Here is a 57,671-nt window from a genome sequence, read left to right on the forward strand (position 1 = left end):
GGAGAGGGGGGGGGGGGAAGCGCCGCGGAAAAGAAAGGGGAGGGGGATCCCCGGGGGTCAAGGGGTGGGACCGGGGGGGGGGGGGGAGAAAGCGAAGGTCTTCCCCCCCCCACCCGTTTCCGGAGCGCCGTACCCGGATCAGTCGTTTCCCGGGCGTGAGCGGGCGGCGCGTCAGCGGGTGACGGCCGGTCGCGGGGTGTCCGTACGGCCACGGCGTGTGCCCCAGCGGGCCGTGAACGCCCTCCAGCGAGCCGAAGCGGCCCAGACCACTCGTACGGACGAGCGCGGCACCAGCAGTGCCCGCAGCCGGGTCCAGCGGCTCACCGGGGCGCGCAGCCCCGCGCGAATCAGCCGGGCGTCCTCGGCCAGCCCCGTACCCGGCCGGGGCTCCCGCGCGTACAGCACCTGCTCCACGGAGCCCGCAACCCGGTGCACCGCCTCCGCCGCGGGGCCCTCCAGCCTGCCCAGCCGCACCAGCCGGGCCGCCGTCCTGCGCGGTGTCTGCGCGTTGTCGGGAGGGATGCCGAGGTCCCAGGCCGTATCGGTTATCTCCTGCCAGACGGCGAGCGTCCGCGTCCGGGCGTCGGCCTCCGCACGGCCACGGGAGCCCAGCCGTCTCGCCCGCGCGTCGGCCCGCAACAGCAGCGGCAACAGGATGAGCGCGATCAGCCCCGCCAGCAGCACCAGGGCCCGGCCGATCACCAGCAGACCGCGCCACGGGCTGCCCGAGTCCGCGTCCGGCGCCGCCGCGCCCGGCACGATCGCCGCGCACTCGGCCGAGGGCGTCGCCTGCGCCTGGCAGCTCTCCGCGGCGGACGGTGCCGCCGACGGCGCGGCCGAGGCGGAGGCCTCGGGGCGGCTCGGGTCGCTCTCGGTACTGGCGGGGACGTCCGGGCGGGTGTAGTCGGGGGTGGTACCACGGCTCGGGGTCGGCTCGAAGCGGGTCCAGCCGACCCCCTCGAAATACAGCTCCGGCCAGGCGTGCGCGTCACGCAGCCCGACGGACATGCTGCCGTCCGACTGCGGAGAGCCCGGGGTGAAGCCCACCGCCACCCGCGCCGGTATGCCCAGGGTGCGGGCCATGGCGGCCATCGTGAACGAGAAGTGGACGCAGAAGCCTTCCCTGTTCTTCAGGAAGCGCGTGATCGCGGTGACGCCGGTGCCCGAATCGACCTGGGTGTCATAGGTGAAGCCGCCGTCCAGCGCGAACCAGTCCTGGAGCCTGACGGCCCTCTCGTAATCGTTGGCCGCCCCCGCGGTGACCTCCAGGGCGGTCGACTTGACCACGGGCGGCAGGAAGGACGGGACCTCGGTGTACTCGCGGCGCAGGGATGTCGGGGCCTTGGGCGCGTTGGCGAGCTGCTCCGCTGTTGGGTTCACCAGGAGGCTGCTGACCTCGTACTGGGCGCCGCGTGTCGACTGCCCCCGGTCGCCCACCAGCGTCCGGCCCTCCGGCTCGAAGCGCCAGTTGCCGTCGATCTTCACCCTGCTCGCCGGATAGGGCATCGGCAGATAGTTCTGCTGGTACCAGCCGGCGGCCGAGATCACAGTGGTGATCTCGCGGGTGCTCACTCCCTTGCTCAGGCCCGGCGGGTCGGGCAGCCCGTCCGGTACGTCCTCGACCTTGCGCTGCGAGAACTTCCAGGCCGTCCCGTCGAACCGGTCCAGCGCCATGATCCGCAGATACATGTTCTGGGTGTTCGGCGCGTTGGTCCGATACGTCAGGGCCTCGCGGTCCTCGGGCTGGTTGAGATTGTCCTGGAGCGAGACCAGCGGGTTCACCGCGGAGATGGTCCCGCCCCCCAGCCCTGAGCCGTTCCCGCTGCCCGCGCCCGCCAGCAGTCCGCCGTCCAGGGTGGGCAGGGCCGCCGGGACCGCCAGGGCGATGCCCAGCGCGACCACCCCGATCCTGCGGCCGGTACGGACCGGGGCGGGCGCGCGGCCCGCCGCCTCCAGGCCGGCCGCGAACCGGCCCTGCGAGCGCGAGGCACCGCCGAACACCCGGCCCCACTGCGACAGCCGGTCCCGGCCCTCGGCCAGGAGCAGCAGCAGATAGCCGGAGGCCGCGAGCAGGAACCACAGCCAGCCGCCTTCGCCGCCGGAGAGCCCCGCCGCGACCGAGTACAGCGCGAGCAGCGGCAGCCCCGCCGGGGCCGCGCTGCGGAAGGTCACCGCGAGGGCGTCCACCGCGAGCCCGATCACCACGACACCGCCGACCAGCATCAGCCTGATGCCGTCGGTCGCCGGCGCCGGTATCGCGTACCGCCCGACGTCCTCGCCGCCCGCCGTCAGAAGCCGCCCGAACTCCTGGAAGACCCCCGGTGAGGGCAGGAAGCCGAGCAGCGCCCGGTCCGAGGCGAAGACCACGGTGAGCATCAGCAGCGCGGCGGCGGCCTGGAGCGCCACGGTCAGCGCCCGCGCCAGCGGCACCCGCCTGGCCAGGGCGCCCACCCCGCTCACCAGCCCCACCATGATCGCGGCGTGCAGCAGCCAGGTGGCCGGCCGGACCAGCGGCACCAGCGCGCCCGCCGCCATCAGCGTGGCGGCGAAGGCGCACAGCGCCAGCCTTCCACGACCGCTCATGCCCATCCTCCGGAGAAGCTTGTCGTACCGCCCGGGACGGCCGATTCCGAGCGCTGTCGCGCGGCCTGCCGCCACAGCTCGGGCAGCGCCGCGCCCGAGGGCACGGCCAGCGCCGTCCAGCCCGCCTCGCGAAGCTGCCGCAGCCGCTCCTCGACCTGGCTGTCGGCCCCCGGGCCGGGCGTCCAGCCCGTACTGTCGAGCACAAAGGCGACGGCTATGCCGCTGCGCTGCCGCATCCGGGCCGCCACCGCGGTCTGTTCCTCGTCCAGATCGCCGAAGAACGCCACCAGCAGCCCCTCGCCGCCGCGCAGGATCTCGTACGCACCCGAGAGGCCCGTCCCCTCGGAGTGGTCGACGACCGCGAGGGTGTCCATCAGCAGCCCGGCCGAGTCGGCCGCGCCCTGGGTCGCCCCGGCATAGCCGTCCGCGCCGTCGCCCGGCACCGAGTCGCCGGTGTCCGTCAACAGCCGTACCGCGAAGCCGTGTTCCAGCAGATGCACCAGAGCCGAGGCCGCGCCGGACACCGCCCACTCGAAGGCGGAGTCGGGCCCCGACCCTTGGTAGGCGCTCCGTCTGGTGTCCAGCAGTACGGTGCACCGCGCCCGCTGCGGCTGCTCCTCGCGGCGCACCATCAACTCGCCGTACCGCGCGGTGGATCGCCAGTGCACCCGGCGCAGATCGTCACCGTGCCGGTAGCCGCGGGGGATCACATCGTCGTCGCCGGCCAGCGCCTGCGAGCGCTGCCGTCCGTCGCCGTGCCCGGTGGACTCGCCCATGAGCCTTACCGGCGGCAGCGGTTCGGTGCGCGGAACGACCGTCAGGGTGTCGAACGCGCTGAACGAGCGCGTCAGTTCGCACATGCCGAAGGGGTCGCTCAGCCGGAGCTGGAGCGGCCCCAGCGGATACCGGCCGCGCAGATCGGAACGCACCCGGTAGGACACCTCACGCCGGCCGCCCGGCTCCACCCGGTCCAGCACGAACCGGGGCCGCGGGCCCAGTACATACGGCACATGGTCCTGGAGCATCAGCAGCCCAGTCGGCATCCGCGTGACATTGTCCATCCGGAGCTGCACCCGCGCCTCGGAGCCCGCGGGGACCCGGGAGGGCGACAGCCGGCGGCTGCCCGCCACCCGGTACCGGGTGTGGTAGAGGACGGCCACACAGATCAGCGGCAGCGCGGCGAGCAGAAACCCCACCCGCAGCAGATCCGACTGGCCCAGGACGAAGGCGCAGACCGCCGCGGCGATACCGGCGGCCAGGAACGACCGGCCGCGCGTGGTCAGTCCGGCCAGCGCGGGCCGCAGCCCGCCCCTGTCCTCGCTGTCCGCCGCGGCCGGCCCCCCGGATGCCATCACAGCCGCCGTACGCCGGCCTGCCGGCCGTAGAGCGGCCCGCCGACCCCGCCGGGCCCGCTCACCCCGCCGCCGGCCCCGCCAGGACCACCGGGCATACCGGGCACGCCCGGTCCGGCCGGTGCCTGACGGCCCTGGCCGTGCCCGCCGTCCCCGGTGGGCACCGGGGTGCGCTGCAGGATCTCCAGCACGACCTGCTCGGCCGTACGGCGGTTCAACTGCGCCTGGGCCGTGGGCAGCAGCCGGTGCGCCAGCACCGCGACCGCCAGCGCCTGGACATCGTCCGGCAGCGCGTAGTCCCGGCCGCTCAGCGCGGCCGCGGCCTTCGCCGCGCGCAGCAGATGGAGCGTGGCGCGCGGTGAGGCGCCCAGTCTGATCTCCGCGTGGTTGCGCGTCGCGCCCACCAGCTCCACCGCGTACCGCCGTACGGAATCGGCGACATGGACCGTACGCACCGCGTCTATCAGCTTCACGATGTCATGCGCGTGCGCCACCGGCTGGAGGTCGTCCAGCGGGGAGATCCCGCCGTGCACGTCCAGCATCTGCAACTCGGCCTCGGGGCTGGGATAACCGATCGACACCCGGGCCATGAAACGGTCGCGCTGCGCCTCGGGGAGCGGATACGTGCCCTCCATCTCCACCGGGTTCTGGGTGGCCACCACCATGAAGGGGCTGGGCAGTTCATAAGTCTGCCCGTCGATGGTGACCTGGCGCTCCTCCATGGACTCCAGCAGCGCCGACTGGGTCTTGGGCGAAGCGCGGTTGATCTCGTCGCCGATCACAATCTGGGCGAAGATCGCGCCCGGTTTGAACTCGAAGTCCCGCCGCTGCTGGTCGTAGATGGACACCCCGGTGATGTCCGACGGCAGCAGGTCGGGAGTGAACTGAATACGCCGCACCGAACAGTCGATGGACCGCGCCAGCGCTTTGGCCAGCATCGTCTTGCCCACGCCGGGGACATCTTCGATCAGAAGATGCCCCTCGGCGAGGAGCACGGTCAGCGAAAGCCGTACGACCTCAGGCTTGCCCTCGATCACACCCTCCACCGATGTGCGGACACGCTCCGCTGTGGTGGTCAGATCAGTGAGGCTCGCTCGATCGTCATAGGTCGTCACCCGGCCCTCCTCGGCCCTTTCAACGGGCCGATGCTCATCGGACGGCCCGGCCCACCCCGAAACACGGACACCGTCCCCGGAAAGTTCCGGAACGCTGTCACAGACGCATTCTTGTTGCCGTTACCGCTTCGTGTCACTCGCCTGTGGATAAGTGGGAGGGTTTTGTCGGCTTTGCCGTCCAACTCGTCCCGGTGACTGTCAGGCGGCCGGGTCGATCTCTCTCAACAGGCCCGTCTTCACGTCGAAGACAAACCCGCGGATGTCGTCCGTGTACAGCAGGAAGGGCGACGTCCTGATGCGCCGCATCGACTGCCGTACGTCCTGGTCGACATCGCGGAACGACTCCACGGCCCAGGAAGGACGCTGTCCGACCTCCATTTCCAGCTCGTGCCGGAAGTCCTCGGTGAGGCTCTCCAGGCCGCAGCCGGTGTGGTGGATCAGCACCACGCTGCGGGTGCCGAGTGCGCGCTGGCTGATGGTGAGGGAGCGTACGACGTCGTCGGTGACCACGCCGCCGGCGTTGCGGATGGTGTGACAGTCGCCCAGGGAGAGGCCCAGGGCGTCGTGCAGGTCGAGCCTGGCGTCCATGCACGCGACCACGGCCACGCGCAGGACGGGCCGCGCGTCCATCCCGGGGTCCGTGAACCCGGCGGCGTAAAGCTGGTTCGCGTCTACGAGGCGGTCCGTGACCGTCCCGCCGGTGCGTGCCGCACCGGCGGGAGCCACGAAGTGCTCTGCGGGCAGGTGTGCGGAAGTCGACATACCTATGACGGTAATGGTCCGGAGGCGGTTGGGCCCGGTGTGAGAATGGACAAAGAACGTCAACTTGGCTTGGTGTGAGCTACCCCACAAGAGTGCGTGTGACGGGACTGAACGGGTGAATTGTTCCGTTTATGGTCTTGTGGCAAGTGATCCTGACGACGCGCTGGCCGGTTGATTGACCGGGAACCGCACCTGGCGGTGGACTAAAGTGGCGCGAAGATCCCGGGCACGCCCCGGACACATTCCGAATTCCCCGCGAGTGCGGCGTACGTGCGGCTCGGCCTCCTCCCGCTCGACGGTCGGCCGACGCCCTTCCCGGCGCCGGCGGACCTCCCCTTCTGAGCGGGCGGGGACCCGGCGGTACGTATGGCCGCGCCGGACCTGAGAGGGCGCATGAGCGAGCGCAGCCAGCGAGTCACGGAAGGCCGCGCGCCCGCGGAGCGCACAGCTCAGGCACTGTGGTCCCCGCACACGCGGGGCGGGTCCCCGCACACGCGGGGCGGAAGGCCGCCCGCGGAACGTACCGGCGGCGGCCCCAGGGAGGGGCGGGCATGAACCAGGTCCGGCACGTCCCCGTGATGCTCCAGCGGTGCCTCGACCTGCTGGCCCCCGCCCTCGCCGAGCCCGGCGCGGTCGTCGTGGACTGCACCCTCGGCCTCGGCGGCCACAGCGAGGCCCTGCTCACGGCCTTCCCCGCCGCCCGGCTGATCGCCCTCGACCGCGACCAGGAGGCGCTGCGGCTCTCCGCCGAGCGGCTCGCCCCGTACGCCGACCGCGCCACCCTCGTGCACGCCGTCTACGACGAGCTGCCCGAGGTCCTCGACCGGCTGGGAACCCCCCGCGTCCAGGGCGTCCTCTTCGACCTCGGCGTCTCCTCGATGCAGCTCGACGAGGCGGAGCGCGGCTTCGCGTACGCCCAGGACTCCCCGCTCGACATGCGCATGGACCAGACGGCCGGAGTCAGCGCCGCCGAGGTCCTCAACACCTATCCGCCCGGCGAACTGGTACGGATCCTGCGCGCGTACGGCGAGGAGAAGCAGGCCAGGAGGATCGTCTCCGCGATCGTCAGGGAGCGCGAGAAGGAGCCCTTCACCCGCAGCGCCCGGCTCGTCGAGCTGATCCGGGACGCCCTGCCGCAGGCCGCCAAGCGCACCGGCGGCAACCCCGCGAAACGCACCTTCCAGGCCCTGCGCATCGAGGTCAACGGCGAACTGGCCGTACTGGAGCGGGCGATCCCGGCGGCCGTGGCGAGCCTCGCCGTCGGCGGCCGCATCGCGGTCCTCTCGTACCACTCGCTGGAGGACCGTCTCGTCAAACAGGTCTTCGCGGCCGGCGCCGCGGGCACCGCGCCGCCCGGCCTGCCCGTCGTACCGGAGCAGTACCAGCCCCGGCTCGAACTGCTCACCCGCGGCGCCGAACTGCCCACGGAGGAAGAGGTCGCGGAGAACCGGCGCGCGGCTCCGGCCCGGCTGCGGGGAGCGCGGCGGATCCGGGAGGACGCCCGGTGAGCGGACCGGCCAAGCACCTCCGGGGACGGGCGGCACGGCTCGCCGAACTCATGCCGGCCGGGTCCAGCTCGGCGGCCCGCACCCCCTTCGTCCTGCTGGTCGTCCTGCTCCTCGGCGGCGGACTGATCACGCTGCTGCTGCTGAACTCCTCGCTCAACGAAGGCTCGTTCCGGCTCAGCGAACTCAAGAAGCGCACCACCGATCTCACCGACGAACAGCAGGCGCTGCAACGGGACGTGGACGCCTATCTGGCGCCGAACGCCCTGGAGCGGCGGGCCCGCGAGCTGGGCATGGTGCCCGGCGGCAGCCCCGCCTTCCTCAACCCCGACGGGACGGTACGGGGCGTGCCCGCCGCGGCCGGCACGCCGGAGTCCGCGGAGCCGTCCGGCCGGCCCTCCGTACCGCCGTCCGCGATGGACACGATGGAGGAGACACCGCCGGAGGTTCCGGAGCCGGCGCCCGTCCCCTCCTCGCCGGCCCCGGCCGTGGGCCCGGTCCCCTCCCCGGCCGCCCCCGCTCTTCCCGCGCCCTCGGCACCGGCCCCGTCCGGCGGGTCCATGGCGGTGCCGTCCCCGTACGCCTCCGCGGCCCTGCGCGAGGTCCCCGTACAGCTCCCCGGAACACCGGCTCCGACGATCTCCGGCAGGTGACGCAGTGCCCCCCAAGGACCCACCGCCACCGCGCCGCCGGGTGCCGAAGCCCGCGCGCTCCGGAAGCGGCGGCCCCCAGCGGGCCTCCTCGCGCCCGGCATCACGCCCGACGTCGCACCCGGCCTCGCGACCCGCCGCCCGCCGCCCGCGCTCCGGGGCCGCAGCGGCGCAGCGGATCCGGCTCGGCAGCCCCCGCCCCCGGCTGCGCCTGGTCAGCCTGGCCCTGACCCTGATCATGCTGGTGTTCGTCGTCCGGCTGCTCCAGGTGCAGGCCGTCGACGCCAGCGCGTACGCGGCCAAGGCCGAGAAGAGCCGCTACCTCAGCCACCGCATCGACGCCGAGCGCGGCGAGATCACCGACCGCTCCGGGATCGCCCTCGCCACCAGCGTGGACGCGTACGACATCACCGCCGACCCGCTGATGTTCACCCCCGACTTCAGCAAGATCCAGGACGCCCCCGAGAAGGCGGCCGCGCTGCTCGCCCCCATCCTCGGGGCCGAGACCGGCACGCTCGTCAAGAAGCTCAGGACCCCCAAGTCCCGCTACACGGTCCTCGCCCACCGCCAGACCCCCCAGGTCTGGAACCAGATCAGGGACCTCAAGAGCGTCCTCGCGGAAAAGGCGAGCAAGGAGAAGACCCCGGGCGGCGGCCCCGGCGTCAGCGTCCTGGCCGGGGTCTTCCAGGAGGCCAGCAGCAAGCGCGTGTATCCGAACGGCGATCTCGCCGCCGGGATACTGGGATACGTCAACGCCGCCGGCCATGGCGCCGGCGGCGTCGAGTCCATGCTCGACAAGGAGCTGGCGGGCGAGGACGGCGAGGTCACCTACGCCCAGTCCGGCGGTCGCCGCGTCCCCACGGCCAGCTCCCGGGAGAAGCCCGCGGTGCCCGGCTCCGACATCGAGCTGACCATCGACCGGGACATCCAGTGGGCCGCCCAGCAGGCCATCACCGAGCAGGTGCGCGCCTCCAAGGCGGACCGCGGCTATGTGATGGTCCAGGACACCAGGACCGGCGAGGTGCTCGCCATGGCCAACGCCCCCGGCTTTGACCCCAACGACCTCTCCGAGGCCGATGCCGCCGCCATGGGCAACGCCGCCCTCCAGGACGTGTACGAGCCCGGCTCCACCAGCAAGGTCATGTCCATGGCCGCCGTACTGGAGGAGAAGGTCGCCACCCCCGGCACCCATGTCGTCGTCCCCAACCGGCTGCACCGCGGCGACCGGCTCTTCAAGGACGACATCGACCACCCGACCTGGTATCTGACGCTCAACGGCGTCCTCGCCAAGTCGTCGAACATCGGCTCCATCCTGGCCACCGGCCAGCTCGGCAAGACCCAGGCCGAGGCCAACAAGGTCCTCTACTCGTATCTGACCAAGTTCGGCATCGGCCGCCCCACCGGCCTGGACTACCCCGGCGAGACCCGGGGCATCCTCGCCAAGCCCGAGGACTGGTCCACCTCGCAGCAGTACACGATCCCCTTCGGCCAGGGACTCTCCCTCAACGCCATGCAGGCCGCCTCGGTCTACTCGACCATCGCCAACGGCGGCGTACGGATCGAGCCCACCCTCGTACGCGGTACGACAGGGCCCGACGGCCGCTTCAGCCCGGCCCCCGCGCCCAAGAAGACCCGGGTGGTCAGCGAGAAGACCGCGAAGACCGTCGCCACCATGCTGGAGTCGGTGGTGGGGGACGAGGAGGGTACGGGTACGAAGGCCCGTATCCCCGGTTACCGGGTCGCGGGCAAGACAGGTACGGCCAACCGGGTCGACCCGGAGCTGGGCCGCTACAAGGGCTACACCGCCTCCTTCGCGGGCTTCGCGCCCGCCGACGAACCGCGGATCACGGTCTACTGCGCCATCCAGAACCCGACGAAGGGCAGCTACTTCGGCGGCCAGATCTGCGGCCCCATCTACAAAAAGGTCATGGAGTTCGCTCTCAAGACCCTGCAGGTCGAACCGACCGGCAGTAAACCCGCCAGGCTGCCGGTGACCTTCAAACCCGGCGAGTGACCCCAGGGAAAGCGCCAGTGACAACGATCACCCCCGATTCGGGGAACCACCCGGAACGCGCCGCGCAGGAGCCGTCCTCACTTGGCCCGCGGCCCGCGGAGCCCGGTACGCTCCCAGCCGTGCCACAAGCTGATCAGTACCGAACCACCCCCGAGGACGCCCAGGCCGGGCGGCCGGGGACGCCCCGTCCGGAACGGGTCCGCCCGACCTCCCTCGCGGAGCTGGCAGCCCGGCTGGGCACCGAGGCACCGGGGGGCTCCGGGGAAGCGACCGGCATCACCCATGACTCACGGGCGGTACGCCCCGGAGATGTGTACGCGGCCCTGCCCGGCGCCCGCTTCCACGGCGCCGACTTCGCCGCCCAGGCCGCCGACCTCGGCGCCTCCGTGATCCTCACCGACCCGGCGGGCGCCGAGCGGGCCGGAGCGACCGGACTGCCCGTCCTGGTCGTCCCCGACCCCCGCGGCAGCATGGGGGAGCTGGCCGCCGAGATCTACGGCCACCCCGGCCCCGACCTGCTCCAGATCGGGATCACCGGCACCTCCGGCAAGACCACCACCGCGTATCTCGTCGAGGGCGGACTGCGCGGCGCGGGCCACCGTACGGGCCTGATCGGCACGGTGGAGACCAGGATCGGCGACGAGCGCGTCAAGTCGGAGCGTACGACCCCCGAAGCCACCGATCTCCAGGCCCTCTTCGCGGTCATGCGCGAACGCGGGGTCGACTCGGTCGCCATGGAGGTCTCCAGCCACGCCCTGGTGCTCGGCCGAGTCGACGGCTGTGTCTTCGACGTCGCCGTCTTCAACAACCTCAGCCCGGAGCACATGGAGTTCCACTCCGGCATGGAGGACTACTTCCAGGCGAAGGCGCGCCTGTTCACCCCCGAGCGCAGCCGGGTCGGTGTCGTCAACTTCGACGATCCGTACGGCCGCAGGCTCGCGGCCGAGGCGGGCGTGCCCGTCACCACCTTCTCCGCCGAGGGCCACCCCGACGCCGACTGGCGCGCCGAGGACGTCGAGGTCGGCTCGCACGGCTCCACCTTCACCGCGGTCGGCCCCCACGGCGAGCGCGTCAGGGCCGAGGCGCCGCTGCCCGGGCCGTTCAATGTCGCCAACACCCTCGCCGCGGTCGTCACCCTGGCCGTCGCCGGGATCGACCCGCACACCGCCGCCGACGGCATCGCCGCCGTCCCCGGGGTGCCGGGCCGGCTGGAGCGGGTGGACGCGGGCCAGCCGTATCTCGCCGTCGTCGACTACGCGCACAAGACGGACGCCGTCGAATCGGTCCTGCGCTCCCTGCGCAAGGTCACCAAGGGCAAGGTGCACATCGTCCTCGGCTGCGGCGGGGACCGTGACGAGACCAAACGCGGGCCCATGGGCGCCGCCGCCGCCCGGCTCGCCGACACCGCCGTACTGACCTCCGACAACCCCCGCTCCGAGGATCCGCTCGCGATCCTCGCCGCGATGCTCGCGGGCGCCGCCGAGGTGCCCGTCCACGAACGCGGCGATGTGCTCGTCGACGCCGACCGCGCCTCCGCGATCGCCGCCGCCGTCTCCCGCGCCCGCCCAGACGACACCGTCCTGGTCGCCGGCAAGGGCCATGAGCAGGGCCAGGACATCGCCGGGGTGGTACGGGCCTTCGACGACCGCCAGGTCCTGCGCGAGGCCATCGAGCGCTCCCTGCGCCACGAGCCGGGGTACGAGCCCTGCCCCGGCCCCCACGGCGAGCCGCGCCCCGAGCACCGCCACGAGAACAACAGTCAGGGATGACCCAGTGATCGCCCTCTCCCTCGCCGAGATCGCCGCCATCGTCGGCGGGCAGCCGCACGACATACCGGATCAGTCCGCCCGGGTCACCGGGCCCGTCGTCATCGACTCCCGCTCGGTCGTACCGGGCGGGCTCTTCGCCGCCTTCGCGGGCGAGCGCGTCGACGGCCACGACTACGCGGAGCGCGCCGTCGCCGCGGGCGCGGTGGCCGTTCTGGCCACCCGCCCCGTCGGGGTGCCCGCCCTCGTCGTCGACGATGTCGTCCAGGCCCTGGGCGCCCTCGCCCGTAATGTCGTCGAACGCCTCGGCGCCACCGCCGTCGCCCTCACCGGCTCCGCGGGCAAGACCAGCACCAAGGACCTGATCGCCCAGCTCCTCCAGCGCCTCGGACCCACCGTCTGGCCCGCCGGGAACCTCAACAACGAGATCGGCCTGCCGCTGACCGCCCTGCGGGCCCTTGAGGACACCCGCTACCTCGTTCTCGAAATGGGCGCGCGCTACGTCGGCGACATCCGCTACCTCACCGGACTCGTCCCGCCCAGGATCGGCCTCGTACTGAACGTGGGCACCGCCCACATCGGCGAGTTCGGCGGCCGCGAGCGGATCGCCGAGGCCAAGGGCGAGATGGTCGAGGCCCTGCCGTCCGCCGCCGAGGGCGGAGTGGCCGTACTGAACGCCGACGATCCGCTCGTCCGCGCCATGAGCACCCGCACCAAGGCCCGCGTCGTGCTGTTCGGAGAGGCGGGCGAAGCAGACGTACGGGCAGAGAACGTCCGCCTCACCCCCACCGGACAGCCCGCTTTCCTGCTTCGGACACCCTCCGGGTGCAGCGACGTGACACTGCGGCTGTACGGTGAGCACCACGTGTCGAACGCGCTCGCCGCGGCCGCCGTCGCCCATGAGTTGGGCATGTCCGTCGATGAGATCGCCGTGGCGCTCTCCGAGGCGGAAACCCTCTCCCGCTGGCGTATGGAGGTCACCGAGCGCGCGGACGGCGTGACGATCGTCAACGACGCCTACAACGCGAATCCCGAATCCATGAGAGCGGCGCTCCGCGCGCTGGTCGCCATGGGCGGTGCCTCACGGGCCGCGGGGGGCCGTACGTGGGCGGTGCTCGGCCCGATGGCCGAGCTGGGGGACGACTCGCTCGCCGAGCACGACGCGGTCGGACGGCTCGCCGTCCGGCTCAACGTCAGCAAGCTCGTGGCAGTCGGGGGCAGGGAAGCGTCCTGGCTGCAATTGGGCGCTTACAACGAGGGTTCGTGGGGTGAGGAGTCGGTGCACGTGTCCGACGCGCGGGCGGCGGTCGACCTGTTGCGCAGTGAGCTGCGTCCGGGAGACGTCGTGCTGGTGAAGGCTTCCAGGTCGGCCGGTCTTGAACAGGTCGCCCTGGCACTGCTCGAAAGCGCCAGCGAGGGCGAGGTCGCCGGCCGATGAGGCAGATCCTCTTCGCGGGAGTCATCGGGCTCTTCCTGACCCTGATCGGCACACCGCTGCTGATCAAGCTCCTGGCCCGCAAGGGATACGGGCAGTTCATCCGGGACGACGGCCCGCGTACGCATGGCAGCAAGAAGGGCACGCCCACCATGGGCGGGATCTCCTTCATCATCGCCACCCTGATCGCCTACGCCCTGGCGAAGGTGATCACCGGCGAGGACCCGACCTTCTCGGGTGTGCTGGTCCTCTTCCTGATGGCGGGCATGGGTCTCGTCGGGTTCCTCGACGACTACATCAAGATCGTGAAGCAGCGTTCGCTGGGTCTGCGGGCCAAGGCGAAGATGGCGGGCCAGCTCATCGTCGGTATCGCCTTCGCGGTGCTGTCGCTGCAGTTCGCCGACTACCGCGGCAACACCCCGGCCTCCACCCGGCTGTCGTTCATCATGGACTTCGGCTGGTCGATCGGCCCGGTGCTGTTCGTGGTCTGGGCGCTGTTCATGATTCTCGCGATGTCCAACGGTGTGAACCTGACCGACGGTCTGGACGGTCTCGCCACCGGCGCCTCGGTGATGGTCTTCGGCGCGTACACCTTCATCGGGCTCTGGCAGTTCCAGGAGTCCTGTGCCAACGCGCAGACCCTGACCAATCCCAACGCCTGTTTCGAGGTACGGGATCCGCTCGATCTCGCGGTCGTCGCCTCGGCCCTGATGGGCTCCTGCTTCGGCTTCCTGTGGTGGAACACCTCACCGGCCAAGATCTTCATGGGGGACACCGGCTCGCTCGCGCTGGGCGGCGCGCTCGCGGGTCTCGCGATCTGCTCCCGTACGGAGTTCCTGATCGCCCTGCTCGGCGGCCTGTTCGTGATGATCACCATGTCGGTGGTCATCCAGGTCGGCTCGTTCAAGATGACCGGCAAGCGGGTCTTCCGGATGGCACCCCTCCAGCACCACTTCGAACTCAAGGGGTGGTCCGAAGTTCTTGTCGTGGTGCGTTTCTGGATCATCCAGGGCATGTGTGTGATCGTGGGTCTGGGGCTCTTCTACGCGGGCTGGGCGGCCGAGAAGTGAACTGGCAGGGCAAGCGGGTCACCGTCGCGGGTCTCGGGGTCTCCGGGATCCCGGCGGCCCGGGTGCTGCACGGCCTCGGCGCCGAGGTCACCGTCGTCAACGACGGGGACGACGAGCGCAGCCGCGCCCAGGCCGCCGAGCTGGACGGGCTCGGGATCACGGTGCGCCTCGGCGACGGGGCGACCCTCCCCGAGGCCACCGAGCTGATCGTCACCACCCCCGGCTGGCGGCCGGACAAGCCCCTCTTCGCCGCGGCGGCCAGGGCCGGGGTGGACATCTGGGGCGATGTGGAGCTGGCCTGGCGGCTGCGCGGCCCGGACGCCGCGCCCTGGCTCGCCGTCACCGGCACCAACGGCAAGACCACCACCGTCAGGATGCTCGCCTCGATCCTGGCGGCGGCGGGGCTCCGCACGGCCGCCGTCGGCAATATCGGGGTCTCGCTGCTGGACGCCGTCACCGGCCCGGAGGAGTACGACGTACTCGCCGTCGAACTGTCCAGCTACCAGCTCCACTGGGCACCCAGCCTGCGCGCCCACTCCGCGGCCGTTCTCAACATCGCCCCCGACCATCTCGACTGGCACGGCTCGATGGAGGCGTACGCCACCGACAAGGGCCGTATCTACGAGGGCAACACCGTGGCCTGTGTCTACAACGCGGCCGACCCGGCCACCGAGGAACTGGTACGGGCGGCGGATGTCGAGGAGGGCTGCCGCGCGATCGGCTTCACCCTCTCCACCCCGGGACCGTCCCAACTCGGCGTCGTGGACGGCATTCTGGTCGACCGGGCCTTCGTCGAGAACCGCCGCGAGCGGGCCCAGGAACTCGCCCAGGTCTCCGATGTGAACCCGCCCGCCCCGCACAACATCGCCAACGCCCTCGCCGCGGCGGCCCTGGCCCGCGCCTACGGTGTCGCACCCGCCGCCGTACGCGACGGACTGCGCTCCTTCCGCCCCGATCCGCACCGGATCGAGCTGGTCGCGGAGGTCGCGGGCATCACGTACGTCGACGACTCCAAGGCCACCAACACCCATGCCGCGGAAGCCTCCCTGGCGGCCTACGACCCGATCGTCTGGATCGCCGGCGGCCTCGCCAAGGGCGCGGTCTTCGACGAACTGGTCATGGCGTCGGCGAAGCGGCTGCGCGGGGTCGTGCTGATCGGCGCCGACCGCGCGCTGATCGGGGAAGCCCTCGCGCGACACGCCCCCGAAGTCCCGGTCGTGGACCTCGACCGGACCGACACTGGGGCGATGTCGGCGGCGGTCCGCGAAGCGGCACGGCTCGCACAGCCGGGGGACACGGTACTGATGGCCCCGGCCTGCGCCTCGATGGACATGTTCGTCAACTACAACAAGCGAGGCGAGGCGTTCGCGGACGCGGTGCACGCACTCGCCGCCGAGCACGCCTGACCGGCCCGGCCCCCGTGCCGGGCCGTCCCTGGGGACCGCGCGACACCGGCGGTGACGCCGCGGGCCCCGAACCCCGGCAGCCGCGCCAGGCACGACTGGAGGGGACAGCGACGATGCCGGCCGACGACACCGCGGACCGGAGGCCCGTCCGCCGGAGCTTCACGGGCCTGCGCCGCAGCGGCGGACCCGGCCTGGGCGGACCGTACCCCGCCATGGGTCCTGAGCCGTCCGGCGGCCCGTACGAACACGGCACCCGGCACCATCCGGCCCGGCCCGCAGGACAGCCCCCCGGACCCCGGCCCGTACTGCACCGCTGGGGCTTCCCGGGCGCTCCCGCGCTCCTGGGCCCCACCGCCGGCAGCGGAGCCGTCAGGCGCCCGGGAGCGGCCCGCCCGGGGCCCCTGGCCGGCCTCGGGCGCGGTCTGGCGCTGCGCGGCAGGGCGGCGGGAGCGGCCGTACGTCCCCCCGCGCCACGTGGGGGAGGCGGCGGGACCGGTACGCCGCGCCCGCCCGGGGGCGGCGGTCCGAGGCGCCTCTACGAGCGGGCGCGCCGCGCCTGGGACCGGCCGCTGACCGCGTACTACCTGATCCTCGGCAGCGGTCTGCTGATCACCCTGCTCGGCCTGGTGATGGTCTACTCCGCGTCGATGATCTACGCGCTCCAGCTCTCGCTGCCCTCGACCTACTTCTTCCGCAAGCAGTTCCTCGCGGTCGTCCTCGGCACCGGACTGCTGCTGCTCGCCTCCCGGATGCCGGGCAAGCTCCACCGGGCGCTGTCCTATCCGCTGCTGGTCGGCACCGTCTTCCTGATGGTGCTCGTGCAGGTCCCCGGGATAGGGCGGGCCGTCAAGGGCAACCAGAACTGGATCTATCTGGGCGGCCCGTTCCAGCTCCAGCCCAGCGAGTTCGCCAAGCTCGCGCTGATCCTGTGGGGCGCCGATCTGCTCGCCCGCAAACAGGACAAGAGACTGCTGTCCCAGTGGAAGCATCTGCTGGTGCCGCTCGTGCCCGTCGCGTTCATGCTGCTGGGGCTGATCATGCTCGGCGGCGACATGGGTACGGCGATCATCCTGACCGCCATCCTCTTCGGTCTGCTCTGGCTCGCGGGTGCTCCCACCAGGCTTTTCGCCGGGGTCTTCGCCATCACGGGCCTGGTCGCCTTCGTACTGATCAAGACCAGCGAGAACCGGCTCTCCCGGTTCGCGTGCATCGGTGCGACCGATCTCGGCCCGGAGGGCGAGTGCTGGCAGGCGGTCCACGGAATCTACGCCCTCGCCTCCGGCGGATGGTTCGGATCCGGCCTCGGCGCGAGTGTGGAAAAGTGGGGCCAACTGCCCGAACCGCACACCGACTTCATTTTCGCCATCACTGGGGAGGAACTGGGGCTGGCGGGGACGCTGTCGGTACTCGCCCTCTTCGCGGCTCTAGGCTATGCGGGTATCCGCGTGGCCGGACGCACGGAGGATCCCTTCGTGAGGTACGCGGCGGGAGGTGTGACCACCTGGATCGCGGCGCAGGCCGTGGTCAACATCGGTGCGGTGCTCGGTCTGCTGCCGATCGCCGGAGTCCCGCTCCCGCTGTTCTCCTACGGAGGGTCGGCCCTGCTGCCGACCATGTTCGCTATCGGGCTGTTGATCGCGTTCGCGCGAGAGGATCCCGCCGCGAAAGCGGCCCTGGCCATGCGACGGCCCGGGGTGAGATGGAAGACGATGAGACGGCGCGTCAAGAAGCGTCCGTCCGGAGAGCGGTGAATTTCGGTGCATGTCGTACTCGCCGGTGGGGGGACCGCCGGCCACATCGAGCCCGCGCTCGCCCTCGCGGACGCCCTGCGCAGGCAGGACCCCACCGTGGGGATCACGGCCCTCGGCACGGAGCGCGGCCTGGAGACCAGGCTCGTCCCCGAGCGGGGGTACGAGCTGGGGCTCATCCCCGCCGTACCGCTGCCGCGCAGGCCCACCCCGGAGCTGATCACCGTCCCCGGGCGGCTGCGCGGCACCATCAAGGCGGCCGAGCAGATCCTGGAGCGCACCAAGGCCGACTGTGTCGTGGGCTTCGGCGGCTATGTGGCCCTGCCCGGCTATCTCGCGGCCAAACGGCTCGGGGTGCCGATCATCGTCCACGAGGCCAACGCGAGGCCCGGGCTGGCCAACAAGATCGGCTCGCGGTACGCGGCCGGGGTGGCCGTCTCCACGCCGGACAGCAAGCTCCGGGGCGCCCGGTACATCGGCATCCCGCTGCGCCGTACGATCGCGACCCTGGACCGGGCGCGGGTGCGCCCCGAGGCGCGCGCGGCCTTCGGGCTCGACCCCAATCTGCCGACGCTGCTGGTCTCCGGCGGCTCGCAGGGCGCACGCCGGCTCAACGAGGTGATCCAGCAGATCGCCCCCGTGCTCCAGCGCTCCGGTATCCAGATCCTGCACGCGGTCGGTCCCAAGAATGAACTGCCCCGGGTGGACAACATGCCCGGAATGCCGCCCTATATCCCGGTACCGTATGTGGACCGGATGGATCTCGCGTACGCCGCGGCCGACATGATGCTCTGCCGCGCGGGCGCGATGACCGTCGCCGAACTCTCCGCCGTCGGGCTGCCCGCCGCCTATGTCCCGCTGCCGATCGGCAACGGCGAACAGCGGCTCAACGCCCAGCCGGTGGTGAAGGCCGGCGGCGGACTGCTGGTCGACGACGCCGAACTCACGCCCGAGTGGGTGCAGAGCCAGGTCCTTCCGGTGCTCGCCGACCCGCACCGGCTGTACGAGATGTCCCGCGCGGCAGCCGAGTTCGGCCGCAGGGACGCCGATGATCTGCTGGTCGGCATGGTGTACGAGGCGATCGCCAAACACCGTCAGGCATAGGGAGGCAGGGGAGCGTGGCCGGACCGACGACCGCCGAGCGCGGCGCACGACCGAGGTCGGAGTCCGGCCGCCCTCCCCAGGGTCCCCGGGCCCGTGGGCTCCGGCTGCCGGGCCGGCGGCTGATGATCGTACTGATCCTGGCGAGTCTGCTGATCGCGGGCTCCACCTGGGCGCTGTACGGCTCGGACTGGCTGCGGGTCGAGCGCGTGAGCGCCTCAGGTACCGAGGCGCTCACCCGTAAGGAAGTGGTCGCCGCCGCGGCCGTACCGGTCGGATCGCCGCTCATTTCCGTCGACACGGACGCGATCGGGGCCCGGCTCCGGCAGCGGCTGCCCCGTATCGACTCGGTCGAGGTGACCCGTTCATGGCCGCACGGAATCAGTCTGAAAGTGATCGAGCGAAAGCCCGTGCTGCTTATCGAAAAGGGCGCAAAGTTCATCGAAGTGGACGAGGACGGTGTACGTTTCGCCGAGGTGCAGAACGCGCCCCGCGGTGTGCCCCGACTCGAACTCGAATTGACGGTGGATCAGACCGCGGATCGGACTGCGGCGCCGCAGCGCTTCAGCACCGGCCGGCTGGTGCTCGAAGCGGTACGGGTCAGAAGTGAACTCCCCAGGAAAGTGGCCGTGGACGCCCGAGTGATCAGGGTCCGTTCGTACGACTCGATCTCCTTGGAGCTGACCGGCGGCCGTACGGTGATGTGGGGAAGCGGCGAGGACGGAGCGGCCAAGGCGCGTGCGCTCACCGCTCTGATGAAAGCGGCTCCCCGGTCCGGGTACTTCGATGTGAGTGCTCCCACCGCACCCGCGGTGGCAGGGAGTTGACGGACATATGCGCTGGCCAGCACCCTGGTTGGTCAGCGCTATGGGTGATCACATAGGGTGAAAAGAAAAACGGGAGGTTCGGCGTGTTCGTTGAACGTGCGCCACTTGTCGACTTAGTGTCCTGTTCGGAAGAGTCCAAGAAGCGGACACACTGGTAACCCTGAACTTCAACATCAGGGTTTGGGTCGGCGTTTCGGACCGTCCCATCGGCATCAGTCGTCGCGGCGCCACATCGGCGGAGCGGCGACACGTAACTCGAGGCGAGAGGCCTTCGACGTGGCAGCACCGCAGAACTACCTCGCAGTCATCAAGGTCATCGGTGTCGGCGGCGGTGGTGTCAATGCCATCAACCGAATGATCGAGGTCGGTCTCAAGGGTGTCGAGTTCATCGCGATCAACACGGACGCACAAGCCCTGTTGATGAGCGACGCCGACGTCAAGCTCGACGTCGGCCGGGAACTCACCCGCGGCCTCGGGGCCGGAGCCAACCCGGCAGTCGGCCGCAAGGCGGCAGAGGACCACCGTGAGGAGATCGAGGAGGTCCTCAAGGGGGCCGACATGGTCTTCGTCACCGCCGGGGAGGGCGGCGGCACCGGTACGGGCGGCGCGCCCGTCGTGGCCAATATCGCCCGCTCCCTGGGCGCCCTCACGATCGGTGTGGTCACCCGCCCGTTCACCTTCGAGGGCCGCCGCCGCGCCAACCAGGCCGAGGACGGCATCGCCGAACTCCGCGAAGAGGTCGACACCCTCATCGTCATCCCGAACGACCGGCTGCTGTCGATCTCGGACCGCCAGGTCAGTGTCCTGGACGCGTTCAAGTCCGCCGACCAGGTCCTGCTCTCGGGTGTCCAGGGCATCACCGACCTCATCACCACCCCCGGTCTGATCAACCTCGACTTCGCCGATGTCAAGTCCGTGATGTCCGAGGCCGGCTCGGCGCTCATGGGTATCGGCTCGGCCCGCGGCGACGACCGCGCGGTGGCCGCCGCCGAGATGGCGATCTCCTCGCCGCTGCTGGAAGCCTCCATCGACGGCGCCCGCGGCGTCCTGCTGTCCATCTCCGGCGGCTCGGACCTCGGTCTCTTCGAGATCAACGAGGCGGCGCAGCTCGTGAGCGAGGCCGCCCACCCCGAGGCCAACATCATCTTCGGCGCGGTCATCGACGACGCCCTGGGCGACGAGGTACGGGTCACCGTCATCGCGGCCGGCTTCGACGGCGGACAGCCCCCGGCCCGGCGCGAGACCGTGCTCGGCGCGGCGGGCAAGCGCGACGAGCAGCCGGCCCCGTCCCGGCAGGACACCGGCAGGTCCGGCGGACTCGGCACCGTACCGCCGCGCGAGGACCGTACCCCCAAGTCGGATCCCTCCCCGGCGGTCAGCGAGAAGCTCTCGCCGATGCACCCGCCGCACGTACCCCCGGCCCGTCCTTACCAGCAGGACAGCCAGGCCGAAGAGCTGGACGTCCCGGACTTCTTGAAGTGATACGGCAGCACGAAACCCTGAGCGGCGCGCACTTCGCCTTCACCGACCGGTGGGGCGGGGTGAGCGCCGCTCCGTATGAACGGCTCAATCTCGGCGGCGCGGTCGGTGACGACCCCGGTGCGGTACGGACCAATCGCGAACTCGCCGCGAAGTCCCTGGCGCTCGACCCCGCGCGGGTCGTCTGGATGAACCAGGTGCACGGCCGCGATGTGGCGGTCGTCGAAGGACCGTGGACGGACGGGGAGATCCCCGCCGTCGACGCGATCGTCACCGTACGGCGCGGGCTCGCTCTCGCCGTACTCACCGCGGACTGCGTCCCCGTACTGCTGGCCGATCCGGCCGCCGGGATCGTGGCCGCCGCCCACGCGGGCCGGCCCGGCATGATCGCCGGAATCGTACCGGCCGCCGTCGAGGCCATGATCGCGCTGGGCGCGGAACCGGCCAGAATCACCGCACGTACCGGACCGGCTGTCTGCGGACGCTGTTACGAGGTCCCGGCGGCCATGCGGGACGAGGTCGCCGCCGCCGTACCGGAAGCATGGTCCGAGACGAGCTGGTCCACCCCGGCCGTCGATGTCACCGCCGGAGTGCACGCGCAGCTCGCGGCCCTGGGGGTGGTGGACCGGCAGCACTGCGGGGTCTGCACACTGGAGTCGGACGACCACTACTCGTACCGCCGCGACCGCACGACCGGGCGGCTCGCCGGCTATGTCTGGCTGGACCGATAGCGCATGAACGACCGCAGGAGCGAACTCGCGGCGAATCTCGCCCTGGTGGAGGAGCGCATCGTCTCCGCCTGCGCGGCGGCGGGCCGCAAGCGCGAGGAGGTGACCCTGATCGTGGTCACCAAGACCTACCCGGCGAGCGATGTACGGCTGCTCCATGAACTCGGCGTACGGCATGTGGCCGAGAACCGTGATCAGGACGCCGCCCCCAAGGCGGCGGCTTGCTCGGATTTGTCGCTTACGTGGCATTTCGTGGGTCAGTTGCAGACGAACAAGGTCCGTTCCGTCGCCAGTTATGCCGATGTCGTACAGTCCGTCGACCGGATCAGACTGGTTTCTGCGCTCTCCGCCGCGGCGGTGCGCGCGGGGCGCGAGCCGGTCTGTCTGATCCAGGTCGCGCTCGACGCGGAGTCGGGCGAGCGGGGTGCGAGAGGGGGCGTGGCGCCCGGCGGAATCGAGGAGTTGGCGGCGGCGGTGGACCGGGCGCCGGGGCTGCGGCTCGGCGGTCTGATGACCGTGGCGCCGCTCGCCGGTCCGTACGCGGGCCGTCAACGGGCGGCGTTCGAGCGGCTGCTGGAATTGTCATCCCGCCTGCGCGCGGACCATCCTGCTGCGAACATGGTCTCCGCAGGGATGAGCGCGGACCTTGAGGACGCCGTGATGGCCGGAGCGACACTTGTTCGCGTCGGTACGGCGGTACTCGGAGTCCGACCCCGGCTCGGGTAACGTCGCGAAGCAAGTCGGACCACAGCAGAAAATATGGTCATTTCCGCCGAAAGGCGGGCAGGCCTAGTGGATCGCGGGCACTTGGTGACGAGGCCGATCCACCACAGAGCGGAGGACTCAGAGCATGGCCGGCGCGATGCGCAAGATGGCGGTCTACCTCGGCCTCGTGGAGGACGATGGGTACGACGGCCGGGGTTTTGACCCCGACGACGATTTCGAACCCGAGCCGGAGCCCGAGCGGGACCACCGGCGCCACCAGCCCGTGCACCAGCAGGAGCGCGAGCGGGAACGGGAGCGTGAGGAGCCGGTACGGGTGATCCCGCCGCCGCCCGCGCAGCGCGACCGGGAGCGCGAACCGGTGTCGCTGGGGGCGGAAAACGGACGTCCGGCACGAATCGCCCCCGTGGCATCCATCACACCTGAACGTCCCAGTCTGGAGAAGAACGCACCGGTGATCATGCCCAAGGTCGTGTCCGAGCGGGAGCCGTACCGCATCACCACATTGCACCCGCGGACCTACAACGAGGCCCGTACCATCGGGGAACACTTCCGCGAGGGCACTCCGGTGATCATGAATCTCACGGAGATGGACGACACCGATGCGAAGCGACTTGTCGACTTTGCCGCGGGACTGGTCTTCGGTCTCCATGGCAGCATTGAGCGGGTGACGCAGAAGGTGTTCCTGCTGTCTCCTGCTAACGTCGATGTCACGGCGGAGGACAAGGCCCGCATCGCAGAGGGCGGGTTCTTCAACCAGAGCTAGGAACAGAGCACCGGGAACGACCCGGTCGAGCGGCGGGAACGGCCCGGCGCGCGACCGGACCAGAGTGAGCCAGGGGAGAGGGAAGCAGCGGGATGGGCGTCGCACTACAGGTGGTCTACATCGCGCTGATGTGCTTCCTCATCGTGCTTATTTTCCGGTTGGTCATGGACTACGTCTTCCAGTTCGCCCGCTCATGGCAGCCCGGCAAGGCGATGGTGGTCGTTCTGGAGGCCACCTACACTGTCACCGATCCACCGCTCAAGCTTCTTCGGCGGTTCATCCCGCCGTTGCGTCTCGGGGGCGTGGCACTCGACCTGTCCTTCTTCGTTCTGATGATCATCGTCTACATCCTGATCTCGCTTGTGAGCACTCTTGCGAGGGGGATGTGAACGATACGGTCTTGCCGACTGCCGACGACTACGTAGAGGTGAAGAAGAGATGCCATTGACCCCTGAGGACGTGCGGAACAAGCAGTTCACGACCGTCCGCCTCCGAGAGGGCTACGACGAGGACGAGGTCGATGCCTTTCTCGACGAGGTCGAGGCCGAACTGACCCGCCTGCTCCGCGAGAACGAGGATCTGCGCGCGAAGCTGGCAGCGGCGACGCGTGCCGCCGCGCAGAACCAACAGCAGCAGGGCATGCGCAAGCCTCCGGAACAGCAGGACCGGCCCGGTGCTCCTGTCCCCGCCGCCATATCCGGACCGCCGGTTCAGCAGCAGCCGCCGCAGATGGGGCCGCCCCAGTTGCCCGGTGGCGCACCGCAGCTTCCCGCGGGACCGAGTGGCCACGGCCACGGTCCGCAGGGTCATGACCCGCGCGCCCAGCAGCACGGCCCCGGCCCGATGCAGGGCGGCCCCATGCAGCAGGGCGGCCCGATGGGTCAGGGCGGTCCGATGCAGGGCGGTCCCATGGGTGGACCGATGGGTCAGGGCGGACCCATGCAGGGTGGCCCCATGGGCGGACCGATGGGCGGTCCCATGGGCGGCCACGGCCCGCAGATGCAGCAGCCCGGTCAGGGCCCCGGCGGCGACAGCGCCGCGCGGGTGCTCTCGCTGGCGCAGCAGACCGCGGACCAGGCGATCGCGGAGGCGCGCTCCGAGGCGAACAAGATCGTCGGCGAGGCGCGCAGCCGGGCCGAGGGCCTGGAGCGCGACGCGCGCGCCAAGGCGGACGCGCTGGAGCGGGACGCGCAGGAGAAGCACCGTGTCGCGATGGGGTCGCTGGAGTCGGCGCGCGCGACGCTGGAGCGCAAGGTCGAGGACCTGCGGGGCTTTGAGCGCGAGTACCGGACGCGGCTGAAGTCGTACCTGGAGAGCCAGCTCCGTCAGCTTGAGACCCAGGCGGACGACTCGCTGGCACCGCCGCGGACGCCGGCGACGGCTTCGCTGCCGCCGTCCCCGTCGATGGCTCCGGCGGGCGCCGGGGCGATGGGGCACGGTATGGGCGGCGGTCCGTCCATGGGCCACGGCGGTCCGTCGGGCCCGTCGTACGGCGGGCAGCAGCAGATGTCCCCGGCGATGACGCAGCCGATGGCGCCGGTGCGGCCGCAGGCGCCGCAGCCGATGCAGCAGGCGCCGTCGCCGATGCGGGGGTTTCTGATCGATGAGGATGACAACTGACGGGGGTGCGCGCGGGTAGCGCGCGGCGGTCGGCAGTCTGAAGGGCCGGGCCCGGGGCCACTCCCCGGGCCCGGCCCTTTGTCGTACCCCTGACCAGGCTCCGGGTCCGGCTCCGCTGCGCGGGGCTGTCCCCTCCCCGCCCCTTCCCGAAACCGGGGGCAGGCCCCCGGACCCCCGGCGCCCGATGCGCCGGCTTCGCGGCGCCGGACGGATTTACGGGGGGGCGGGCCCCCGGCGGGCTGCCGCCCGGTGCGCCGGCTTCGCGGCGCTGGGCGGGTATGCGGGGCGAGCCCCCGGCGCCAGCTTCGCGGCGCGGGTGGATATGCGGGGGTAGGCCCCCGAACCCCCAGGCACGCTGGCTCCGCGGCGGTGGGTGGGTATTTGGGGGTGGGCCCCCCGGCGGGCCGCTGCCCGGTGGGCCGGCTTCGCGGCGCCCAGTTGATATGCGGGGCGCGTCCCGAACCTCTGGCGGGCTGCCGCCCGGTGCGCTGGCCCGGGTGTGCCGGGTTTGGGGTGCGGCCCCGGTTGGGGTTCAGGGGCGGAGCCCCTGGGAGTGGGGAGGGGCGGGGTAGGGGAAAGGATCCCCGCCCGCCCCCCGGCGTCAGGACTTGCGGAGGTGGAATGTCAGGGACAGGGCTTCGTCTGTGAAGGGGGGGCCGTAGGAGTCGGGCTCGGGGGACTGGGTGAAGGTGGTGGCCAGGACCTCGTCCGCGATCAGCGTCGCGTGTTCCGTCAGGGCTTCCGCCGTCTCCGGGGACGTGCTCGTCCAGCGGACGTCGATCCGGTCCGCCACATCCAGGCCGCTGTTCTTGCGCGCCTCCTGGATCAGGCGGATCGCGTCCCGCGCCAGCCCCGCGAGCCGCAGCTCCGGCGTGATCTCCAGGTCGAGCGCGACCGTCGCGCCCGCGTCGGACGCCACCGACCAGCCCTCCCGCGGTGTCTCCGTGATGATGACCTCCTCCGGGGAGAGGGAGACCAGCTCCCCGTCCACCGTCACCGCCGCCTCACCCTCGCGCAGCGCCAGCGACAGCTCCGCCGCGTCCGCCTCCGCGACCGCCTTCGCCACCGCCTGGACGCCCTTGCCGAAGCGCTTGCCCAGCGCCCGGAAGTTCGCCTTCGCCGTGGTGTCGACCAGCGAGCCGCCCACCTCGGCGAGCGTCGCCAGCGAGGAGACATTCAGCTCGTCGGTGATCTGCCCCCGCAGCTCGGGCGAGAGCGTCTCGAACCCGGTCGCCGCGATCAGCGCGCGCGACAGCGGCTGCCGGGTCTTCACCCCCGACTCCGCCCGCGTCGCCCGGCCCAGCTCCACCAGCCTCCGTACCAGCGCCATCTGCTGCGAGAGCGCCGGGTCGACCGCCGTGAGGTCGGGCTCCGGCCAGGTCGCGAGATGCACCGACTCGACCGCGTCCGGCGTCACCGGCACCACCATGTCCTGCCAGACCCGCTCCGTGATGAACGGCGTCAGCGGTGCCATCAGCCGCGTGACCGTCTCCACCACATCGTGCAGCGTGCGCAGCGCCGCCTTGTCGCCCTGCCAGAAGCGGCGGCGCGAGCGGCGGACGTACCAGTTGGACAGGTCGTCCACGAACGCCGACAGCAGCTTGCCGGTGCGCTGCGTGTCGTACGTCTCCATCGCCCGCGTCGTCCGGTCGACCAGCGTGTGCAGCTCACCGAGCAGCCAGCGGTCCAGCAGCGGCCGGTCGGCCGGCGCCGGGTCGGCCGCGCTGGGTGCCCAGCCGGACGTACGGGCGTACAGGGCCTGGAAGGCCACCGTGTTCCAGTACGTCAGCAGTGTCTTGCGGACGACCTCCTGGATCGTGCCGTGCCCGACGCGCCGCGCCGCCCAGGGGGAGCCGCCGGCCGCCATGAACCAGCGGACCGCGTCCGCGCCGTGCTGGTCCATCAGCGGGATCGGCTGGAGGATATTGCCCAGGTGCTTGGACATCTTCCGGCCGTCCTCGGCGAGGATGTGGCCGAGGCAGACCACGTTCTCGTACGACGACTTGTCGAACACCAGGGTGCCGACGGCCATCAGCGTGTAGAACCAGCCGCGGGTCTGGTCGATCGCCTCCGAGATGAACTGCGCCGGGTAGCGCTTCTCGAAGAGGTCCTTGTTCTTGTACGGGTAGCCCCACTGCGCGAACGGCATCGAACCCGAGTCGTACCAGGCGTCGATGACCTCCGGGACCCGGACCGCCTCCAGCGAGCAGCCCTCGGCGGGGCAGGTGAAGGTGACGGCGTCGATGAAGGGGCGGTGCGGGTCCAGGGCGGACTGGTCGGTGCCCGTCAGCTCCGTCAGCTCGGCGCGCGAGCCCACACAGGTCAGATGGTTCTCCTCGCAGCGCCAGATGGGCAGCGGGGTGCCCCAGTAGCGGTTGCGGGAGAGCGCCCAGTCGACGTTGTTGTCGAGCCAGTCGCCGTACCGGCCGTGCTTGACCGAGTCCGGGAACCAGTTGGTCTTCTCGTTCTCGTCGAGCAGCCGGTCCTTGATCACGGTCGTACGGATGTACCAGGACGGCTGCGCGTAGTAGAGCAGCGCGGTGTGGCAGCGCCAGCAGTGCGGGTAGCTGTGCTCGTACGGGACGTGCCGGAACAGCAGGCCGCGCTCGCGCAGGTCCTCGGTCAGCGCTTCGTCGGCCTTCTTGAAGAAGACACCACCGACCAGCGGGACGTCCTCCTCGAAGGTGCCGTCCGGGCGGACCGGGTTGACGACAGGCAGTCCGTACGCGCGGCCGACCTTGAGGTCGTCCTCGCCGAAGGCCGGGGACTGGTGGACCAGGCCCGTACCGTCCTCCGTGGTGACGTACTCGGCGTTGACGACATAGTGCGCCTCGGTGCCGTCGGGGAAGCCGATCAGCGTGAAGGGACGGTCGTACGTCCAGCGCTCCATCTCACGGCCGGTGAAGGTCTCGCCGGTCGCCTCCCAGCCCTCGCCCAGCGCCTTCTCCAGCAGCGGCCGGGCCACGACGAGCTTCTCCTGGCCATCGGTGGCGACGACGTACTCGACCTCGGGGTGCGCGGCCACGGCGGTGTTCGAGACGAGGGTCCACGGTGTGGTCGTCCACACCAGCAGCGACGCCTGGCCGGCGAGCGGTCCCGAGGTGAGCGGGAAGCGGACATAGACCGAGGGGTCGACGATCGTCTCGTACCCCTGAGCCAGCTCGTGGTCGGAGAGACCGGTCTGGTCGCGCGGGCACCAGGGAGCGACGCGGTAGTCCTGGACCAGCAGGCCCTTGCCGAAGATCTCCTTCAGCGACCACCAGACGGAGTCGATGTACTCCGGGTCCATGGTGCGGTACGCGTCGTCCAGATCGACCCAGTACCCCATGCGGGTCGTCAGCTCGGCGAATGCGTCGGTGTGCCGGGTCACGGACGCGCGGCACCGGTCGTTGAACTCGGCGATGCCGTACGCCTCGATGTCCTTCTTGCCGTCGAAGCCCAGCTCCTTCTCGACCGCCAGCTCCACGGGCAGGCCGTGGCAGTCCCAGCCGGCCTTGCGGGCGACGTGGTAGCCGCGCATGGTGCGGAAGCGCGGGAAGACGTCCTTGAAGACGCGGGCCTCGATGTGGTGGGCGCCCGGCATGCCGTTGGCGGTGGGCGGGCCCTCGTAGAACACCCACTCGGGGCGGCCCTCGGACCGTTCCAGGCTCTTGTCGAAGATCTTGCTCTCACGCCAGAAATCGAGCACGGCGTGCTCCAGCGCGGGCAGGTCGACCTGGGCGGGCACCTGGCGGTACTGGGGCGGGGTCACTGGTGTCATGGGGCGCTTCCTCCGGCGGAACTGCGACTTCTCCGTCGGAGGGACGAGAGCATCGCTCCCGCGGTACCACCCTCCTTGGCCCCGGGCGTGCACCGCCCGTGGCCCCCTCATTGGGGTCGCGCTGCCGGTTCTACTCACCCCGGTCCGGACTCGGACCTGGGCTTTCTTCCGGCGGCTCCGGGGTGATCCTTCACTTCGCGCTCTGCCCCCGGGCTCGCACCGTCCCCGGGTCGCTCATGGCCGCGTACGACGCTACTCGTCCCCATCCACGCCTTTCGCTGGGCCCAAGTGTACGGGGCGGTGGCAGGCGGGGCCGACCGGTTTTCCGCAGGGGTGCGACGGGGCTTTTCGGCAGGGGTGCCGTACGGCCGAACGTATGACCCGAATGGTGATACCGGCCTTTTTACGGTTCGTGGCCGGCCGGCGGCGGATTACCGGGCGGGGAGCTGGGCACAACGGATGCAGGCTCGTCTTGTCACGCCAGGGGAGGGGCCGAACCGGCGGCGTGCCCCGTTGCCGCGGGGCTGGTGTCGATTTATCGTCCCAGCACGATTCGCGAGCAAGATCACAATGTGCGAAGGGGCCGCGGCCATGGTGGCGAAGAAGACCGCCGCGAAGCAGTCGTCCGCGGCGCGGCCTAAGGCCAGGAGCGCCGCCAGGACCACGGCGAAGACCATGGCGCGGTCCTCAGCGGCGAAGAAGGCGCCGGCGAACCAGACCACCGCGAAGAAGACCTCGATGAACCAGGCCACCACGAACAAGGCCACCACCAAGAGGGCCGCCGCCACCACCAAGAAGGCACCGGCCAAGAAGACGGCCGCGAAGAAAGCGCCGGCCAAGAAGGCACCCGCCAAGAAGGCCGCCGCGAAGAAGACACCGGCCGAGCGGGCACCGGCGAAGCGGACGCCGGCCAGGAAAGCAACGGCAAGGAAGGCAGCGGCCAAGAAGGCACCGGCCAAGAAGGCGTCGGGAAAGCAGGCGTCGGGAAAGCAGGCGGCGGCCAGGAAAACGCCGGCCGAGAAGGCACCGGCCGGGAAGGCCGACGCGGAGAAGACAGCCGCGAAGAAGGCAGCGAAAAAGGCGCCCGCGAGCAGGGCACCTGCGAAGAAGGCCGCGTCCGCGGCCAAGGGGGCGGCCAAGGCCGCGGAACAGACGGGAGCCAAAACGGTGGGAGCGAAGAAGACTGCGGGCGGCAGGAGCACGGCGTCCGGCGAGCCCGCCACGGTGGCCGCGACAGCGGTCCCCACGGCGCGCGCCGCCGCGACACCCCCCGAGGAGCTGGCCGTACGGCCCGGCGAGGACCCGTGGACCGCGGAGGAGGTCGACGCGGCACGGGACGAGCTGGAGGGCGAGATCGCCCGGCTGACCGCCGAGATCACCTCGTCCGAGACCGCGCTGGTCGGGCTGATGCGGGACTCCGGGGACGGGGCCGGCGACGACGACGCGGACACCGGCACCAAGAACATCACGCGCGAGCACGAGATGGCGCTCGCCGCCAACGCCCGCGAGATGCTGGAACAGACCGAGCGCGCGCTGCAGCGGCTCGACTCCGGTACGTACGGACTCTGCGAGATCTGCGGCAACCCCATCGGCAAGGCCAGGATGCAGGCGTTCCCGCGGGCCACGCTGTGCGTGGAGGACAAACAAAGGCAGGAACGTCGAGGCTGAAGGCGTACGGGTGTGCCGTACGCTCGTCCTCAGTCAGGCGTCTAGGTTGAGGGACTCAGGTGGCAGAGGCGGAGCGCGTTATCGGTACACCGGATGGTCCGGATGTTGACGACGAGACCGCGGCTCCCGCGGAGGGGACCGCGGCCGGGCCGTCCGGGTCCGCCGCGGGGCAGGGCGAGTCCGGGACCGGGCAGCCTGCGCAGGCCGAGCCGGCCCAGCAGCCCGGGTCGTCGAGGGGCAGGCGGAGGATCGCCGCGCTCTTCACCGTCGCCGTCCTGGCCTATCTGCTGGACCTCGGCACCAAGATGCTCGTGGTGGCCAAGCTGGAGCACCACGAGCCGATCGAGGTCATCGGCGATCTGCTGAAGTTCGAGGCCATCAGGAACCCCGGCGCCGCCTTCGGCGTCGGCGAGGCCTTCACGGTGATCTTCACGATCATCGCGGCCACCGTGATCGTGGTGATCGCCCGGCTGGCGCGCAAGCTCTACAGCCTGCCCTGGGCGATCGCGCTCGGGCTGCTGCTCGGCGGGGCGCTGGGCAATCTCACCGACCGGATCTTCCGCTCGCCCGGGGTCTTCCAGGGCGCGGTCGTGGACTTCATCGCCCCGGCGCACTTCGCGGTCTTCAATCTCGCCGACTCGGCGATCGTCTGCGGCGGCATTCTCATCGTGCTGCTGTCGTTCCGGGGCCTCGACCCCGACGGGACCGTTCACAAGGACTGACCGGGTCACAAGGACTGACCGGTACCGACCACCGGCACCGACCGTCCACAGGCACCGCACGGGACAACCCGGGCCGGACCGGGTTGTCCACAGGCGGGACCGGCCACCAGGCCCGACAGGGCATACTCGACGAGTGAGCTTTCCCGAGATCAGAACGCTGCCCGTACCCGACGGCCTGGAGGGCGAGCGGGTCGACGCCGCCATTGCCCGCATGTTCGGGTTCTCCCGTACGAAGGCGGCGGAGCTGGCCGCCACCGGCAAGGTCCAGGTCGACGGCTCCGTCGTCGGCAAGTCCGAGCGGGTCAACGGCGGCGCCTGGCTCGAAGTGGAGATGCCTCCGGCGGCGGCGCCCGTGGAGATCGTGGCCGAGCCCGTCGAGGGCATGGAGATCGTCCATGACGACGACGACATCGTCGTGATCGTCAAGCCGGTCGGGGTGGCCGCGCACCCGAGCCCGGGCTGGACGGGTACGACGGTCATCGGGGGCCTCGCCGCGGCCGGGTACCGGATCTCGACCTCCGGGGCGGCCGAGCGGCAGGGCATTGTGCACCGGCTGGACGTCGGGACCTCGGGGCTGATGGTCGTGGCCAAGTCGGAGCGCGCGTACACCCTGCTCAAGGGGCAGTTCCGGGACCGGGTCGTCGACAAGCGGTACCACGCGCTGGTGCAGGGGCATCCGGACCCGATGAGCGGGACCATCGACGCTCCGATCGGGCGGCATCCGCAGCACGACTACAAGTGGGCGGTGACCGCGGAGGGCAAGCCGTCGGTCACGCACTACGACCTGATCGAGGCGTTCCGGTCGGCCTCGCTGCTGGACATCAAGCTGGAGACGGGCCGTACGCACCAGATCCGGGTGCACATGGCCGCGCACCGGCATCCCTGTGTGGGGGATCTGACCTATGGGGCCGATCCGACGCTGGCGAAGCGGCTGGGGCTGACCCGGCAGTGGCTGCACGCGGTGCGGCTGGGCTTCGAGCACCCGGCGGACGGGCAGTGGGTGGAGTTCTCCAGTACGTACCCCGAGGATCTTCAGCAGGCGCTGGACCGGGTCAGGGCGGAGAGCAACGGATGACCGGGGGCTTCACGATCCGGGTGGCGACAGATCCGGCGGACATCGAGGCGTGCTTCTCGGTCCGCAAGGAGGTCTTCGTCGTCGAGCAGCGGGTCGCCGAGGACATCGAGTACGACGGGCGGGACGAGCAGGCGCTCCAGGTGCTGGCCGTCCGCGACGACGGGACACCGCTGGGCACCGGACGGCTGCTGTACGGCCCCGAGGCCGCGGACCGGACCGGCGGGGACCCGGCTGTGGGCTCGCTGGGGCGGCTCGCGGTCACCGCGGCGGCCCGGGGCCGGGGTGTCGGCGCCGCGCTGGTGCGGGCCATCGAGGACGCGGCCCGGGAGCTGGGCCTCGCGGTGGTGGATCTGCACGCGCAGTCGCATGCGCTGGGGTTCTACGAGCGGCTGGGGTACGAGGCGTACGGACCCGAGTTCATGGACGCGGGCATACCGCACCGCTCGATGCGCCGCGCCGTCCAGGACCCGCCGCCGGCCCGGGGCTGATCGCCGTACGGGGCTGCCACGGTCCGGCTCCGGCCTGCCGCGGTCCGGCCTCGGCCCCGCTTCCGGCTCGGCAGCGGTCCGGACGGGCGTACGGGAGTGCCTGGCATGGCGGCGGTCCCGGTCGCCGACGGCCGTCATCGAGACCGCTGTTGAGGTTCCTGACCATCGAGGCTTGTGAGCACAGGAGGGCGCATCGTGGACCAACTGGCCCTGCTGCTCGTGCTGTTGCTCGGCGCGGTGGTCACGGTGCCGCTGGGGGAGCGGCTCCGGCTGCCCGCGCCGGTGCTGATGACCCTCCTGGGGATCGTGCTGGCGCTGCTGCCCTTCGTACCGAATGTCCAGGTGCCCCCGGACTTCATCCTGCCGCTGCTGCTGCCGCCCCTGCTCTACGCCGCCGTACAGCGCACCTCCTGGCGGCAGTTCGCCGCCAACAAGCGCCCCATCTTCCTGCTCGCGGTCGCGCTGGTCTTCGTCACGACGGCGGCGGTCGCGGCGGTCGCCCACTCCGTCGTGCCCGGCCTCCCCATCGCCGCCGCCGTCGCGCTCGGCGCGCTGGTGGCGCCGCCCGATCCGGTCGCCGCGACCGCCGTCGCCGGTTCGCTCGGGCTGCCCCGGCGGCTGGTCTCGATCCTGGAGGGCGAAGGCCTCTTCAACGATGTCACCGCGATCGTGCTCTACCACGTGGCGATCGCGGCGGCCGTCAGCGGCACCTTCTCCTGGCCCGGCGCGGCCGGGTCGTTCGTGCTCTCCGCGGTGGTGGCCGTGGCGGTGGGACTCGCGCTGGGCTGGATCTCCAACAAGCTGATGTCGCTGCTCGGGGACGCGACCCTCCAGGTCGGGCTCACGCTCCTGGTGCCGTTCGTCAGTTACGTGCTGGCGGAGGAGCTGCTCGGCTCGGGCGTCCTCGCCGTCCTCACCACCGCGCTCTTCCTCGCCGAGCACACCGCGGACGCGGACGATGTGATGGGGCGGCTGGCCGGCAACTCGTTCTGGCAGATCGTCGATGTCCTGGTGACCGGTGTCGCCTTCGGCCTCATCGGGCTGGAGCTTCACAACGCCTTCGGCGCCGCCGGGCTCGGGGTGGGCCGGATGCTCGGCTGGGGCGCGATGGTCGTCGGGGTCGTCGTGGGCGTACGGCTGCTCTGGCTGCTGCCGGCCACCTGGGCGGCCAAGCGGATGCACAAGCTCCGCGACTACGACGAGGACATCCCCGTCGGCTGGCGCGAGACCGTGGTGATGTGGTGGGCCGGGATGCGCGGGGTGGCCTCGGTCGCGCTGGCGCTGGCGATCCCGCTGGAGACCGACACGGGGCATCCGTTCCCGGGCCGGGACGAGATCATCTTCATCGCCTTCGCGGTCATCGTGACCACCCTGGTGTTCCAGGGGCTGACCCTGCCCTGGCTGGTGCGGAGACTCGGCGTACGGGCCGACACGGGCGCCGAGCGCGAGCTGGAGCACTCGCTCGCCGTGCGCGCGGCGAAGGCGGCCAGACGCAGGCTCAAGGAGATCGAGGGTGTCGAGGAGCTGCCGGAGGACATCAGCGAGCGGCTGTTGCGGGCGGCGTTCGACATCGGCGTACGGATCAGCCCCGACATCGTCGACGACGAGCGGCGGGAATGGGTCGTGGGCCGGGTGGCCCGGCTCAGGACCATGCAGCGCATCCAGCGCGAGATGATGTCGGCGGCCCGGCACGAGGTCCTCGCGGCCCGCAGCGAACCGGGCACGGATCCCGAGGTCGTCGACCGCGTCCTGCGCCACTTGGATGTCCGCAGCATGCGGTGAGGCGCGGGCGCCCGTCAGCCCCGGGCGGGGCGCGGACGGTCGGGGTCCTCGGCGCGGGCAACTCCGGCCGCGTCGCCGTCCTCCCGTTCCGTACGGCTCTGCGACGGCAGGACCGCCGCGGGTGCCATACCGATCCTCGGCAGGGCGTACGGATGCTGGTCGGCCAGCCAGGCCAGCATCCGCTCCCGTACATCGCACCGCGCCGTCCACAGGTCGTCTGCGTCCTTGGCCGTGACCACCGCGCGTACCTCCATGGTGCTCGGCGTGGTGTCCGTGACTGCGAGATTCCAGGCGCGGCCGTCCCAGGCAGGGCACTCCAGCAGGATCGCGTGCAGCTTCTCGCGCATCAGCGGCACCGGCGCCGAGTGGTCGAGGTGGAAGAAGACCGTGCCGGTCATCTGGATCCCGCCGCGCGACCAGTTCTCGAACGGCTTGCTGGTGAAGTACGACACGGGCATCGTGATGCGCCGCTCGTCCCAGGTCCGTACCGCGAGGAAGGTGAGCGTGACCTCTTCGACCACGCCCCACTCGCCGTCCACCACCACGGTGTCGCCGATCCGCACCATGTCGCCGAACGCGATCTGGAAGCCCGCGAAGAGATTGCCGAGCGTGGACTGCGCGGCGATGCCCGCGACGATCCCGATGATGCCCGCGGAGGCCAGCATCGAGGTACCGAGGGCCCGCATGTCGGGGAAGGTGAGCAGGATCGCCGCCACGGCCACGACCACGACGACCGCGGTCACGATCCGCATGATCAGGGTGACCTGCGTACGGACCCGGCGGACCCGGGCCGGGTCGCGGGTGGCGGAGGCGTAACGGTCGTACGCCGACTCGACCACCGCCGAGGCGATCCGTACGGCCAGCCACGCGCCCGCGCCGATGAGCACCAGCGACAGCGCACGGCCGATCCCCGCGTCATGGTCTTCGAGGATCCCCCACCCGGTCTCCCGGAACGAACCGCGCAGCAGCGCCGTGAGCAGGACCAGCCGCAGCGGCGTCCGGCACTCGCGCAGCAGCCCCCACAGCGGGACCCCGGGGCGGCGCCGGTCGGCGCGCCGCAGCAGCAGGTCGGCCGCCCAGCCGATGGCGAGGGCGAGCAGGACCGCGCCCCCGAGCACGGTCAGCGGACGCAGTACGTTCTCCATGGTTCCCTCGCTGGGACGACGGCACGGGCGGCTGGCAGGATGGCCGGATGGACATCATGCTCTTCCATTCCGTCTACGGTCTGCGTCCCGGGGTGCGCGCGGCGGCCGACCGGCTGCGCGCCGCGGGGCATCAGGTGCATCTGCCCGACCTCTTCGAGGGGCAGGTCTTCGGGACCGCGGAGGGGGGCAGGAAGCTGCGGGAGGAGATCGGCCACGAGGAACTGCTGCGGCGGGCGGTCCTGGCCGCGGCCCCGTACTCCGAGCGCGGTCTGGTGTACGCGGGGTTCTCGCTCGGGGGCTCCATCGCACAGAATCTGGCGCTGGGCGACACCAAGGCGCGCGGGCTGCTGCTGATGCACGGCACGTCCGACATCGCGGACAACGCCTCCGTCGACGAACTGCCCGTACAGCTCCATGTCGCGGACCCGGACGTGTCCGAGCCGCACGACTGGCTGACCGCGTGGTATCTGCGGATGCGGCGGGCCGGGGCCGATGTGGAGATCTACCGCTACCCGGGGGTGGGGCACCTCTACACGGACCCGGACCTGCCGGACTACGACAAGGCGGCGGCCGAGGAGACCTGGCGGACCGGACTGGCGTTCATCGCGTCACTCTGAGGCCCGGTCGCGCAGGGGCTCGTGCCGCGCTGAGGCCGGTGTCCTGCCGGGGTTTGTGCCACTTCAGCCGCCGCCTCGTTCCGTCGTGAGGGCGCGTCAGCGTACGGGCTGGTCCGCCCGTTCCACCCGCTGGGAGCCGGACAGGGTCCGGTACGAGCGGGCCCAGGAGGTGGTCGCCCCGGGGTCCGTCCGGTCGGAGACGGTGTAGTAGTCCATCTGCGCCCGCTCGGCGGTGACATCGAGGACGCCGTAGCCGTGGTGGTCCATGTCCACCCACTTCACATGGCGGTTGGCGAGCTTCACTGCCGCCGACGCGACCACGGAGACCGTTCCCGCCGGGACACGCAGGATGTCGTCGAGGTTGTCGGAGGTGACCGAGGTGACCACGAACTCCGTGGCGGCGGAGGCGGAGAGCGGATAGGTGGCCGCGGTCACCGGCACCTCGTTGGCCCAGGCCATGTGGATGTCACCGGTCAGGAAGACGGTGTTCCTGATCCCGCGCTGGGTGAGATGCGTGAGGAGTTCCTTGCGGTCGTGCGTATAGCCGTCCCACTGGTCGACATTGACCGCGAGGCCCTCCTTGGGCAGGCCCAGCAACTCGGCTATCGGGCCCAGCAGATGGGCGGGTACGGAGCCGAAGGCGACCGGCGAGATCATCACCGAGGTGCCGACCAGCTTCCAGGCGGTGTCCGAGCCCGCCAGGCCCGCCTTCAGCCAGTCGAGCTGGGCGCGGCCGGTGATCGTACGCTCCGGGTCGTCCACCGCGCCGCTGCCGACGCCCGTCTGCTGCGAGCGGAAGGAGCGCAGGTCCAGCAGGTGCAGATCGGCGAGCGAGCCGAAGCGGAGCCGGCGGTAGACCGTGCCCTCGGTGGAGGCGCGGACGGGCATCCACTCGAAGTACGCCTGCCGGGCCGCCGCCGCTCGGTCGGCCCAGGAGCCCTCCGTACCCGGTGTGTGGTTCTGCGCGCCGCCCGACCAGGCGTCGTTGGCGAACTCGTGGTCGTCCCAGATGGCGATCACGGGATGGGTGGCGTGCAGGGCCGCCAGATCGGGGTCCGACTTGTAACGGCCGTGGCGGGTGCGGTAGTCGGCGAGGCTGATGATCTCGTGCTCCGGCTCGTGCCGCCGTACGGTGTACTCCGCCGCGGGGAAGTCGCCGGTCGCGTACTCGTACAGGTAGTCGCCGAGGTGGAGGACGGCGTCCAGGTCGGCGCGGGCGGCGAGATGGCGGTACGCGGAGAAGTACCCGGCCTCCCAGTTGGCACAGGAGACCACTCCGAAGCGCACACCCGGTGCGGCGGCGTCGGGGGCGGGGGCGGTGCGCGTACGGCCGACAGGCGAGACGGTCCCGCCGGCGGTGAACCGGAAGTAATAGGTGCTCGCCTGGCGGAGACCCCTTACATCGGCCTTGACGGTGTGGTCCGAGGCGGCCCGTGCGACGGTGGCGCCCCGGGCGACGACGGAGGCGAACTGCCGGTCCTCGGCGACCTCCCAGGCCACCTCGGTGTCGGCGCCCCTGCCGGAGCCGGGGACGGCATCGGAGGAGGGGGTGACCCGGGTCCAGAGCAGGATGCCGTCGGGGAGCGGGTCCCCGGAGGCGACACCATGGAGGAAGGCGGGGGCCTCGGCGGCGGAGGCGGTGCCGCCGAGAACGGCCGGGGCGGCGACAGCGGTGACGGCGGCGGTGGCGGCAGCGGCCTTGACGACCGTGCGGCGACGCGGCGAAGAAGGCGGGAGACTGGTCACGGGCGATGAGATTACTGACCGGTAAGACGACAGGGCAGGCGAATCGGGAATGTTCGCCTGCCCGTCGGACACCGGCCGCGCACTGGCCACCGCCCGGGGGCTGCCACGCCAGGACGGGCCCGCGCGGGCGCGGCAGCCTCGTATAGCGGCCCCTTCATCGGCTATGGCGGCCCCTTCGTCAGCGGCCCTTGAGCGCCCCTCAACTCCCTTATGCAGCCAGGGCCTTGGTGAGTGCCGCGTTGAACTCCGCCACCGTCATGGGCGGGTTCTCACTGCCCTCCGCGGTGAGCTTCTTGCCGTCCATCTTGAGCGTCGGGGTCCCGCCCACACCGCTCTTGTCGAAGACCGCAGACATCTTCATCGCCCAGGCGTCGTACGTACCGTCCGTGACGTCCTTCTGGAACGCCTTGTTGCCCTTGAGCGCGTTCACCGAGTCGGCCACCTGGATCAGATAGCTGTCCTTGGCGAACTTGTCCTGGGTCTCCTCGGGGTGGTACTTCGTCGAGTAGAGCGCGGTCTTGTACTGGAGGAACGCCTCCGGGCTCACATTGAGCGCCGCGCCCAGCGCGGAGAGGGCGTTCTTCGAGCCGGTGCCGTTGTCGGAGTTGTCGATAAAGGTCGCGCCGATGTACTTGATCTTGAACTTGCCGGCGTCGATGTCGTTCTGGACCGTCTCGCCGACCGTCTGCTCGAAGCCCGCGCAGACCGGGCAGCGGGGGTCCTCGTACAGTTCGAGGGTCTTCTTGGCGTCCGCCTTGCCGATGACGACGGTCGTACCGTCCGTGCCCTCGGTGTTCTTCGGGGCGACGACGGTTGTCTCGTCCTTCATGGCCTCCCAGTGCGAGGGCTTGTTCGCCTGGACGACGGCGTAGCCGACACCGCCGGCTATCGCGAGGACCACGACGGCCGAGCCGGCGACGATGAACTGGCGGCGGATCCGGTCCTTCCGCGCCTGCCGCTCGCGCTCCTCGCGCAGCCGCTCACGGGCTGCCGCCTTGCCTGACTTGCTGTTCCGTGCGCTCATGATGAATCACTCCGTGTGATGACGTGCTTCCGCCGGCACGGGGAAGACGTGGGGAAGGGGTCGGGCTGCCGGGCTGCCTGCTCGGCTCAGACAGAGCCGAGCAGCGCGAGGCGCGGCGGCCCGCGCCGTCCCACGGAGTGCACAAGGAGCCGGGTACGGGAGGGCCGCGGGCGGTCCGCCGGGCGGGCGGTCCGCCGGGCGCCCGTCACGGCCGTTCCCGCCAGCGCGGCGGCCGCGATCAGCAGCGGCCGGAACGCGAACGCCGCCACGGCCCTTACCAGACCGGACAGCGCGGACTCGCCGTGCCGCAGCCAGTACGCGGCCAGCAGCCCGATCGACACATGCACGGCCAGCAGCAGCCAGGGCAGGGCCGGGTCCGGAGAGTTCAGCAGGGCGGTGGTGGCGGTGTCCGGGGAGACCACGGAGGGCAGCGGAGCGCCGAAGGCCCCGCCGCAGAGGACATCGAAGCCGACCTGGCGGAGCGACCCCGCCACGGGGCCGCCCGCCGGTCCGTAACAGACATGCTGGCCGCTGGTGAAGACGGTGTCCGCGGCCAGTTCGAGCGGGACGAGCAGGGCGGCGATCCGCCAGAAGCCACGCTCGCGGCCCGCCGCGGCGTAGGCGAGCAGGAACACCAGGGCGCTGAGCCCGGCGACCAGGGGCAGTGGCACCGGGGCCCGGGACAGCAGCACATGGGAGCCCGCGGACAGCGTCACGACCAGTGCCGTGAACAGTGCTGCCCGCGTCGCCCTGAGCCGCGTCCCGGATATGTCCATCGCCGCCGAGTGTGCCATGCGTCCCTGTAAGCAGTCCCTAAACGAGTCCCTGAACAGGGCCTTGAACGCCCGCTGAGCCGGGTCTCAGGAGTGAGCCGAGCCTCAGGAGGCCGACCGGTGGCCGGTCCTCACGAGGTCAGCCGGCCGTTGCGGAACAGGTCCACGAAGATCTGGTGGTCGGCCCTGGCGCGTGCTCCGTAGCTGTGCGCGAAGTCCACCAGCAGCCGGGCGAAGCCCTCCTCGTCGGCCGCGATCGCCGCGTCGATGGCGCGCTCCGTGGAGAACGGCACCAGCGAATGGCCGCTCTCGTTGTCCGCCGCCGAGTGCATCGTGGCCGTGGCCCTGCCCAGGTCGGCGACGACCGTCGCGATCTCCTCCGGGTCGTCCAGATCCGACCAGTCCAGATCCACCGCGTACGGCGAGACCTCCGCCACGAGCTGCCCGGCCCCGTCCAGCTCGGTCCAGCCCAGCCACGGGTCGGCGTGGGCCTGGAGCGCCCGCTGCGAGATCACCGTGCGGTGGCCCTCGTGCTGGAAGTACTCACGGACGGCGCGGTCGGTGATGTGCCGGGAGACCGCCGGGGTCTGCGCCTGCTTCATATAGATCACGACATCGTTCTCCAGGGCGTCGCTGTTGCCCTCCAGAAGGATGTTGTACGAGGGGAGGCCCGCGGAGCCGATGCCCACGCCCCGGCGGCCGACCACATCCTTCACGCGGTACGAGTCGGGGCGGGCCAGGCTGGACTCGGGAAGGGTCTCCAGATAGCCGTCGAAGGCCGCGAGGATCTTGTACCGGGTGGCCGCGTCCAGCTCGATGGCGCCGCCGCCCGGGGCGAAGCGCCGCTCGTACTCCCGGATCTCGGTCATCGAGTCGAGCAGCCCGAAGCGCGTCCGCGACCGGGCCGAGCGCAGGGCGCCCAGCAGCGGGCCCTGCGCGGTGTCCAGGTTGAAGGGCGGCACCTCGTCGTCCTTGGCGCCGGTGGCCAGGGCGTGGATCCGGTGGCGGTACGCGTCCGCGTAGGTCTCCACCAGGCCGCTGATCTGCTCGTCACTGAGCGCCTTGGTGTAGCCGATCAGCGCGAGGGAGGCGGCGAAACGCTTCAGGTCCCAGGTGAAGGGGCCGATGTACGCCTCGTCGAAGTCGTTGACATTGAAGATCAGCCGGCCGTTGGCGTCCATATAGGTGCCGAAGTTCTCGGCGTGCAGGTCGCCGTGGATCCAGACCCGGCCGGTGCGCTCGTCCAGGAACGGTCCCGCGCCCCTGCGCTCCCGCTCCAGGTCGTTGTAGAACAGGCACGCCGTGCCCCGGTAGAAGGCGAAGGCCGAGGCCGCCATCTTGCGGAACTTCACCTGGAAGGCCGCGGGATCGGCCGCGAGCAGCTCACCGAAAGCGGTGTCGAAAACGGCGAGGATCTCCTCGCCGCGCTGCTCGTCAGCTACCTCAACAGGTCGCGGGACCGACATGGATGTGCCTCCTGGCGCAGGGCTCTTGGGGGTGACAATGGGGGGTGGGGCGGAAGGTGACGCTCAAGGGTGATACCCGGATCCGGCGGAGCCGGAGCCCCCGCAGGGGCAACGCCCGACGTTACTCGGGAGTGCCCGCCGGTTGTCAGACCCGGGACGTAGACTTCGTCGCTGTCCCCCCAAGGCTGACCGCGGCCGGGGGCCCGGGGATTGCGTCCGGGAAAACACACAGTGTCGTACGTTCGCTGGAGGCCTTCACCGTGACCAAGCCGCCGTTCACGCACCTGCATGTCCACACCCAGTACTCGCTGCTGGACGGTGCCGCGCGGCTGGGGGACATGTTCAAGGCGTGCAATGAGATGGGCATGTCGCATATCGCGATGACCGATCACGGCAATCTGCACGGTGCCTATGACTTCTTCCATCAGGCGAAGAAGGCGAATGTGACGCCGATCATCGGGATCGAGGCGTATGTGGCGCCGGAGTCGCGGCGCAACAAGCGGAAGATCCAGTGGGGGCAGCCGCACCAGAAGCGGGACGACGTGTCCGGTTCCGGCGGTTACACGCACAAGACGATCTGGGCCGCCAGCAAGACCGGACTGCACAATCTGTTCCGGCTCTCCTCCGACGCGTACGCGGAGGGCTGGCTCCAGAAGTGGCCGCGGATGGACAAGGAGACCATCGCCCAGTGGTCGGAGGGGCTGATCGCCTCCACCGGATGCCCCTCGGGCGAGCTCCAGACCCGGCTGCGGCTCGGGCAGTACGACGAGGCGGTGCAGGCGGCCTCCGACTACCAGGACATCTTCGGCAAGGACCGGTATTTCCTGGAGCTGATGGACCACGGCATCGAGATCGAGCGCCGGGTCCGTGACGGACTGCTGGAGATCGGGAAGAAGCTCGGCATCCCGCCGCTCGTCACGAACGACTCGCACTACACCTATGCCGACGAGGCCACCGCACACGACGCGCTGCTGTGCATCCAGACCGGCAAGAACCTCTCCGACCCCGACCGTTTCCGCTTCGACGGCACCGGCTACTACCTCAAGTCCACCGACGAGATGTACGCCGTCGACTCCTCCGACGCCTGGCAGGAGGGGTGCGCCAACACCCTTCTGGTCGCCCAGCAGATCGACACCGAGGGCTGGTTCGAGGAGCGGAACCTGATGCCCAAGTTCGATGTGCCGGAGGGCTTCACCGAAGTCACCTGGTTCCGCGAGGAGACCATGCGCGGCATGGCCCGCCGCTATCCGAACGGCATCCCGGACGACCGGCTCAAGCAGGTCGAGTACGAGATGGGCATCATCATCGAGATGGGCTTCCCGGGATACTTCCTGGTGGTGGCCGACTTCATCATGTGGGCGAAGAACAACGGCATCGCGGTGGGCCCCGGGCGTGGCTCCGCGGCCGGCTCGATCGTGGCGTACGCGATGGGGATCACCGACCTCGACCCGATCGAGCACGGGCTGATCTTCGAGCGGTTCCTCAACCCCGAGCGCATCTCGATGCCCGATGTCGACATCGACTTCGACGAGCGTCGGCGCGGTGAGGTCATCCGGTACGTGACCGAGAAATACGGCGCCGACAAGGTCGCCATGATCGGTACGTACGGCAAGATCAAGGCGAAGAACGCCATCAAGGACTCGGCGCGGGTGCTCGGTTACCCGTACGCGATGGGCGACCGGCTCACCAAGGCCATGCCCGCCGATGTGCTGGGCAAGGGCATCGATCTCAACGGCATCACCGACCCCAAGCACCCGCGCTACAGCGAGGCGGGCGAGATCCGGGGGATGTACGAGAACGAGCCGGATGTGAAGAAGGTCATCGACACCGCGAAGGGTGTGGAGGGCCTGGTCCGGCAGATGGGCGTGCACGCCGCCGGGGTCATCATGTCCAGCGAGACCATTACCGACCATGTGCCGGTGTGGGTGCGCCACACCGACGGGGTGACCATCACCCAGTGGGACTACCCGAGCTGTGAGTCGCTCGGCCTGCTGAAGATGGACTTCCTGGGCCTGCGGAACCTGACCATCATGGACGACGCCGTCAAGATGGTGAAGGCGAACAAGGGCATTGACCTGGACCTGCTCGCCCTGCCGCTGGACGACCCCCAGACCTTCGAACTGCTGGGGCGCGGCGACACGCTCGGGGTGTTCCAGTTCGACGGCGGGCCGATGCGTTCGCTGCTGCGGCTGATGAAGCCCGACAACTTCGAGGACATTTCCGCCGTTTCGGCCCTGTACCGGCCGGGCCCGATGGGCATGAACTCGCATACGAACTACGCGCTCCGCAAGAACGGGCAGCAGGAGATCACCCCGATCCACCCGGAGCTGGAGGAGCCCCTCAAGGAGGTCCTGGGCCTCACCTACGGCCTGATCGTGTATCAGGAGCAGGTGCAGAAGGCCGCCCAGATCATCGCCGGGTACTCCCTGGGCGAGGCCGACATCCTGCGCCGCGTGATGGGCAAGAAGAAGCCCGAAGAGCTGGCGAAGAACTTTGTCCTCTTCCAGGAGGGCGCCAAGAAGAACAACTTCTCGGACGAGGCGATCCAGGCGCTGTGGGACGTGCTGGTCCCGTTCGCCGGATACGCGTTCAACAAGGCGCACTCCTCGGCGTACGGACTGGTCACCTACTGGACCGCGTATCTGAAGGCCAATCACCCGGCCGAGTACATGGCGGCGCTGCTGACCTCGGTCAAGGACGACAAGGACAAGTCGGCGGTCTATCTGAACGAGTGCCGCCGCATGGGCATCAAGGTGCTGCCGCCCAACGTCAACGAGTCGCAGTCGAACTTCGCCGCACAGGGTGACGATGTGATCCTGTTCGGGTTGACGGCCGTGCGGAACGTCGGGCAGAACGTGGTGGACTCGATCATCCGGTGCCGCAAGGCCAAGGGGAAGTACAGCAGCTTCCCCGACTTCCTGGACAAGGTCGAGGCGGTCGTCTGCAACAAGCGCACGGTCGAGTCGCTGATCAAGGCCGGTGCCTTCGACGAGATGGGCCACACCCGCAAGGGTCTGGTCGCGCACCACGAGACGATGATCGACAACGTGGTGCAGGTCAAGCGCAAGGAGGCCGAGGGGCAGTTCGACCTCTTCGGCGGGATGGGCGACGAGGACACCAGCGAGCCGGGCTTCGGGCTGGACGTCGAGTTCTCCGACATCGAGTGGGACAAGTCGTACCTGCTCGCGCAGGAGCGGGAGATGCTCGGGCTGTACGTGTCCGACCACCCGCTCTTCGGCCTCGAACACGTCCTGTCCGACAAGGCCGACGCGGCGATCGCGCAGCTCACCGGGGGCGAGCACGCGGACGGCGCGGTGGTCACCGTCGGCGGGATCATCTCCGGCCTCCAGCGCAAGATGACCAAGCAGGGCAACGCCTGGGCGATCGCGACGGTCGAGGACCTCGCGGGCTCCATCGAGTGCATGTTCTTCCCGGCGACCTATCAGCTTGTCTCGACGCAACTCGTCGAGGACACCGTCGTGTTCGTCAAGGGCCGCCTCGACAAGCGCGAGGACGTTCCCCGGCTGGTCGCGATGGAGCTGGCGGTCCCGGACGTGTCGGCGGTCGGGACCGACGCTCCGGTCACCATCACCATCCCCACGGTGAAGGTCACCCCGCCCATGGTCAGCAGGCTCGGTGAGATCCTGAGCCACCACCGGGGGAACTCGGAGGTCAGGATCAAGCTCCAGGGCGCGCACAAGACGACGGTGCTGCGGCTCGACCGGCACCGGGTGCAGCCCGATCCGGCGCTGTTCGGGGACCTGAAGGTGCTGCTCGGCCCGACCTGTCTGGCGGGTTAAGCCACCGGTCCCGGGGCTGCCCGGGACGTACTCAGTGCACAGAAGAGGGGCACGCCCGATGGTGGGCGTGCCCCTCGTGCGTCGTGGATCGTGTCCGCGTGCGTCAGTCGTCAGTTGTCAGCGGTGAGTCGCTGAGTCGTGACGTCAGTTGTGGCCGAAGCGCTTCTGCCGGCCCTTGTGCGCGACGTCCGTCGGGGAGATGTTCGACAGCCTCTCCTCGGACCTGTCCTCCATGGACGAGGACCCCCTGTCCTCCGTGCCGCGCTGGGACTCGCCGCGGTGCGGCTGCTTGCTGCTCCGGTCCCGGTGATCGCGGTTCTTGTTCTTGGCCATGGTGCTGCCTCCTGCGGGGGGTGAGTCGGGACTCCAGGGCCGGGTTCAGAGTCACATAGGCCAGGAAACGCCGCATTTTGGATCATTGCCGTGTGTAGTGGTGCCTTGTCACGCCTGTGGCCGCTGATCCGTCGCCGATTCGTTCCTGATCCGCCACGCCGATGATCGAGTTCCGGACGTTAAGCCTCTTGCCGTCGGGCAGACTCGAAGCAAACCCGCAGTAACTCCCGATCTCCCGACCCCGAAGTTCCCGAAAGAGGGTGGAACGCGTGGACCGCTGCGTCGTCCTGGTGGACGCCGGCTATCTGCTGGGCGCCGCCGCGAGCCTTCTCGCCGGGGAACCGGCACGTTCCCGTATCTCCGTCGACCACGCCGCCCTGATTCAGGGCCTGCGCGAGCGCGCAGAGGCCGATACGGAGCGGCCGCTGCTCCGTATCTACTGGTTCGACGGCGCCCCCGACCGGGTCCCGCAGCCGGAGCACCGGAGACTGCGGGTCATGTCGAGAGTCACCGTACGACTGGGTGCGCTCACTCGGAGTGACGGGCGCTGGGCGCAGAAAGGCGTCGACGCGGCGATGCACGCGGAGCTGACGGAGCTGGCCAGAAATCGCGCTTGCTCCGATGTGGTGCTCGTGACCGGGGACGGGGATCTGCTACCGGGGCTGATGTCGGCCAAGGAGCATGGCGTCGCCGTACACCTCTGGGCGGTGCAGGCCGCGGACGGTGACTACAACCAGTCCGAGGATCTGGTGGCCGAGGCGGACGAGCGGCGGGTGCTGGACCGGTCCTGGATCACCAAGGCCGTACGCGCGAAGGATCTGGGCGGGGTCTGCGCGCCTCCGCCCGCCCCGCGGCCCGAGATCGCGGCGATCCTCTCCGCGCCGCTGCCCGAGTCGGCGCTGGCAGCGTCGGCGGAGCGGGCGGCGGAGGCTGAAGCGGAGGCGGAGGCCAGGGCGCGGGCGAGTGGGCGGCGGAACGGGGCGTCGGCGTCGGCGGGGGCGTCCGGGGCGGGCGTTGAGCAGGGGGCCGCGGAGGGCCACGCGGAGGGCAATGCGGCGGGGGCCGGTGGGAAGAGCGTTCCCACGCCCAAGGATCTGGCGGGGCTGCGCGCGCCCGGGCCGGCGGCGCAGCAGGCCGCGGGGGCGACGCTTCGCTGGTCCTCCGACAAGGGGTGGGTCGAGCGGCCCGGCGGCGGTACGGCAGGTGAGCCCCCGGAGACCGCTTCGCTGCCGACGCTGGCGCAGCTCACCAGCGCGGAACAGCGCTGGGCGGACCGCGAGGAGGACATCACCACGGTGGGCGGGGACCCGTTCGAGGTCGGGCAGGTCTTCGCGCGGCGCTGGATGGAACGGCTGCCGGACGCGAGCCATGTTCAGAAGCTGTCGGTGATGTACCCGCGGGTGCCGCACCGTATCGACGGGGAGCTGTTGCGGTACGCGGCGCGGTTCGGGCTGCTGGCGCACAAGGACGACCAGATCGATGAGCATGACCGATATGCGATCCGGGCGGGGTTCTGGCGGGAGATCGACGTACGAGCGGCGGCGGACAAGGCGCCGCAGGGGTAGTGCGGGTGCGCCTGCTGCGCCGGCCCCGCCCGGCTGCCGGATCGTCCTCGATCGCCGGACGGGCTGATATTGCCGGACGGCTTGGAAATGCGGCCGGCACCCGGCACCACCCCGGTGCCGGGTGACTGGGGCTTCCGGGGACCACGTATGGTCGTTGTTCGTGAGTACGGTGTGCGTGGTGCGCGGCTTGGTGAAGACGTATCCCGCCGCGCGCGCTCGACGGGGCGCCCCCGCCGCCCCCGCGGTCCGTGCCACCGACGGCATCTCGCTCGATGTGCGGCGCGGGGAGATCTTCGGGCTGCTCGGCCCCAACGGTGCCGGCAAGTCCACGCTCGTACGGCAGCTCACCGGACTGATGCGGCCCGACTCCGGCGAGGTCGAGGTTCTCGGGCACGATCTGGTGCGCCACCCCGAGCGCGCCTCGCGGCTCATCGGTTATCTCGGGCAGGAATCCACCGCGCTCGACGAGCTGACCGTTTCGCTCGCCGCCGAGACCACCGGCCGGCTGCGCGGCCTCGCGCTGCGGACGGCGCGGGCCGAGCGGGACGTGGTGCTGGAGGAGCTGGGGCTCACCGAGATCGCCGGGCGGCCGCTGAAGAAGCTGTCGGGCGGGCAGCGGCGGCTCGCCTGTTTCGCCGCGACGCTGGTCGGCGAGCGGGCCGTACTCGTGCTGGACGAGCCCACCACCGGGATGGACCCCGTCGCGCGGCGCGCGGTGTGGGCCGCGGTGGACCGGCGGCGGGCCGAGCACGGCGCGACCGTGGTGCTCGTCACCCACAATGTGATCGAGGCCGAGACCGTACTCGACCGGGTCGCCGTGCTGGAGCGCGGCAAGGTCATCGCCTGCGACACCCCGTCCGGGCTGAAGGAGCAGGTCGCCGGTGAGGTCCGGGTGGAGCTGGTGTGGCGCGAGCGGGCGCCGCTGGACGTGCCCGAGGTCGCCGCGCTGCGCGGTTCCGCGCAGGAGTCCGGGCGCCGGTGGGTACTGCGGCTCGCCCCGGACGAGGCGCGCGCGGCCGTCGCCGCGGTCACCGGCGGCGCCGCCTTCGCCGCGCTGGACGACTTCACGCTCGCCACGCCGAGCCTGGAGGATGTGTACCTGGCACTCGGCGGACGGACGAAAGGGCTGGTGAAGGCATGAGCGCCGCCCTCGGGTACGGAGCGAACAGGAGCAGCGCCAGGTGAGCATCGTGCCCGCGGAGGCCGTGTCCGGGAGACCAGGAACAGCGGCGGACGCCCCGAACCGGCCGGATCCCGCCGAGCCCGCGCCCCTCGCGCCCCGGGCGCGGCTGCTGCCGTCGCTCTCCGCCGTCTACCGCGCGCAGCTCTCCCGGGCACGGGTCGCCCGCATTCCGCTGCTCTTCGTGGCGACCTTCCAGTCCGTCGGGATCATGGTCCTGATGCGGGGCGTCGTCGACGGCGGCGCCGAGTCGCGGGCGGTCGTCGCCGGGTCGAGCGTGCTGGTCGTCGCGTTCGTGGCGCTGAACCTGCTCGCGCAGTACTTCGGGCAGCTCCGGGCGAGCGGCGGCCTCGACCACTACGCGACGCTGCCGGTGCCGCCCGCCGCGGTGGTGCTGGGCGCGGCCGGTGCGTACGCCTCGTTTACCGTGCCCGGCACCGTGGTCACAGCCGTCGCCGGAAGCGTTCTCTTCGAGCTGCCCCTCACCCATCTCTGGGTGCTGGTGGCGGTCATCCCGCTCTCCGGCGCGGCCCTCGCCGGGCTCGGCGCGGCGCTCGGGCTGCTCGCGCCGCGCCATGAGGTGGCCACCCTGCTGGGCCAGCTCGGCATGTCCGCGGCACTGCTGCTCGGCGTACTGCCCGCGGACCGGCTGCCGGGGGCCCTGGTGTACGCGCGCGATCTGCTGCCGTCCACCTACGGTGTCGAGGCGCTCGCCCGTACCTTCGACGCGCGTCCCGACTGGGGGGCCGTGGGGCTCGACCTCGCGGTGTGCGCCGCCGTCGGTGTGTTCTCGCTGGCCGTGGCGACCCGGGCGTACCGGCGCGCGGCGGTCCGATGAGGCATGACGGGGCCGGGCCTGGCACGATGGCACCGTGACCGCACCTCTGACGCCGCCTCACCAGCCACCGCACGATGATCCCTGGCAGTCACCGCCGGCCGGGGCCCTGTCCTTCGCCGGGGACGACGGGGAGAAGGGCGCCTCCGACACGAAGGCCGAGCTGCGCCAGGCGGTGGTGGTGCTGGTGGCGGTCGCGGTGTCGGGGGTGGCGCTGGGGCTGCTGTGGCTGTGGCTGGCGCCGCGGGTGCCGCTCATCTCGGACGCCACGGCGGTCTTCCTCAAGGACACGGAGGGCGAGGAGGCGATCGCGGCGGACGGTGTGTTCCTGCTGCTGGCCCTCGGCTTCGGTGCGGTGAGCGGTGCGCTGGTGTTCCTCTTCCGCAGGCGCGGCGGGATCCCGCTGGTGCTGGGGCTGGCGCTGGGCGGGCTGCTGGGGGCGGTGCTGGCGTGGAAGGTGGGGACGTGGCTCGGGCCCACGCCGGATGTGGTGGCGCATGCGAAGGCGGCGGGTACGGGGGCGACGTTCGACGCGCCTCTCGAACTCAACGCGAAGGGGGCGTTGCTGGGGTGGCCGGTGGCCGCGCTGGTGGTGCACTTGGCTCTGACGGGGTTGTTCGGGCCGCGGGATCCTGAGCCGGTGCCGGACTGGACGTGGGGGCCGTCGGAGAGGTGACGTTGCGGTTGCGGGTGCGCCTGGTTTGCCGGGTCCGCCCGGCTGGCCGGTTCGTCCTCAATCGCCGGACGGGCTCAATTTTGCTGGGCGGCACCGGTTGTGCACCCGGCACCGGGGTCACCGGTTCCGTCCTCAATCGCCGGACGGGCTTGATCTGCCGGGCATCCGGCGCCGGGCTATGTACGGCCGATGGGGGCCACCGTTGCTGACGTGAGCGTCGTCAGGTCTTTCGGGGACAGTTCGACCTCCAGGCCGCGGCGGCCCGCCGAGACGCAGATCGTGGGGTGCGACTCCGCGGACTCGTCCAGGACCGTGCGCAGGCGTTTGCGTTGGCCGAGGGGGGAGATGCCGCCCCGGACGTAGCCGGTCGTACGTTCCGCCGCCGCCGGGTCCGCCATCGCCGCGCGTTTGCCGCCGACCGCCGCGGCCAGCGCCTTGAGGTCGAGGGAGCCGGCGACCGGGACGACCGCCACGGTCAGTTCGCCGTCGACGTCCGCGACCAGGGTCTTGAAGACACGGTCGGGGGAGACACCCAGCGCCTCTGCCGCCTCCTCGCCGTACGACGGGGACGCGGGGTCGTGCTCGTACGCGTGGAGGGTGTACTCCGTACCCGCCGCGGTCAGCGCGACCGTCGCCGGGGTGCCTCCGGACTGGGGCTGCTTCTTGGGCTTCTTCGCCAAGGCGGTGAATCCTCGAATCGGTCGGGAAGGGGCGGGCGGGGGGCGTCAGTTGGGGCTGGGCGGGGTGTGCGTCAGCGTCACCGCGGGCAGCGAGGGGAAATGGCGGATCACCGCCGTCTCCGCGCGCAGGAGTTTCAGCTCCTCGCGCAGCCGCGCCGCGATGTCCGGCGCCTCCAGCAGCCGCTGCTTCGCGGGGGTGCCGAGGACGACCGCCGCCGCGACCAGATACGACACGACCGAGGGCTCGTCGGGGAGTTCGTCGCCGGTGGAGAGGGAACGTTCGCGCGCGCCCGCCAGGCGCTTCTGGTAGCTGCGGAACGCCCGCAGCACACCCTCGGCCAGCGCCTGCGCCCCCTCGCCCGTCTCCTCCGTGAGGTCCTCCACCTCGGCCGTCAGATACGGGCCGCTCGCGTCGACCGAGAGCAGTCTGACCCGGGTGGTCCCGGTCGCCACCACCTCGAAGCTGCCGTCGGGGCGCTCCCGGATCGTCGCCGCGTCCGCGACGCACCCCACCGGGTGGAAGGCGGCGAGGGGTTCGGGGCCGAAACCGGCGGCGGGGCCCCGCTCGGGCACGGCCGTCGGATCCGGCATCCCCGGCGCGGTCCGCGCGACTTCGTGCCCGTCACGAATGGCGACCACAACAAAGCGGCGCGGCTCGGAGTCGTCCGTCTTGAGCAGCTCACGCATCATCGCGCGGTAGCGCTCCTCGAAGACGTTCAGCGGCAGGACGAGGCCCGGGAACAGCACCGCGTTCAGCGGGAAGAGAGGGAGGCGTGCGGTGGTCACAACGGTCAAGCGTAATGGCCGCGGGGCGGTCTCCGTCCGGGTCTGTTCCGCAAAGGCATCGACGAGGCCACCTGGATCCTGGCGCGGTCGCGCGTTTCCAGGAACTGGCCCAGCGGATCGTCGGTGAAACAGGTCCACGGGAAGGACGTCGCGTACGGTCCGACCAGCCGGAACTGTTCCAGCGCCGCGCTCCAGCGCCCCCGCTCCGCCAGGACGTACGCCAGCAGATTGCGTACCTCGGCCGGCCAGGGATCGCCCGCCTCGTACTCGGCGGAGACCGTGATCGCGAGGTCGGCGGCCCTGTCGATACGGTCCGCCTGTACGGAGGTCAGCCGGCCGCCCAGCAGTTGCGTGAAGGCGGCCCGTACCGGCAGCGCGCGCACCAGGGAGCCCGGGAGCGCGTCGTACGCCGCCTGTTCGGCGAAGTCGAAGCACTCGCGGTGCGAGCCGTACCACTGGGCGGAGAGGTACTGGAGCGCCGCGACATGGCAGCCGTAGTGGTGCGAGGAGCGCCTTATGGCCTGCTCCCACAGCGACTCGAACGCGGAGTGCGTGGCATGCGTACCGCGCGCGTGGTCGAGCGCGACGCGCCAGGGCACCGGATCGCGCGGATCGCCGTCGGCTGCGGCGTCGATCAGCGGGCCGGTCTCGCGCAGCCGTTCCGCGCGGGCGGGCGACTCCCAGGCCCTGCGGATGGCGAGTTCGGCCTTGACGAGCAGCGCGTCGGGGTCGCGGGGGGTGGCGCTCAGCCAGGCGGTGAGCCAGGCCTCCCGGCCGTGGGCGAAGGCCGCCAGCCGCATCACATAGCGGTCGCGGTTCTCCCACTCGGCGGATTCCCGGGTGGTCGCGAGCAGCTTCGCGGCCTGTTCGTACTCGCCGAGCGCGGCGGAGACCAGCGCGGGGCCGAGCCGTTCGTCGGGTGCGTCGAGGAGCACCGCGTCGTCCGGCGGCAGCCCGGCGACAAGCTGCGGGGTGTGCCGGACCATACGCGCGGTGCTGATCAGGGCGCGAAGCAATGACATGGTGCGGACCATTGAAAACCGCAGGTGGCGGACGCGCCAGGGGGCTGCTGTGAAGCTTTCGTATCGGGCCGGAGGGTTGTCCTGCCCGAAGTCAAGGGGTGGTAAAGAAACCCGGCACCTGTGTGCCCGGGGCGGGGACCCCGAACCGTCTAACCGCGGCGCAGCAGTCTCGACGCTCCCGTTGCCACCGTTGTCGCCAGGATCCAGCCCAGCAGTACCAACGCCGCCGCCGCCCACTGCCAGCCGCCCGTCAGCAGCCAGTAGCCGTCCTGGCCGAGGTTGATCACCGGGATCAGCAGATCCAGCGCGTAGAGCGCCGGATTCCACTCCGGGTGCTCCGTCGCCTTGATCGAGCGCGGCGCGTGGTGGGCGAAACCGATCGTGCCCGCGCCCCACAGCACCGCCATCCACAGCGCCGCCCGGCCCGGCCGGTAGCCGTACGCCACCGTCCAGTCCTGGAGGTATCCCCAGAGCTTGGCCGCCAGCGGCAGCGTCTCGCGGCGGCGCCGCTGCTTGGCGAGCAGCACCTCGCGCGCGTCCGCGTCCTCGCCGCTGTTGCGGAGCACCTGCGCCAGCCGCTCGTACGGTTCCGGGGAGTACTCGGGGGTCGCCGCCGCCACCCACTCCAGCCGCCGGAGCAGCGGGAAGTGGCCGAACGGGACGAGGTTCTCGTACACGAAACCGCCCATCGCCAGACCGCCGGGTCCCGGCCAGCTCGTCGACATGTCGACCAGGGTGACGATCTTCGCGCCGCTCAGGACGACCCTGCCCTCCTCCGGGCGCTCGCACTTGAACCGCAGTTCGGGAGTGACGATCCTGCGCAGCGACAGCTCCTCCGTCGCCGCCAGGAAGAAGCGTGCCTGGTCCACATCGACCGCGTCCCCGAACCGCCCGTCGTCGAGCCGTACCCCGCCCCGGCATTCGAACGGCTGCAGCCGGGTGCCGTGCAGCGGGGTGGAGACCCGCCCGATGCCGTGCGGCGGGGTCGTCCCCGGCGCGCCGCTCTCGTCGCTGATCCACGCGCCCGTCATGTACAGCGACCGTTCCACCGTGAGCTGCGGGGCGTTGAGCGCGCGCCGCTCCGCCGCGGCGCGCAGCCTGCTCCCGCGCAGGCTCAGCGACACGCCGATCTTGGCGCCGCGCAGACTGACCTCGCCGTATGTCTCGATCTGATCGGCCTGGAGGTCCTGTGCGACGGACATCCCGTCGGCGGTGATGGCCCGGCCGAGCCGGTCGGGCCGTACAACGATCTGGCTGATCAGCAGATCCGTACCGATCTGCGCGTCGGTCAGCCGGATACCGCGGTCGACCCGGCAGCGCGGCAGATGGAGATCGCCCTCGGTGTGCAGCCGGGCCGCCTCCAGCCGTGGAATCGCGCAGCCCACCATCCGCAGTGTGGTGAAGTGTGATTCGGGCAGCACCACTTCGTTCTCGAAGCGGCAGTGGTTCAGCTCGACGTACGGCGCGATCGTGCCGCCCGCGAGATTGAGCGTCCCGGTGATCTGGACCCCGCGCAGCTTCAGCGCGGCGACCCGGCCCGGCAGCGCGGCGGGCCCGCTGAGCAGCAGCAGGGCGACGACCCGGGCGCGCACACTGCGCTCGGTGCCCCAGGGGCGCGGTGAGAACGGATCGTTGAGCAGCGGATCCGCGGTGCTCAGGTCGTACATGCTGCCGTTGCGGAACGACTGCCACATGCCCAGTTCCGCCGCGCTGAGCCAGTCGGGAGATTCGTCGTCCTGCGGCTCGGTCACTGCCGCCTCCGCTTCCCCTGATCAAATACAGCCTGATCGAATACAGATGGTCACAGATGCATCACAGACGGTTCTTGAATGGTCCGTACAACGGTTGTTCCCGCTCAGTGACGAGCTGAACGCTAGTGGTGCGGTGGGGCTTCCGGGACGTGTATCAGCCAGTGATACGGGCGTCCGGCGGCCTGGTCCGGTCTGCGAGAATTGACCCCGTGATCTCACGAATCGACCTGCGCGGCGATACCCTCCCCGAGGGCGGAGCCCTGCGTGATCTGCTGCCCCGAGCCGAGTTCGACGTGGAAGCCGCCCTGGAGAAGGTGCGGCCCATCTGCGAGGACGTACGCCATCGCGGCACGGCGGCGCTGATCGAGTACGCGGAGCGGTTCGACGGTGTGACGCTGGAGCGGGTACGGGCGCCCGAGCGGGCGCTGGGAGCCGCGCTGGAGGCGCTCGATCCGGCCGTACGGGCCGCTCTTGAGGAGTCGATCCGGCGGGCCAGGGTGGTCCACGAGGCACAGCGGCGCGGTACGACCACCACGCAGGTCGTCCCCGGCGGCACGGTCACCGAGCGCTGGGTCCCGGTCGAGCGAGTGGGCCTGTACGCGCCGGGCGGCCGGTCCGTCTACCCGTCCTCGGTGGTCATGAACGCGGTGCCGGCGCAGGTGGCGGGCGTCGAGTCCATCGCCCTGGCCTCGCCGGGCCAGCGGGAGTACGGCGGTCTGCCGCACCCGACGATCCTGGCCGCCTGCGCGCTGCTCGGGATCGACGAGGTGTACGCGGCGGGCGGCGCCACGGCCGTCGCGATGTTCGCGTACGGGACCGAGGAGTGCGCCCCGGTGAACATGGTCACCGGGCCCGGCAATGTCTGGGTCGCCGCCGCCAAGCGCTACTTCACCGGCCGGATCGGTATCGACGCCGAGGCCGGCCCCACCGAGATCGCGATCCTCGCCGACTCCACCGCCGACCCGGTGCATGTCGCCGCGGACCTGATCAGCCAGGCCGAGCACGACCCGCTGGCCGCCGCCGTCCTCGTCACCGACTCCGTCGAGCTGGCCGACGCGGTGGAGAAGGAGCTGGAGCCGCAGACCGCCGCGACCAAGCACATCGACGACCGGGTGGTCCCCGCGCTCTCCGGCCGGCAGTCCGCCGTCGTCCTGGTCGGCTCCGTCGAGGACGGCCTGCGGGTCGTCAACGCGTACGGCGCCGAGCACCTGGAGATCCAGACCGCCGACGCCTCCGGGGTGGCCGCGCGGGTCCGCAACGCCGGTGCGGTCTTCGTCGGCCCGTACTCCCCGGTCTCGCTCGGCGACTACTGCGCGGGCTCCAACCATGTGCTGCCGACCGGTGGTTGTGCCTGCCACTCCTCGGGGCTCTCCGTCCAGTCCTTCCTGCGCGGCATCCACGTCGTGGACTACAGCGAGGACGCGCTCGCCGAGGTCGCCCACCATGTGGTGACGCTCGCGGAGGCGGAGGACCTGCCGGCGCACGGCGCGGCGGTGAAGGCAAGGTTCGGATGGCAGGTGCCCGGCAAGTGACCGGCTCAGCATCCTCCGGCAGCGGCGATCGTTTCGGCATCGACGATCTGCCCGTACGGGACGAACTGCGCGGCAAGACCCCGTACGGCGCGCCTCAGCTCGACGTCCCCGTACAACTCAACACCAACGAGAACCCGTACCCCCTGCCTGAGCCCCTCGTGGAGCGGATCGCCGAGCGCGTCCGCGAGGCCGCCCGCGGGCTCAACCGCTACCCCGACCGGGACGCCGTCGAGCTGCGCACCGAGCTGGCCGCGTATCTCACCCGTACCGGAAAGCACCCGCTGACCGCCGCGAACGTCTGGGCGGCCAACGGCTCCAACGAGGTCATCCAGCAGCTCCTCCAGGCCTTCGGCGGCCCCGGCCGTACCGCCATCGGCTTCGAGCCCTCGTACTCGATGCACAGCCTCATCGCCCGCTCCACCGGCACCGGCTGGATCTCCGGGCCGCGCAACGAGGACTTCACCATCGACCTGGAGGCGGCGCGCGCGGCGATCGCGGAGCACCGGCCCGATGTCGTCTTCATCACCTCGCCCAACAACCCCACGGGCACGGCGGTCGACGCCGGAACGGTCCTCGCGCTGTACGAGGCGGCCCAGGCGGGCCGGAAGACACTGGTCGTGGTGGACGAGGCGTATGTCGAGTTCAGCCACCGCGCCTCCCTGCTGCCGCTGCTGGCGGGCCGCCCGTATCTCGTCGTCTCCCGCACGATGTCCAAGGCCTTCGGCGCGGCGGGACTGCGGCTCGGCTATCTCGCGGCGCACCCCGCCGTGGTCGACGCCGTCCAGCTGGTGCGCCTGCCGTACCACCTCTCCGCCGTCACCCAGGCCACCGCGCTCGCCGCGCTGGAGCACACCGATACGCTGCTCGGGTACGTCGAGACGCTGAAGGCCGAGCGGGACCGGCTGGTCGGGGAGTTGCGGGCGATCGGATACGAGGTCACCGAATCGGACGCCAACTTCGTCCAGTTCGGCCGCTTCGAGGACTCCCACACGGCCTGGCGGCGCCTCCTCGACCGGGGCGTCCTGGTCCGTGACAACGGCGTACCGGGCCGGCTGCGGGTCACCGCGGGCACCCCGTCCGAGAACGACGCGTTCCTCGACGCGGTACGTGACCTCAAGAAGGAGCAGAGCGCATGAGCCGCATCGGCCGTGTGGAACGCAGTACGAAGGAAACCTCCGTCGTCGTCGAGATCGACCTCGACGGCACGGGCCGGGTGGATGTGGCGACCGGGGTCGGCTTCTACGACCACATGCTCGACCAGCTCGGGCGGCACGGCCTGTTCGACCTCACGGTGAAGACCGAGGGCGATCTGCACATCGACACGCACCACACCATCGAGGACACCGCCCTCGCCCTCGGCGCCGCCTTCCGGCAGGCGCTCGGCGACAAGGTCGGCATCTACCGCTTCGGCAACTGCACGGTCCCGCTGGACGAGTCGCTCGCCCAGGTGACCGTGGACCTGTCGGGGCGCCCGTATCTCGTGCACACCGAGCCCGAGAACATGGCGCCGATGATCGGCACGTACGACACGACGATGACCCGGCACATCCTGGAGTCCTTCGTCGCCCAGGCCCAGATCGCACTGCATGTGCACGTTCCGTACGGGCGGAACGCGCACCACATCGTGGAGTGCCAGTTCAAGGCGCTGGCGCGTGCCCTGCGGTACGCCGCCGAGCGTGACCCGCGCGCGGCCGGAATCCTTCCTTCGACCAAGGGCGCCCTATGACCGGCCTGTCGACACTTCTGATCATCGTGGGCCTGTTTCTGGCCGGAGGTGTCTACTCCTTCTCCAAGCAGAAGATGCCCAAGGGCGTGATCGTGCTGCTCGGGCTGTGTTCCGCGCTCTGCCTGATCGCCGGAGTGCTGCGTATCCAGGGGATCTGGGAATGACGGGGATCTGCGAATGACCAACAGCGGTACGAGCCGGAAGAGCGTGGTCGTCTTCGACTACGGATTCGGCAATGTCCGGTCCGCGGAGCGGGCCCTCGCCCGGGCCGGCGCCGAGGTCGAGATCACCCGCGACTTCGACCGCGCCATGAACGCCGACGGACTCCTCGTCCCCGGGGTCGGCGCCTTCGCCGCCTGTATGAAGGGGCTCACCGCCGCCCGCGGCGACTGGATCATCGGCCGCAGACTCGCCGGCGGCCGTCCCGTCCTGGGCATCTGCGTCGGTATGCAGATCCTCTTCGAGCGCGGCATCGAGCACGGGGTCGAGACCGAGGGCCTCGACGAATGGCCCGGTACGGTCGCGCCGCTGGCGGCGCCGGTCGTCCCCCACATGGGGTGGAACACCGTCCAGGCGCCGGAGGACAGCGAACTGTTCGCCGGGCTCGACGCCGGGGAGCGCTTCTACTTCGTCCACTCGTACGCGGTGCACGACTGGAATCTGGAAGTCACCAACCCCCGGATCCGCGCCCCCAAGGTCACCTGGTCCACCCATGGCGAGCCGTTCGTCGCCGCCGTGGAGAACGGCGCGCTGTGGGCCACCCAGTTCCACCCCGAGAAGTCCGGCGACGCCGGTGCCACGCTGCTGACCAACTGGATCGGAACCCTCTGAATGTCACCCGAGGTTCTTGTGCCGAAGCTCGAACTCCT

The 57,671-nt window shown here is 70.9% G+C and carries 48 protein-coding genes (1 of these 48 only partly in view); 33 read left to right on the plus strand and 15 right to left on the minus strand.

What is annotated here, in order from left to right:
- Positions 1-171: 171 nt before the first annotated feature.
- From ACFU9P_RS10825 to ACFU9P_RS10840, 4 genes are all read right to left on the minus strand, one after another.
- Complete coding sequence (locus tag ACFU9P_RS10825; protein ID WP_384078644.1) at positions 172-2,583, minus strand: DUF3488 and DUF4129 domain-containing transglutaminase family protein; 2,412 nt, start codon at positions 2,581-2,583, stop codon at positions 172-174.
- Entirely contained in the window at positions 2,580-3,935 is a 1,356-nt protein-coding gene (locus ACFU9P_RS10830) for a DUF58 domain-containing protein (RefSeq protein WP_384078646.1), read from the minus strand. The genes ACFU9P_RS10825 and ACFU9P_RS10830 overlap by 4 nt, the downstream gene beginning before the upstream one ends.
- A complete protein-coding gene (locus ACFU9P_RS10835) occupies positions 3,935-5,050 on the minus strand; it encodes an AAA family ATPase (RefSeq protein ID WP_384078648.1) in 1,116 nt (371 codons plus the stop codon). The genes ACFU9P_RS10830 and ACFU9P_RS10835 overlap by 1 nt, the downstream gene beginning before the upstream one ends.
- Positions 5,051-5,248: 198 nt before the next feature.
- Positions 5,249-5,875, minus strand: coding sequence for a beta-class carbonic anhydrase (locus ACFU9P_RS10840; protein WP_376374945.1), 627 nt, complete (start codon positions 5,873-5,875; stop codon positions 5,249-5,251).
- A 488-nt stretch (positions 5,876-6,363) separates the two neighbouring features.
- Between ACFU9P_RS10840 and rsmH the strand changes: the two genes are divergently transcribed.
- The 16 genes from rsmH (at position 6,364) to ACFU9P_RS10920 (ending at position 24,650) form a co-directional block, all read left to right on the plus strand.
- On the plus strand, positions 6,364-7,320 hold the full coding sequence (rsmH, locus tag ACFU9P_RS10845; RefSeq protein WP_376374948.1) for a 16S rRNA (cytosine(1402)-N(4))-methyltransferase RsmH: 957 nt from the start codon (positions 6,364-6,366) through the stop codon (positions 7,318-7,320).
- Positions 7,317-7,970, plus strand: a complete 654-nt coding sequence (locus tag ACFU9P_RS10850; RefSeq protein ID WP_384078651.1) for a septum formation initiator — start codon at positions 7,317-7,319, stop codon at positions 7,968-7,970. Before rsmH ends, ACFU9P_RS10850 begins: the two co-directional genes overlap by 4 nt.
- Positions 7,971-7,974: 4 nt before the next feature.
- Positions 7,975-9,981 carry a peptidoglycan D,D-transpeptidase FtsI family protein gene (locus ACFU9P_RS10855; protein WP_384078653.1) on the plus strand — a complete coding sequence of 669 codons (2,007 nt, stop codon included), beginning with the start codon at positions 7,975-7,977 and terminating at the stop codon, positions 9,979-9,981.
- A 17-nt stretch (positions 9,982-9,998) separates the two neighbouring features.
- Positions 9,999-11,750, plus strand: coding sequence for a UDP-N-acetylmuramoyl-L-alanyl-D-glutamate--2,6-diaminopimelate ligase (locus ACFU9P_RS10860; protein WP_384078655.1), 1,752 nt, complete (start codon positions 9,999-10,001; stop codon positions 11,748-11,750).
- A 4-nt stretch (positions 11,751-11,754) separates the two neighbouring features.
- Complete coding sequence (gene murF, locus ACFU9P_RS10865; protein ID WP_376374959.1) at positions 11,755-13,185, plus strand: UDP-N-acetylmuramoyl-tripeptide--D-alanyl-D-alanine ligase; 1,431 nt, start codon at positions 11,755-11,757, stop codon at positions 13,183-13,185.
- Positions 13,182-14,252 (plus strand): phospho-N-acetylmuramoyl-pentapeptide-transferase, encoded by a 1,071-nt coding sequence (gene mraY, locus ACFU9P_RS10870; protein ID WP_046507973.1) that lies wholly within the window; start codon positions 13,182-13,184, stop codon positions 14,250-14,252. The genes murF and mraY overlap by 4 nt, the downstream gene beginning before the upstream one ends.
- Positions 14,249-15,658: a UDP-N-acetylmuramoyl-L-alanine--D-glutamate ligase gene (gene murD, locus ACFU9P_RS10875; protein ID WP_376374963.1), complete on the plus strand. Its 1,410-nt coding sequence runs from the start codon at positions 14,249-14,251 to the stop codon at positions 15,656-15,658. The genes mraY and murD overlap by 4 nt, the downstream gene beginning before the upstream one ends.
- 113 nt (positions 15,659-15,771) lie before the next feature.
- Positions 15,772-17,409 (plus strand): putative lipid II flippase FtsW, encoded by a 1,638-nt coding sequence (gene ftsW, locus ACFU9P_RS10880; RefSeq protein ID WP_384078658.1) that lies wholly within the window; start codon positions 15,772-15,774, stop codon positions 17,407-17,409.
- A 6-nt stretch (positions 17,410-17,415) separates the two neighbouring features.
- The gene (gene murG, locus ACFU9P_RS10885) at positions 17,416-18,510 is read left to right on the plus strand and encodes an undecaprenyldiphospho-muramoylpentapeptide beta-N-acetylglucosaminyltransferase (RefSeq protein WP_376374969.1); all 1,095 of its coding nucleotides are present in this window, start codon (positions 17,416-17,418) and stop codon (positions 18,508-18,510) included.
- A 14-nt stretch (positions 18,511-18,524) separates the two neighbouring features.
- A complete protein-coding gene (locus tag ACFU9P_RS10890; protein WP_384078660.1) occupies positions 18,525-19,334 on the plus strand; it encodes a cell division protein FtsQ/DivIB in 810 nt (269 codons plus the stop codon).
- Between the two features lie 276 nt (positions 19,335-19,610).
- On the plus strand, positions 19,611-20,816 hold the full coding sequence (gene ftsZ / locus ACFU9P_RS10895; RefSeq protein WP_376374975.1) for a cell division protein FtsZ: 1,206 nt from the start codon (positions 19,611-19,613) through the stop codon (positions 20,814-20,816).
- Positions 20,813-21,544: a peptidoglycan editing factor PgeF gene (gene pgeF / locus ACFU9P_RS10900; protein WP_376374977.1), complete on the plus strand. Its 732-nt coding sequence runs from the start codon at positions 20,813-20,815 to the stop codon at positions 21,542-21,544. The genes ftsZ and pgeF overlap by 4 nt, the downstream gene beginning before the upstream one ends.
- Before the next feature lie 3 nt (positions 21,545-21,547).
- Complete coding sequence (locus ACFU9P_RS10905) at positions 21,548-22,267, plus strand: YggS family pyridoxal phosphate-dependent enzyme (protein ID WP_384078662.1); 720 nt, start codon at positions 21,548-21,550, stop codon at positions 22,265-22,267.
- A gap of 124 nt (positions 22,268-22,391) precedes the next feature.
- Positions 22,392-23,030 carry a cell division protein SepF gene (locus ACFU9P_RS10910; protein WP_046507965.1) on the plus strand — a complete coding sequence of 213 codons (639 nt, stop codon included), beginning with the start codon at positions 22,392-22,394 and terminating at the stop codon, positions 23,028-23,030.
- Positions 23,031-23,122: 92 nt separating this feature from the next.
- The gene (locus tag ACFU9P_RS10915) at positions 23,123-23,419 is read left to right on the plus strand and encodes a YggT family protein (RefSeq protein ID WP_046507963.1); all 297 of its coding nucleotides are present in this window, start codon (positions 23,123-23,125) and stop codon (positions 23,417-23,419) included.
- A gap of 49 nt (positions 23,420-23,468) precedes the next feature.
- Positions 23,469-24,650 carry a DivIVA domain-containing protein gene (locus ACFU9P_RS10920; protein ID WP_376374985.1) on the plus strand — a complete coding sequence of 394 codons (1,182 nt, stop codon included), beginning with the start codon at positions 23,469-23,471 and terminating at the stop codon, positions 24,648-24,650.
- Between the two features lie 601 nt (positions 24,651-25,251).
- Here ACFU9P_RS10920 and ileS read toward each other — a convergent pair.
- On the minus strand, positions 25,252-28,401 hold the full coding sequence (gene ileS / locus ACFU9P_RS10925) for an isoleucine--tRNA ligase (RefSeq protein WP_384078954.1): 3,150 nt from the start codon (positions 28,399-28,401) through the stop codon (positions 25,252-25,254).
- A gap of 600 nt (positions 28,402-29,001) precedes the next feature.
- Between ileS and ACFU9P_RS10930 the strand changes: the two genes are divergently transcribed.
- From ACFU9P_RS10930 to ACFU9P_RS10950, 5 genes are all read left to right on the plus strand, one after another.
- Positions 29,002-30,078 carry a TraR/DksA family transcriptional regulator gene (locus ACFU9P_RS10930; RefSeq protein WP_384078665.1) on the plus strand — a complete coding sequence of 359 codons (1,077 nt, stop codon included), beginning with the start codon at positions 29,002-29,004 and terminating at the stop codon, positions 30,076-30,078.
- Between the two features lie 59 nt (positions 30,079-30,137).
- Positions 30,138-30,800, plus strand: a complete 663-nt coding sequence (lspA, locus tag ACFU9P_RS10935; RefSeq protein ID WP_376374992.1) for a signal peptidase II — start codon at positions 30,138-30,140, stop codon at positions 30,798-30,800.
- A 133-nt stretch (positions 30,801-30,933) separates the two neighbouring features.
- Positions 30,934-31,875, plus strand: coding sequence for an RluA family pseudouridine synthase (locus ACFU9P_RS10940; protein WP_384078667.1), 942 nt, complete (start codon positions 30,934-30,936; stop codon positions 31,873-31,875).
- Entirely contained in the window at positions 31,872-32,363 is a 492-nt protein-coding gene (locus tag ACFU9P_RS10945; protein ID WP_384078669.1) for a GNAT family N-acetyltransferase, read from the plus strand. The genes ACFU9P_RS10940 and ACFU9P_RS10945 overlap by 4 nt, the downstream gene beginning before the upstream one ends.
- Positions 32,364-32,558: 195 nt before the next feature.
- The gene (locus tag ACFU9P_RS10950; RefSeq protein ID WP_376375001.1) at positions 32,559-34,145 is read left to right on the plus strand and encodes a Na+/H+ antiporter; all 1,587 of its coding nucleotides are present in this window, start codon (positions 32,559-32,561) and stop codon (positions 34,143-34,145) included.
- Positions 34,146-34,159: 14 nt separating this feature from the next.
- Here ACFU9P_RS10950 and ACFU9P_RS10955 read toward each other — a convergent pair whose 3' ends face one another.
- Positions 34,160-35,290 (minus strand): mechanosensitive ion channel family protein, encoded by a 1,131-nt coding sequence (locus ACFU9P_RS10955; RefSeq protein WP_384078672.1) that lies wholly within the window; start codon positions 35,288-35,290, stop codon positions 34,160-34,162.
- Positions 35,291-35,337: 47 nt separating this feature from the next.
- Here ACFU9P_RS10955 and ACFU9P_RS10960 point away from each other — a divergent pair, with 47 nt between their 5' ends.
- The gene (locus tag ACFU9P_RS10960; protein ID WP_384078674.1) at positions 35,338-35,907 is read left to right on the plus strand and encodes a dienelactone hydrolase family protein; all 570 of its coding nucleotides are present in this window, start codon (positions 35,338-35,340) and stop codon (positions 35,905-35,907) included.
- Positions 35,908-36,003: 96 nt separating this feature from the next.
- On the opposite strand, the gene ACFU9P_RS10965 is transcribed toward ACFU9P_RS10960, so the two are convergent.
- From ACFU9P_RS10965 to ACFU9P_RS10980, 4 genes are all read right to left on the minus strand, one after another.
- On the minus strand, positions 36,004-37,653 hold the full coding sequence (locus ACFU9P_RS10965; protein ID WP_384078676.1) for an alkaline phosphatase D family protein: 1,650 nt from the start codon (positions 37,651-37,653) through the stop codon (positions 36,004-36,006).
- A gap of 208 nt (positions 37,654-37,861) precedes the next feature.
- Positions 37,862-38,677 carry a DsbA family protein gene (locus ACFU9P_RS10970; protein ID WP_384078678.1) on the minus strand — a complete coding sequence of 272 codons (816 nt, stop codon included), beginning with the start codon at positions 38,675-38,677 and terminating at the stop codon, positions 37,862-37,864.
- Positions 38,678-38,763: 86 nt separating this feature from the next.
- Positions 38,764-39,453: a hypothetical protein gene (locus ACFU9P_RS10975; protein ID WP_384078680.1), complete on the minus strand. Its 690-nt coding sequence runs from the start codon at positions 39,451-39,453 to the stop codon at positions 38,764-38,766.
- A gap of 128 nt (positions 39,454-39,581) precedes the next feature.
- Positions 39,582-40,916, minus strand: a complete 1,335-nt coding sequence (locus tag ACFU9P_RS10980) for a DUF2252 domain-containing protein (protein WP_384078682.1) — start codon at positions 40,914-40,916, stop codon at positions 39,582-39,584.
- 260 nt (positions 40,917-41,176) lie between these two features.
- On the opposite strand from ACFU9P_RS10980, the gene dnaE reads away from it, so the two are divergent.
- Positions 41,177-44,716 carry a DNA polymerase III subunit alpha gene (dnaE, locus tag ACFU9P_RS10985; RefSeq protein ID WP_376375019.1) on the plus strand — a complete coding sequence of 1,180 codons (3,540 nt, stop codon included), beginning with the start codon at positions 41,177-41,179 and terminating at the stop codon, positions 44,714-44,716.
- A 144-nt stretch (positions 44,717-44,860) separates the two neighbouring features.
- Here the strand turns inward: dnaE and ACFU9P_RS10990 are convergent, their stop codons facing one another.
- Positions 44,861-45,049 (minus strand): hypothetical protein, encoded by a 189-nt coding sequence (locus ACFU9P_RS10990; protein ID WP_384078684.1) that lies wholly within the window; start codon positions 45,047-45,049, stop codon positions 44,861-44,863.
- A 260-nt stretch (positions 45,050-45,309) separates the two neighbouring features.
- On the opposite strand from ACFU9P_RS10990, the gene ACFU9P_RS10995 reads away from it, so the two are divergent.
- From ACFU9P_RS10995 to ACFU9P_RS11010, 4 genes are all read left to right on the plus strand, one after another.
- Positions 45,310-46,614 carry an NYN domain-containing protein gene (locus ACFU9P_RS10995; protein WP_384078686.1) on the plus strand — a complete coding sequence of 435 codons (1,305 nt, stop codon included), beginning with the start codon at positions 45,310-45,312 and terminating at the stop codon, positions 46,612-46,614.
- Between the two features lie 169 nt (positions 46,615-46,783).
- Complete coding sequence (locus ACFU9P_RS11000) at positions 46,784-47,755, plus strand: ABC transporter ATP-binding protein (RefSeq protein ID WP_384078957.1); 972 nt, start codon at positions 46,784-46,786, stop codon at positions 47,753-47,755.
- A 40-nt stretch (positions 47,756-47,795) separates the two neighbouring features.
- The gene (locus ACFU9P_RS11005; protein ID WP_376375028.1) at positions 47,796-48,632 is read left to right on the plus strand and encodes an ABC transporter permease; all 837 of its coding nucleotides are present in this window, start codon (positions 47,796-47,798) and stop codon (positions 48,630-48,632) included.
- 34 nt (positions 48,633-48,666) lie between these two features.
- Positions 48,667-49,305 (plus strand): DUF2567 domain-containing protein, encoded by a 639-nt coding sequence (locus ACFU9P_RS11010; RefSeq protein ID WP_384078688.1) that lies wholly within the window; start codon positions 48,667-48,669, stop codon positions 49,303-49,305.
- Between the two features lie 176 nt (positions 49,306-49,481).
- On the opposite strand, the gene ybaK is transcribed toward ACFU9P_RS11010, so the two are convergent.
- The 4 genes from ybaK to ACFU9P_RS11030 all read right to left on the minus strand — a co-directional run bounded on the left by ybaK (position 49,482) and on the right by ACFU9P_RS11030 (position 53,544).
- A complete protein-coding gene (gene ybaK, locus ACFU9P_RS11015; RefSeq protein WP_376375034.1) occupies positions 49,482-49,985 on the minus strand; it encodes a Cys-tRNA(Pro) deacylase in 504 nt (167 codons plus the stop codon).
- Positions 49,986-50,030: 45 nt separating this feature from the next.
- Entirely contained in the window at positions 50,031-50,771 is a 741-nt protein-coding gene (locus tag ACFU9P_RS11020; protein ID WP_376375037.1) for an LON peptidase substrate-binding domain-containing protein, read from the minus strand.
- Positions 50,772-50,776: 5 nt separating this feature from the next.
- On the minus strand, positions 50,777-51,805 hold the full coding sequence (locus tag ACFU9P_RS11025) for a hypothetical protein (RefSeq protein WP_376375040.1): 1,029 nt from the start codon (positions 51,803-51,805) through the stop codon (positions 50,777-50,779).
- A gap of 137 nt (positions 51,806-51,942) precedes the next feature.
- Positions 51,943-53,544 (minus strand): oxidoreductase, encoded by a 1,602-nt coding sequence (locus ACFU9P_RS11030; RefSeq protein ID WP_376375043.1) that lies wholly within the window; start codon positions 53,542-53,544, stop codon positions 51,943-51,945.
- 209 nt (positions 53,545-53,753) lie between these two features.
- Between ACFU9P_RS11030 and hisD the strand changes: the two genes are divergently transcribed.
- The 6 genes in view from hisD to priA are tightly spaced (at most 18 nt apart) and all read left to right on the plus strand, a layout consistent with a single transcriptional unit that may run on beyond the window.
- Positions 53,754-55,076, plus strand: coding sequence for a histidinol dehydrogenase (hisD, locus tag ACFU9P_RS11035; RefSeq protein ID WP_384078692.1), 1,323 nt, complete (start codon positions 53,754-53,756; stop codon positions 55,074-55,076).
- Entirely contained in the window at positions 55,073-56,212 is a 1,140-nt protein-coding gene (locus ACFU9P_RS11040) for a histidinol-phosphate transaminase (RefSeq protein ID WP_376375048.1), read from the plus strand. Before hisD ends, ACFU9P_RS11040 begins: the two co-directional genes overlap by 4 nt.
- Entirely contained in the window at positions 56,209-56,802 is a 594-nt protein-coding gene (gene hisB, locus ACFU9P_RS11045; protein WP_376375051.1) for an imidazoleglycerol-phosphate dehydratase HisB, read from the plus strand. Before ACFU9P_RS11040 ends, hisB begins: the two co-directional genes overlap by 4 nt.
- On the plus strand, positions 56,799-56,966 hold the full coding sequence (locus tag ACFU9P_RS11050; protein WP_046500898.1) for a hypothetical protein: 168 nt from the start codon (positions 56,799-56,801) through the stop codon (positions 56,964-56,966). The genes hisB and ACFU9P_RS11050 overlap by 4 nt, the downstream gene beginning before the upstream one ends.
- Positions 56,967-56,979: 13 nt before the next feature.
- Positions 56,980-57,633, plus strand: coding sequence for an imidazole glycerol phosphate synthase subunit HisH (gene hisH / locus ACFU9P_RS11055; protein ID WP_384078694.1), 654 nt, complete (start codon positions 56,980-56,982; stop codon positions 57,631-57,633).
- An 18-nt stretch (positions 57,634-57,651) separates the two neighbouring features.
- Positions 57,652-57,671, plus strand: the beginning of a protein-coding gene (gene priA, locus ACFU9P_RS11060; RefSeq protein WP_376375348.1) for a bifunctional 1-(5-phosphoribosyl)-5-((5-phosphoribosylamino)methylideneamino)imidazole-4-carboxamide isomerase/phosphoribosylanthranilate isomerase PriA. 715 nt of this gene lie beyond the right edge of the window; 20 of the gene's 735 nt are visible here — the first part of the coding sequence; the start codon lies at positions 57,652-57,654; its stop codon lies off the right edge, out of view.

The sequence above is a fragment of the Streptomyces sp. NPDC057617 genome, assembly GCF_042800555.1.
Classification (GTDB): Bacteria; Actinomycetota; Actinomycetes; order Streptomycetales; family Streptomycetaceae; genus Streptomyces.

Excerpts from the sequence above, each read along its gene's own strand:
- ACFU9P_RS10825 (WP_384078644.1), bottom strand. The coding sequence starts at position 2,583 with ATGAGCGGTCGTGGAAGGCTGGCGCTGTGCGCCTTCGCCGCCACGCTG.
- ACFU9P_RS10830 (WP_384078646.1), bottom strand. The coding sequence starts at position 3,935 with ATGGCATCCGGGGGGCCGGCCGCGGCGGACAGCGAGGACAGGGGCGGG.
- rsmH (WP_376374948.1), top strand. The coding sequence starts at position 6,364 with ATGAACCAGGTCCGGCACGTCCCCGTGATGCTCCAGCGGTGCCTCGAC.
- mraY (WP_046507973.1), top strand. The coding sequence starts at position 13,182 with ATGAGGCAGATCCTCTTCGCGGGAGTCATCGGGCTCTTCCTGACCCTG.
- ftsW (WP_384078658.1), top strand. The coding sequence starts at position 15,772 with ATGCCGGCCGACGACACCGCGGACCGGAGGCCCGTCCGCCGGAGCTTC.
- ACFU9P_RS10905 (WP_384078662.1), top strand. The coding sequence starts at position 21,548 with ATGAACGACCGCAGGAGCGAACTCGCGGCGAATCTCGCCCTGGTGGAG.
- ACFU9P_RS10910 (WP_046507965.1), top strand. The coding sequence starts at position 22,392 with ATGGCCGGCGCGATGCGCAAGATGGCGGTCTACCTCGGCCTCGTGGAG.
- ACFU9P_RS10915 (WP_046507963.1), top strand. The coding sequence starts at position 23,123 with ATGGGCGTCGCACTACAGGTGGTCTACATCGCGCTGATGTGCTTCCTC.
- ACFU9P_RS10920 (WP_376374985.1), top strand. The coding sequence starts at position 23,469 with ATGCCATTGACCCCTGAGGACGTGCGGAACAAGCAGTTCACGACCGTC.
- ACFU9P_RS10930 (WP_384078665.1), top strand. The coding sequence starts at position 29,002 with ATGGTGGCGAAGAAGACCGCCGCGAAGCAGTCGTCCGCGGCGCGGCCT.
- ACFU9P_RS10945 (WP_384078669.1), top strand. The coding sequence starts at position 31,872 with ATGACCGGGGGCTTCACGATCCGGGTGGCGACAGATCCGGCGGACATC.
- ACFU9P_RS10955 (WP_384078672.1), bottom strand. The coding sequence starts at position 35,290 with ATGGAGAACGTACTGCGTCCGCTGACCGTGCTCGGGGGCGCGGTCCTG.
- ACFU9P_RS10960 (WP_384078674.1), top strand. The coding sequence starts at position 35,338 with ATGGACATCATGCTCTTCCATTCCGTCTACGGTCTGCGTCCCGGGGTG.
- ACFU9P_RS10970 (WP_384078678.1), bottom strand. The coding sequence starts at position 38,677 with ATGAGCGCACGGAACAGCAAGTCAGGCAAGGCGGCAGCCCGTGAGCGG.
- ACFU9P_RS10975 (WP_384078680.1), bottom strand. The coding sequence starts at position 39,453 with ATGGACATATCCGGGACGCGGCTCAGGGCGACGCGGGCAGCACTGTTC.
- ACFU9P_RS10980 (WP_384078682.1), bottom strand. The coding sequence starts at position 40,916 with ATGTCGGTCCCGCGACCTGTTGAGGTAGCTGACGAGCAGCGCGGCGAG.
- ACFU9P_RS10990 (WP_384078684.1), bottom strand. The coding sequence starts at position 45,049 with ATGGCCAAGAACAAGAACCGCGATCACCGGGACCGGAGCAGCAAGCAG.
- ACFU9P_RS11025 (WP_376375040.1), bottom strand. The coding sequence starts at position 51,805 with ATGGTCCGCACCATGTCATTGCTTCGCGCCCTGATCAGCACCGCGCGT.
- hisB (WP_376375051.1), top strand. The coding sequence starts at position 56,209 with ATGAGCCGCATCGGCCGTGTGGAACGCAGTACGAAGGAAACCTCCGTC.
- ACFU9P_RS11050 (WP_046500898.1), top strand. The coding sequence starts at position 56,799 with ATGACCGGCCTGTCGACACTTCTGATCATCGTGGGCCTGTTTCTGGCC.
- hisH (WP_384078694.1), top strand. The coding sequence starts at position 56,980 with ATGACCAACAGCGGTACGAGCCGGAAGAGCGTGGTCGTCTTCGACTAC.